The organism is Pseudomonas sp. S3_C06, from assembly GCF_054667675.1.
On sequence record NZ_CP162747.1, the window covers coordinates 2,486,346 to 2,543,875 of the forward strand.

The window sequence follows — 57,530 nt, forward strand, 5'->3', positions numbered from 1 at the left end:
CTTGCCGGGGCTGGAAATTCGCACTCGTGACAATGGCGAAGAACTGCACGTGATCAGCGTCGGCAATGCGCGCTACCTGTATTGGCTGGCGAAAAAACCCAAAGGCATCGACGCTGATCAACTGCGCTACAGCCTTGAAGACCACCTTGGTTCCTGTGTGATGGAGCTGGATCAACAGGCGCAACTGATCAGCCAGGAAGGTTATTACCCGTTCGGCGAAACCGCATGGATGGCCGCTCACTCAGCGCTTGAAGTGAGTTACAGGTTCATTCGCTACTCGGGCAAGGAGATGGACGTCAGCGGGCTGTATTACTACGGCGCACGGTATTACGCGCCGTGGTTGCAACGCTGGATCAGCACCGACGCCGAGCAGGCGGACGGTCTGAATTTATATGCATTCGTGGGGAATAACCCGATCGGTTTTATCGATCCGGACGGGAACACGCGGGCAGAAAGCGTGATCATGCTGTATTCGGCGTTTGCTTCCGCCGTAGAAGGACACTCCGAGGAAGTATTGGGGCAACTGCACAACATCATCAATCAAAATGTTGCACTGAACATGGCAGTGAATCTGGGGGGAGAAATCGTCAGAGGGATTGTCGGCTATGAAGGTGGATCTTTGGGCGGTGCCCAATTTGACACCATGATTCCAACACTTGAAGTGGCACCGAACGTGTTGAAACCTTCATCGTTGGTCGGTGGCAACATCGGGGGTGATGTCGCCGGGGCCATCGTTGAGCCGGTGGCAAACTCTATCGGCCTGCAAGTCGGGCCTTTGATCCCGCAAACCTCGCAGATGTCCGTCAGCGCGATTGATCAAAGCCTGGGGATCGAGGCCCCCGTCAAGGAAATCAACTCATGGAAAGACTTCAAGAGCGAAGTGCTGCATCCGACACTCAATTCGTTATTCAGTCCAGCATTTTTAATGAACAGAGTATTCGGAACAGTGGTGGGGATCATTCCCGGCGCACTTAACATGGGAAGTCGGGCGCAGGAAGCACAAGACATCAAGAACCGGCTTGACCCGGTGAAAATTGAAAAGATCGAAAAAATGCTCAGCGACTGGAAAGCGGCCATTGAACAACGGTCTGCATGGGCGGAAAAAGCTTTTGACGCATTGGGCGTTGACAGTGTTTCGCCTGCCAATGTGCTGCCGAATGTCAATGGCAATACTTCCAGCGAAACGCTGGCCGTCATTACGCGCGCTGGCTTGCAACAGAAAAACCGAGCCGTGCTCGCCAACATCGCACAGGCTCAGGCCGGACTTGCGCGATACAGAGAGATGGGGACCACTGACAATCTGTACAAAGCAAGACAACGGCATCTGGCATCAAAGAAGCCGGGGAACCCCCTCCTCACCAAGTTTAAAAACGGTCACTGAAACCATGCACGCACGCACGCCCTCCCTGACAGGGATTGACGGACGAGGCCTGCCAGTCCGCAAGGTCGCGTACTTGCGTAGCGTGACAGGTAACACGTCAAGCACCCTGGTGACCTGCCAGGGACACGATTCAGCCGGGCGTCTGATCACGCAACGGGACCCGCGCTTGTCCATGGCTAACACGGCAACTGTTTATTCGTTGAATGGCAATGCGGTGCTTATCGACAACGTGGATAGCGGCTGGCGTGTGGTGCTGCCAGGGCTGGCCGGCGAGTCGCTTCAGCGTTGGGACGCGCGCTGGCATCACTGGGTCATGACTTTCGACGAGCAATTGCGCAGGCTGACAGTTGAAGAAAATGGCATCGCTGACGTCGAAACCTTCATATACGGCGACGCTGGCGCCGATGCGCTGCACAACTTGCGCGGCCAGCTCCTCGAACAGACAGACCCCGGCGGCACCCTGCACATGACCAGCTTTGCCCTGATCGGCGAGCCATTGGAAGAAACCCGTACCTTCCACGACGCCAAGGCCTTCACCACCCGCCGCGTCTTCAGCCCCCTCGGCCTCGTGCAGGAGCAGACTGACGCCAGCGGACACCGACAACAGTTGCGCTACGGTCTGGCCGGACAGCTCAGGCAAACGCACCTGCAAATCAACGACAAGACCGATTGGCACGCGGTGCTGCTCGACGCGCAGTACAACGCCGCCGACCAGATCATCGAACAACTGGCCGGCAACCAGGTGCGCAGTCAGTGGACGTACGACCTGGCCGACGGCCGCTTGCACACCCAGTCCAGTCGCAAGGGCAGCGGCGCTGTGCTGCAGGATTTCGAATATTTTTACGACCCTGTCGGCAACATCACCCGCATCGAAGACCACACTTTTCAGCCGCGCTACTTCGCCAACCAGCTGATCGACGGTCACCGCGATTTCACTTACGACTCGCTCTACCGACTGACCAGCGCCACCGGTTACGACGACGCCCCGCCGCCGGACATTCCCGGCCTGCCGCAACCGGGCACCCCTGGCGATCGCCTCAACTACACCCAGACCTATCAATACGATAACGGTGGCAACCTGATCGAACTGTGCCATGTCAGAGAGGGCCACAACTCCACCCGGCAAATGCGCATCGACCTGAACAGTAATCGCGGGGTGCCCTGGAAAACAGGCGCACCGGAACCGGTGTTCGACGATCTGTTCGATCGCCACGGAAATCAAAAGGCGATGCACCCCGGCAAACCGCTGCTCTGGAATGCCCGCGACGAGCTGGAAAGCGTGATCCTGATCCAGCGCGAAGGCGGACCGAATGATGCCGAGTGTTACCGCTACAGTCAGGGTGTGCGCGTGTACAAACGCCACGAATTTCATACCCCCACTGCCGAACACTTTCATCAGGTGCGCTACCTGCCGGGCCTGGAAATCCGCACCCGCGACAACGGTGAAGAACTGCACGTCATCACCCTCGGCAATGCCCGCTGCCTGCATTGGGCAGAGAGAAAACCCAAAGGCACCGACACCGATCAATTGCGTTACAGCCTCGAAGATCACCTCGGTTCCTGCGTGATGGAACTCGACCAACAGGCACAACTGGTCAGCGAGGAAGGTTACTACCCGTTCGGTGCCACGGCGTGGTTGACCGCGCCCTCGAAAATTGAAGTCAGCTACAAGTTCATTCGCTATTCGGGCAAAGAGATGGACCTCAGCGGTATGTATTACTACGGCGCACGCTATTACGCACCTTGGTTGCAACGCTGGGTCAGTGCGGATCCGGCGGGCGATATCGATGGGTTGAATCTGTACGGTTTTGTGCTCAACAACCCCGTGACTTACTTCGATTCGACAGGCAACAAAACGGAGGAAGCCCAATCGTCTAACGGAGGAGTTCTGGCATTTATTACCGGAAACACTCCCAGAGAGCGTATGCAGAAGAAACTGGCCTTCCATAACGAGCTGCTTTCAGCCGTCGATCTGGCGGTCAGGGATGTCACCACTCAAATACTCAACCATCGTTCCGAGACCAACAGCAGAGTATCAACAGCGAAAAGAACAGGTTTTTTCCTTGCGGAAAAGGGTGCATCCAACGCGGTTGGCATAGGCTTGAGCGCGGCCGGGGTAACACTGGGAATCCCCGGCGGCCCTCTCGGAATGCTGATCGGCGGGGCACTTGGTTTCGTGGTCGGAAAAACCGTGAGTAAAACTACGAAAGCAATCGGCAAACATACCGGTTTGAACACCGCCATCAGCCTGCAACCGGATCGATTGAAAGGAGACAAGCTGATCAAGCAAACAGAAGCAGAACAAGGCCCCGTGGTTAACATTAAGTCTTTGGCTACTTACAACCCGCTCAAACCCGCAGGACGGCAAGAGATCAAACAGGGCGCTATCGTAGCTGGCAAGGAATTGGCGCTGGCAGGGGCGGGCAAGATCCCCTACGTCGGGCCGGCCATCAAGGTCATTCCGGATACCCTCGATCTCTTGAGTGAAATAGCAACCAGCGCAATTGATCTTACCGAGGATGAGGTGACAGCATTGGATGCCGACATTATCGGCACGATAAATATGCTGCAGCGTGGCTCGGAACATTTAATCGAAAAGGTCAAGGCCATGAGTTTCTCTGACACCACTAAACGCATTGAACGCATTGAACGCGAAACCGGAACTCGAATAAAAACGCTTCGAAACCTGCGAACAGTGCTTCATTCCAACTCGTCCAGTTTTACTGCCGTATGAAAAGGTGACGACACGGCTCTTGGCCTCAACAGTGCACATGGTAAGGTGCCTGCCCGTCCTTATCCCTGCGCCCAGCATGCTGCCGACTTCCCGTACCTTGCGTCTGTCGTTGTATACCCTGCTGATCATCGCCGGCGCGGCGCTTGCCGCTACGCTTGCGATCCGCCACGCCGAACGTCAGGCGCTGGAGGAAGACGCGGCCCGCGCCAACCAGCAACTGGCGCTGTACGCCAATTCCCTGCACACCCTGATCGACCGCTATCGCGCCCTGCCCGCCGTGCTGGCGCTGGACCCGCAATTGCGCGCGGCGCTGGCCGGAGCGGTCGATGCCGACGAACAGGCGGCGCTGAACCTGAAGCTCGAGAAGATCAACGGTGCGGCACAATCCTCGACCCTTGAACTGCTCGATCACACCGGCCTCGCCGTGGCCGCCAGCAATTGGCGTCTGCCGAGCAGTTACGTCGGCCACAATTACGGTTACCGCCCCTACTTCAGCCAGACCCGTACCCAAGGCACCGGGCGTTTTTATGCCGTGGGCGTGACCAGCGGCATTCCCGGCTACTTCCTCTCAAGCGCCGTACTTGGTGATAACGACGAGTTTCTTGGGGCAATGGTGGTCAAGCTGGAATTTCCCGAACTGGAGCGGGAGTGGAGTCAGGGCAATGACACGCTGCTGGTCAGCGACGCGCGCGGCATCATCTTCATCGCCAACCAACCCGGCTGGCGCTATCGCGCGCTGCGGCCGTTGAGCGCCAGTGACATGGCCGAGATCAAGGCCACGCGTCAATACGACAAACAATCGCTGGTGCCCCTGACCCACTTGTCGCTGCGCCGCTTCGATGACAACAGCGATCTGCGCCGCGTCGAAGGCCCGCAAGGCACGGCGGATTATCTGTGGGAATCGCTGCCACTGAGTGCCGAAGGCTGGACCCTGCACCTGCTGCGTCATCCGCAAGTGGCGTTCGAAGATCTGCGCAACGCCGGCCTCGCCGCCGCCGGGGTGTGGCTGGCACTGGTGTTTCTGTTGCTGTTTCTCAACCAGCGCTGGCGCCTGTCGAAAATCCGCCAGCGCAACCGCGAGGAACTGGAGCAGTTGGTGGAAGAACGCACCCGCGACTTGCGCACCGCGCAGGACGGTCTGGTGCAATCGGCCAAACTCGCCGCGCTCGGTCAGATGTCCGCCGCGCTGGCCCACGAAATCAATCAACCGCTGACCGCCCAGCGCATGCAACTGGCGACTCTGCGCCTGCTGCTCGACCATGGCCGCGTCGACGATGCCTATAAAGCCTTGAAACCGGTGGATGACATGCTCACGCGCATGGCTGCCCTCACCGGCCACCTCAAGACTTTCGCGCGCAAAAGCCCCAGCGGCTTGCGCGAGCGGCTGGATCTGGCGACGGTGGTCGATCAATCTCTGCAGTTGCTCGATGCGCGGCTGCGCGACGAACAGGTCAGTCTGGTGTTGCACCTGACCCGTCCGGCGTGGGTGCGCGGCGATGCGATTCGTCTCGAACAGGTGCTGATCAACCTGCTGCGCAACGCCCTTGATGCGATGCAGGGCAAAGCGTGCAAGCGTCTGCAAATCCGTCTGGAAGCCGATGAGCAACTGTGGCGTCTGAGCGTCAGCGACAATGGCGGCGGCATCGCCGAAGATCATCTGGGCCAGGTGTTCGATCCGTTCTTCACCACCAAACCGGTGGGCGACGGCCTGGGCCTCGGGTTGGCGGTATCCTTCGCCATCGTGCATGAATCCGGCGGCCGTCTGAGCGCCGAGAATGGCGACAGCGGCGCGGTGTTCAGCCTGACTTTGCCGATCGATCTGGAGGCACACATCTGATGCTTAACTCGGTAATGGTGGTCGATGACGAAAGCAGCATTCGCAGCGCCGTCGAGCAGTGGCTGAGCCTGTCGGGCTTCGAGGTGCAGTTGTTCAGCCGCGCCGAAGACTGCCTCGCCGCCCTGCCCGCGCACTTTGCCGGGGTAATCCTCAGCGATGTGCGCATGCCCGGCATGGGTGGCCTGGCGCTGTTGGCCGAAGTGCAGAAACGCGATGCCGATCTGCCGGTGATCCTGCTCACCGGTCATGGCGATGTACCGATGGCCGTCGAAGCGATGCGCGACGGTGCCTACGACTTTCTGGAAAAACCGTTCAGCCCGGAAACCCTGCTCGGCAGCTTGCGCCGGGCGCTGGACAAACGCCGTCTGATTCTGGAGAACCGCGCCCTGCACGAGCAGGCCGACAACCGCGCGAAACTCGATGCGACCCTGCTCGGCGTGTCCCGTGGTTTACAGACGTTGCGCCGGCAGGTGCTGGATCTGGCGACGCTGCCGGTCAACGTGTTGATCCGTGGTGAAACCGGTAGCGGCAAGGAACTGGTCGCGCGTTGCCTGCATGATTTTGGCCCCCGAGCGGACAAACCGTTCGTGGCGCTGAACTGCGCGGCGATCCCTGAGCAGCTGTTCGAGGCCGAGCTGTTCGGTCACGAGAGCGGCGCGTTTACCGGTGCCTCGGGCAAGCGCATCGGCAAGCTGGAGTACGCCGATGGCGGCACCTTGTTTCTGGATGAAATCGAAAGCATGCCGCTGGCCCAACAAGTGAAACTGCTGCGCGTATTGCAGGAGCAGAAGCTTGAACGGCTGGGTTCGAACCAGAGCATTCGTGTCGATCTGCGGATTGTCGCGGCGACCAAACCGGATCTGCTCGACGAGGCTCGGGCCGGGCGGTTTCGCGAGGATCTGGCCTATCGCCTGAACGTCGCCGAGCTGCGCTTGCCGCCGTTGCGCGATCGTCGTGAAGACATTCCGTTGCTGTTCGAAACCTTCGCCCACAATGCCGCTGAACGCTTGGGGCGTACCTTTCCACCCTTGAGCGGCGCGCAATTGAGTCATCTGCTCAGCCACGACTGGCCGGGCAACGTGCGCGAACTGGCGAACGTTGCCGAACGCCAAGTGTTGGGGCTGGACGAGCCGGCACCGGGGATTGATCCGGGGCAATCGCTGGCGGCGCAACAGGAGGCGTTTGAAGCGCAATGCCTGCGTGCAGCATTGACCCGGCACAAGGGTGATGTGAAAGCGGTGCTTGAAGAACTGCAACTGCCGCGCCGCACGTTCAATGAAAAGATGCAGCGGCATGGGTTGAGTCGGGAGATGTTTTTGGCTGAGTGAGGCAGGGTCGGGATTTTTGGTGTGGCTGAATCCATCCCCCTCACCCCAGCCCGCTCCCCCAAGGGGGCGAGGGGGAAGGGAGCCGATCTTTGTGCTGTTCAAAACCTGAGTTCGACTCGATATCTCAAGTCGGTGGACCTCGAATAATCCACTCGGTCAGTCCCCTCTCCCCCCGGGAGAGGGCTAGGGTGAGGGGCTTTTTGATCTCAGCCCCAATAAGCGGAAATCCGCTCATCAAACCAGATCCTTCGGCGATATCCCGCTCAGTCAGGTCTGCCATCCCCTCTAAACCGGCCCTCCCCCCGTTGGCACACCTCCTGCTATAGCCCTCGCAGGCTGCGTTTCTACGCGCTCCACAAAAACAATTAAACGAAGGATCCTTCAATGGATAACTCCAACGCCCTGCCTCTTGGGTCGGCTGCCGTGCCCGCCAAAGAAAGAACCACCGCCAGCCGGATCAAATCGATCTTCAGCGGTTCCGTCGGCAACATGGTCGAGTGGTACGACTGGTATGTGTATGCCGCCTTCTCCCTGTACTTCGCGAAAACCTTCTTCCCTGCCGGTTCCACCACCGCCCAACTGATGAACACCGCTGCGATTTTCGCCGTCGGCTTTCTGATGCGCCCGATCGGTGGCTGGCTGATGGGCATGTACGCCGACAAGGTCGGACGCAAAAAAGCCCTGATGGCCTCGGTCTACCTGATGTGCTTCGGCTCGTTGCTGATCGCCCTCAGCCCGAACTACGAAACCATCGGCATCGGCGCGCCGATCCTGCTGGTGTTCGCGCGTCTGCTGCAAGGCCTGTCGGTCGGTGGCGAATACGGCACCTCGGCGACCTATCTGTCGGAGATGGCGACCAAGGAACGTCGCGGCTTCTTCTCCAGCTTCCAGTACGTGACCCTGATCTCCGGCCAGCTCATCGCCCTCGGCGTACTGATCGTGCTGCAGAACGTGCTGACCACTGAACAGCTGTACGCGTGGGGCTGGCGTATTCCGTTCGCCATCGGTGCGCTGTGTGCGGTCGTGGCGCTGTACCTGCGTCGCGGCATGGAAGAAACCGAGTCGTTCACCAAGAAAGAAAAGTCCAAGGAAAGCGCCATGCGCACCTTGATGCGCCACCCCAAAGAGCTGTTGACCGTGGTCGGCCTGACCATGGGCGGCACCCTGGCGTTCTACACCTACACCACCTACATGCAGAAGTATCTGGTGAACACGGTCGGCATGAGCATCTCCGACTCGACCACCATTTCTGCCGCCACGCTGTTCCTGTTCATGTGCCTGCAACCGATCATCGGTGGCCTGTCGGACAAGATCGGTCGTCGTCCGATCCTGATCGCCTTCGGTGTACTGGGGACGATCTTCACCGTGCCGATCCTGATGACCCTGCACACCATCCAGACCTGGTGGGGCGCGTTCTTCCTGATCATGGCGGCACTGATCATCGTCAGCGGCTACACCTCGATCAACGCCGTGGTGAAAGCCGAACTGTTCCCGACCGAAATCCGCGCCCTGGGCGTAGGTCTGCCATATGCGCTGACCGTGTCGATCTTCGGCGGCACCGCTGAATACATCGCGCTGTGGTTCAAGAGCATCGGCATGGAAACCGGTTACTACTGGTATGTGACGGCGTGCATCGCGGTGTCGTTGCTGGTGTACATCACCATGAAGGACACCCAGAAGCACTCGCGCATCGTTACTGACTGATCAGGTGTTCACAGCCACTGTAATGGTGGCTGTTCTGGCCCTATCGCGAGCAGGCTCACTCCTACAGGGGAAAACATTCCAAATGCAGGAGTGAGCCTGCTCGCAATTGGGGTCACCGCGTTATCCAGACCTGCATGAATAATTCCTCACATCCGCTGCCAAGCGATTAATCGCTAATTAATGCTGCCCCTTCATTGTGCAATCACCTGATCGATGACCTGCGCGACGCTCGCTCCGACGACGAAAGCGAATTCAATGCGCCGCCCTTAACATCAAGTTAATCGATTGTTTTCAGCATTAATTTGCGCTTTTTAATCAATTTAGTTGGCGTAGCATTAAACACATGCAAGACACACCCGCCAACGAATCTGGAGTAACCGACATGAAAACCAAACTGATCCTCGCCCTGACCCTGTCCGTACTGGCCGCCAACACCTTCGCCGCCGACGGCTCGGACAAAACCAAATCCGCCGACTTCATCAACGGCGCCAGCGCCGCCATCAAAACCAGCCACACCGGCACTTATGCCGCTGACGGTTTTGATAAAACCAATATTGGCAAAGCTGTTGCTGCCGATGGTTTCGACAAAACCAACCTGGGTAAAACGGTCGCGGCTGACGGCTTCGATAAAACCGGCACTGCCGCGGCTATCAGCTAAGTATCAGCAGTCCTCTCACAGCCCGGCTTCGGCCGGGCTTAGTCATTTCTGCGGGATGACAATCTCCTGAGTTCACATCAAACCCTGTGGGAGCGAGCCTGCTCGCGAAGACGTCGTGTCAGGCGATATCAATGCAACTGACCCGACGCTTTCGCGAGCAGGCTCGCTCCCACAGGGGAATTTCATAGCTTGGAATATCGGTGTCTGGCTGGAAATATGCGGCGTGTACTTGCACTATTGGCCACCTGACTCAGCACTCTCCAGGATCACCCACCATGCCCGATGACATCCACTTCTACGAACCCGCCAACGGCCACGGTCTGCCCCACGATCCGTTCAACGCCATCGTCGGTCCGCGCCCGATCGGCTGGATTTCTTCACAGGATGCCAACGGCCAGTTGAACCTGGCGCCGTACAGTTTCTTCAACGCCTTCAACTACATTCCGCCGATCATTGGTTTCTCCAGCGTCGGGCGCAAAGACAGCCTGAACAACATCGAGCAGACCGGCGAGTTCGTCTGGAACCTCGCCACCCGCCCGCTGGCCGAGCAGATGAACCAGAGCTGCGCGATGGTCGCGCCGCAGGTCAACGAGTTTGAATTGGCGGGATTGACGACCGTTGCGTCAAAAGTGATTTCAGTGCCACGGGTCGCCGAAAGCCCGGTGTCCTTCGAGTGCCAGGTCACACAGATCATTCAATTGCAGCGTGCCGATGGCGAGACGGTGCCGAGCTGGCTGATCCTCGGCGAAGTCGTCGCCGTGCACATCGCCAAGTGGCTGTTGAAGGACGGCATCTACGACACCGCCGCGGCAGAACCGATTCTGCGCGGCGGCGGGCCGGCGGATTACTTCCAGCTGGGGCCTGAGGCCCTGTTCAAGATGTGGCGTCCGGGCGCCAACAAGTAACGCCTTACCAGATCAACTCGGCGTCTTCAGTGACGCCTTTGAGGTTATCCAGTTCATTGATGGCAGCCTCGTCGGCGGCGATAGCACCGGGGAAGACCTGATCATTCAGCAGCTTGTGAAAGCGTGGTGCACCGCCATCGACCAGGGCCTTGACCGCGATTGCCGCGTGATAGCCCTTGTTGCCGCCCAGCTCGACGGGGACGACTGCGGAAACTGCTTCGAAGTGTTCGAACTCTTTACGTGCCATGTCACACATCCCGGCTCAGACAAATAAGCCGGACATTAAACCCTCAACCGACGAGTTTGTGTACCGGTGCCGGGCATTGACCGAGGGCTTGCGCCGCCGATACGTCCTTGAAGGTGTGGAAGTCGAGGCTGTTGACCACCAGTTCCTGCACCAGCTCGGCGAAGATTTCCATCGACGGGCTGTTGAAATAGTTGGTCATCATTTGCTGACTGCTCCAGAACCCGGAGATCAGCCACAACTCGGGATCACACTGCGAATGCTGCAAGGCAAAGCTCAGGCAACCGGGGGCGGCGCGGGACGGATCGATCAACGCGCTCAGGCGTACACCGAGTTCCGCCGAACGCCCGGCGCGCGCTCGAACGAAGGCCATATGACTGACGGGAATCTGCTTGGACATGTTCAACCCTCCCAGGGAGTCGCGTGGCAGCCGGGGGACGGGCTGCGACAGGATCAAAGGTTAAGGGCCACGTGAACTCTGCCGTTAGTCGATTCCTGCCGCCGCGTTGCACAATCCTGCGAGACTGCATCCAGAACCTGTAACAACCTGTAAAACTGCGTCACACGTCTGTCATGCGCGTTTTGTGTAGGAGCTGTCGAAGGCTGCGATCTTTTGATTTTGCCTTGAAGATCAACAGATCGCAGCCTTCGGCAGCTCCTACAGGGTTGGATCGCGACAGGCGCGGGAACACCCCGGGGCAGAATCAGGCAAGCATTTCGCAGGATGTGTCTACCGCTGGCGCTTGCACAAACATATGCTCTGCTCCATTCCACCTCCCCTGCCGAGGATGCCGTGCATGACGTCATTCGATCGTTTTCAAGCCGAACCCAGCGCTGACATGGAAAAACAGCGCGCGGAACTGGCGGCGATCATCCGCCGCAACACAACTGACGATGGCAGCTACGAGACCGCCATCGGCTCGCTGTTCATGTCGCGCCACACAAAATCCCACGACTTTGCCCCGGTGCTCGCGCAACCGGCGCTGTGCATCATGGCGCAGGGACGCAAAGAGGTGCGGCTGGCCGATGAGTACTTCAATTACGACCCGCTGAATTATCTGGTGGTGTCGGTTTCGATGCCGTTGAGCGGGCGCGTGGTCAATGTCTCACCGGAAGAACCGATCCTCGCCGTGCGCCTGGATATCGACCCGACAGAAATCACCGCACTGATCGCCGACGCTGGCCCCATGGGCGTGCCGACCCGGCCGACCGGGCGTGGTTTGTATGTCGAGCAGATCGACAGTTCCATGCTCGATGCCGTGTTGCGTCTGGCGCGCCTGCTCGATGCGCCGAAAGACATCGCCATGCTCGCGCCGCTGATTCGCCGGGAGATTCTTTATCGCCTGCTGCGCAGTCCGCAGGGGCATCGTTTGTATGAAATCGCGATTGCCAACAGTCAGAGCCATCGCATCAGTCAGGCGATCAAATGGTTGAACGGCAACTTTGAACAGCCATTGCGCATTGATGATCTGGCGAAAGAAGTGAACCTCAGCGTGTCGACCTTGCATCACCGCTTCAAAGCGATGACGGCGATGAGTCCGCTGCAGTATCAGAAGCAGTTGCGTTTGCAGGAAGCGCGGCGTTTGATGCTGGCCGAAGGGCTTGAGGCGTCGGCGGCGGGGTATCGGGTGGGGTATGAGAGTCCGTCGCAGTTCAGCCGTGAATACAGCCGGCTGTTTGGTGCGCCGCCGTTAAGGGATTTGGCGCGGTTGCGGCTTTCGGTGTGACCGTTAGAAGCCCCTCACCCTAGCCCTCTCCCGGAGGGAGAGGGGACTGAATGGGGAATATTGGAGAGGTTCACCGACTTGAACGATTCGCTTTGAATCCATAATCAACTCGATTTTTCAGGTCGGCGAACATCGGCGAACATCGCCGGACACCGCGGTCGGCCCCCTCTCCCACCGGGAGAGGGCTGAGGTGAGGGTCGGCTTTCCAAGTGCTTTGACCAATCCATAATCGACTGGATTTTTCAGGTCGATGGACAGCGCCAGACACCTCGGTCGGCTCCCTCTCCCTCCGGGAGAGGGCTGGGGTGAGGGTCGGCTTTTACACCGCCCGAATCACATGCTTGAGCTCCTGAAACGCCGCCAACCCCCAAGGCCCTAACTCACGACCAATGCTGCTCTGCTTGTACCCGCCCCACGCCGCCTGCGGGAATATCACTTGCGGTGCATTGATCCATACCATCCCCGCCTGCAAGGCATTGGCCACGCGGTCCGCCGCAGCGGCATCGTTCGTCACCACACTGGCTACCAAACCAAACCGCGTGTCATTGGCCAAGGCAATCGCCTGTGCTTCAGTGGTGAAACTGCGCACACACAACACCGGCCCGAAAATTTCTTCACACCACAGCGCGCTGTCCAGCGGCACATCGGTAAACACTGTCGGCTGCAAGAAATAGCCGCGCGGCAGTTCCGCCGGGCGATTGCCGCCGCAGATCAATCGCGCACCCGCGCTCAAGCCACGATCGATGTACCCAAGCACTCGCTGGTACTGCGCCTGATTGACCAGCGCACCCATTTCCACCTCCGCATCGAACGGATCGGCCACACGAATGGCCTGCGCACGTTTCTGCAAGCGACGGAGGAATTGCTCTTCCAGCTCATCAGCCACCAGCACACGACTGGTCGCCGAACACATTTGCCCGGCATTGAAAAACGCGCCGCCACAAGCCAGCTCGACCGCCAGATCGAGATCAGCATCCGCCAACACCAGCAGCGAAGATTTGCCGCCCAACTCCAGGCTGACGCCCTTCACCGTTTCCGCCGCACGCTGCATCACCTGCACGCCGACCGCATTGCTGCCGGTAAAGGATATCTTGGCGATACGCGGATCCGCCGACAATGGCGCACCGACCGCCAGCCCAGTGCCGCAGACAAGATTGAACACGCCGTTTGGCAGACCCGATTCCGCGATGATTGCCGCCAGTTCCAGCTCCGGCAGCGGCGTGACTTCCGACGGTTTCAGCACCACGCAGCAACCGGCGGCGAGGGCCGGCGCGAGTTTCCACGCCGTAGTGACCATCGGGAAATTCCACGGCACGATCAGCCCGACCACTCCGCACGGTTCGCGGCGCAGACGTGCGCTGAAATCATCGCTGGGCAGCGGCACGTTGCTGTCCTGTCTGGCGTCGAGGCCTTCGGCGAGTTCGGCGTAATAATCGAACGTGGCGATGACATCGTCGACGTCGATGGCCGCTTCGAACTGCGGTTTGCCGTTGTTGCTCGATTGCAGGTTCATCAAGTGCTCGCGTCCATTGCGCACGCCATTGGCAATGTTGCGCAGGATCGCGCCGCGCTCGGCACCGCTGGTTTGCGACCAGTTTTTGAACGCTTCGCTGGCGGCCGCAACGGCTTGGTCGACGGCGTGCTCGTCACCGCCATTGACCGTGGTCAGCAGCGCTTCGGTGGCCGGGTTGATCACCCGCAGATGTTCGCGGCCGGCCGACCATTGGCCGTTGATGTAGAGGCCGTCGAGTGTGGTCGGGAAACTGATCATTGCGCCACCGCCTTCATCCATTGGCTCTGGTCGATTTCAATCAAGGTCGGGCCCTGACGATCGCTTGCACTACGCAACGCGCTGCGCAGTTGTTCGATGCTGCTGATCGCTTCAGCCGCGCAGCCGAGGCCCTTCGCCACAGCGACGAAATCCGGGGTGTAGATGTCCACGCCGACCGGCTCGATGGCACGGTTGACCATGTACTTCTTGATCTCTTCGTAGCCCTGGTTATTCCACAGCAGGACGATCACCGGCACCCGCGCTTCGACGGCGCTGGCCAGTTCCGGCAGAGTAAATTGCAGGCCACCGTCGCCGATCAGGCACACCACCGGTGGCCGCGCGCCTTGGTCGGTTTTACCGCCTAGCCAGGCGCCAATCGCCGCCGGCAAGGCGTAGCCGAGTGTGCCGTAGCCGGTCGAGGCGTTGAACCAGCGGCGCGGGTGATCCGGGTTGAACGTCAGGTTGCCGGTATACACCGGTTGCGTCGAGTCGCCGACGAACACGGCGTTGGGCAGCTCTTCGAGTACGGTGTCGAGGAAGCGGGTTTGCGCGAGGGTCGGCGCGTCCCAGCTCGCAGCCAGTTCGGCGCGCAGTTTGCCGGCACGAGCCTGGCCCCAATCGCTGCTGCGCTCACCGAGTTTTCCCTGCGACAGCGCATCCAGCAAGGCCTGCACGGCGTTGCGCGCATCGGCCACCAGCGCCAGGTGCGGCGGGTAGTTGCGCACGGTCTGATCGGCGTCGATATCGATACGCAGCAGTTTGCCGGGAATCTCGAAACCGCCAGCGAAAGTGACGTCGTAATCGGTCTCGGCCAGTTCGGTGCCAATGGCCAACACCACATCGGCATCGGCGACCAGCGCGCGGGTGGTAACCAGCGTCTGGGTCGAACCGATCAGCAGCGGATGGTTGCCCGGCAGCATGCCTTTGGCATTGATCGTCAGCGCCACCGGAGCGTCGAGTAACTCGGCAAGTCTGGTCAGCTCTGGCGCTGCGTCGATGGCACCGCCGCCAGCCAGAATCAGCGGACGTCTGGCTTCAGCCAGCAGCTCGCTCATGCATTTGACGGCCGCTGGCGCAGCGCCGGCGCGGTCGATATTGACCGGTACGCTGGCGAGCAATTCATCGGCGTTTTCGACCAGCACGTCCAACGGAATTTCGATGTGCACCGGACGTGGACGGCCGGCCTGGAACAACGCAAAAGCACGCGCCAGCACCACCGGCAATTCGGCGGCGGACATCAAGGTATGCGAGAACGCCGCAACACCTGCGACCAGTGCACTCTGGTTCGGCAATTCGTGCAGCTTGCCGCGCCCACCGCCCAACTGACTGCGAGATTGCACACTGGAGATCACCAGCATCGGGATCGAATCGGCATACGCCTGGCCCATCGCCGTGGTGATGTTGGTCATGCCTGGCCCGGTGATGATGAAGCACACACCCGGTTTGCCGCTGGTGCGCGCATAACCGTCGGCCATGAAACCGGCGCCTTGCTCATGCCGTGGGGTGACGTGGTTGATGCTCGAACGGGCCAGCCCGCGATACAGCTCGACGGTATGTACGCCAGGAATGCCGAACACCTGCTTGACCCCGTAACCTTCGAGTAACTTGACCAGTACTTCGCCACACGTCGCCATGTCGATTGCCCTTCTTGTTCGCTGAAGACACAGAACCAATGTGGGAGCGAGCCTGCTGGCGAAAGCGTCGGATCAGCCAACATCTTTGTTGAATATGAAACCGCTTTCGCGAGCAGGCTCGCTCCCACAGGGACCGTGGAATGGCTTCATTGGAACGGTCGGCAGGTAGCGGCAACAATCGATTAAAAGTCATACTAGCCATGTCCTCACGTCATGCCTTGGATCCCCATGAAACGCCTGCCTCCCCTGCCCGCCCTGCACACCTTTCTGATCACCGCGCAGTGCTGCAACTTCACCCGCGCCGCCGAGCAGTTGCACATCACCCAGGGCGCAGTGAGCCGGCAGATCGCCGGGCTGGAAGAGCATCTCGGTTATCCGCTGTTCATCCGCCTGGCCCGGGGCCTGGCGCTGACCGCCGAAGGACGTGAATGGCTGCCGCGTGTGGAAAAAGTCTTCGGCCTGATCAGCGAAGCCACCGAGCAAATCGGCCTGCAGCGCGAAACCCTGCAACTCAAGGCGCCCAGTTGCGTGATGCGCTGGCTGCTGCCGCGCTTGCTGCAATGGCAAAAAGAACGCCCGGATGTGCCGGTAAAACTCACCGCCTCGCTGCAACACGGCGTGGACTTTCAGCGCGAGCAATTCGATGCCGCGGTGATCTACGGCGCGCCTCCCGATAACTCGCCGGGCGCGTTGCACCTGTTCGACGAGCAGCTGACACCGGTCTGTTCACCGGTTTTGCTTAAGGGCTCGCCAGCGCTGAATTCACCGGCGGATCTGCAACAGCATCTGCTGCTGCACCCCACTCACGATATTCAGGATTGGTCGGTGTGGCTCAACGCCGCTGAGCTGCGGCTGAACAACATCGGCAGCGGCCAGCATTTCGAAACGCTGGATCAAGCCATGTCGATGGCGTCGCACGGGACGGGGGTGGCGATCGGGGATTGGTCGTTGATTGGTGATGACTTGCGCGCGGGGCGGCTGGTGATGCCGTTTGAGTTGAAGGTGAAGACGGGGCTGGCGTATTACGTCGTCGTGCCTGCGGGAACCGAGCCTTCGCCGCAGTTGGAAGAACTGATGATCTGGCTGGTGGAGCAGGCGCATTTGCGGTGAGGCTTTTTTCCCTCACCCTAACCCTCTCCCAGGGGGAGAGGGGACTGACCGAGTTGTTTTGTCGAGCTACACCGACTTGAAATACCGAGTCGAACTCAAGTTTGAAAAGCTTGAAGATCGGCTCCCTTTCCCCTCGCCCCCTTGGGGGAGAGGGCTGGGGTGAGGGGGAAAAGATCCAGAGCCAGACCAATCCCTCAGAAACGCCTCAATCAGTAACCAACAGTAAACCGCTGACGCGAATGCTTCGGCGTTTCCACTTCGTCGATCAGCGCAATCGCGTAATCAGCAAAAGTAATCCAGCTACGCCCCTCGGCACTCACCAGCAAATGATCCTCGCCGACACGGAAACTCCCCGTGCGCTCCCCTTCGACAAACTCTGCCGACGGCGACAGGAAGGTCCAGTCCAGATCCTGCTCCTGACGCAACGCCTCAAGAAACGCCGCACCGGCACTGGCTTCAGCTTTGTACTCCGCCGGGAAACCCGCGCTGTCGATCACTCGCGTATCGTCCGGCAGCAACAGCGAACCGGCACCGCCCACCACCAACAGACGCTTCACCCCAGCCTGCTTCACCGGCCCGACAATCGCCGCCGCAGGCACGGTGGCGAAATGCGCGGCGGTGATCACCACATCGTGACCGGTCACCGCGTCTTGCAACGCTGCGGCATCCAGCACATCGACATTCTTGCTGACCACACCGTTACGCGCGCCGATCTTCGAAGTGTCGCGGGCGATAGCGGTCACGCTATGGCCACGACGCAGGGCTTCTTCCAGCAGTTGGCTACCGGCACGGCCGGTGGCACCAATGATTGCGATCTTGCTCATGACATTCTCCAGTTGGCTTGAGAGTGCTGCGTTTTCAGAATCGGCTTACCACTTCATTTCGCCCTTGGCGACTTTCGCGCTCAGCTCCAGCGAGCTTTCTTCACCCAGTTTCGGGTAGCGTTTTTTCATCGCGGCGATCAGTGCGGCGGCGTCTTTGGCCTTGGCGGTTTCAGCGTCGAACGCCTTGATGTAGTCGGCAGTGAACTTCACGCTGGCCAGCGAACGACTGCTGTTGCCGAGGTAATGACCCGGCACCACGGTGTTCGGCTTGAGGGTTTCGATCGAGTGCAGGGTTTCCAGCCAGTCGGCGTGGGATTGCGCGGTCTGGGTGTCGGCCATCCACACGTGAATGTTCTCGGCGACGACCACGCCACCGACCACGGCTTTGAGCGACGGGATCCACACAAAGCTGCGATCTGGTTGCTTGCCTTCGAGGCCGACCACCTGCAATTTCTCCCCTTCGAGCATCAGGCTGTCGCCCTTGAGCACACCCGGCACGATGGTTTTCGCCGGAACGTCGGCGCCCATTTTCGGGCCCCAGAAGGCCAGTTTGCCGGCGACGGTTTTATTGATGTGGTCGACGGTCGGCTGCGACGCCAGCACCTTGGCGTCCGGGAAGGCTTGGGTCAGGGTATCGAGGCCGAAGTAGTAATCCGGGTCACCATGGCTGATGTAAATGGTGGTCAGGTGCTTGCCGCTGGCGCGGATCTTTTCCACCACCTGTTCAGCCTGGGATTTGCCGAATTGTGCATCAACGAGGATCGCGTCTTTCTCGCCGCTGACCAACACCGAGGTCACCGGAAAAATCGCGTTGGTTCCCGGGTTGTAAACGTCGAGGGTCAAGTTGGCTGCGGCGGCATGCGCGGCGAAACCCAGGGAAGCGCTGGCGAGCAGAACGCGTTTGAGTGTGGTGAAGCCGATCATCTATTGCTCCGGTGTCCGAATGCCGTGTCTGGCGATGGGACAGAGCTTAGTTGCCTGACTCGGTACAAAAAATGCGATGCTTGAACATAGTTTGTTTCTGAAAGCGGGCAAATCATGGATCGTCTCCAAGCAATGCGGGTGTTTGTCACCGTGGTGGATCTGGGCAGCCAGTCGGCAGCGGCCGATCATCTGGACCTTTCGCGACCCGTGGTTTCGCGTTATCTGGCAGAGCTGGAGGACTGGGTCGGCGCACGCCTGATGCACCGCACCACGCGTAAATTGAGCCTGACCGCCGCCGGCAGTGAAATTCTGCCGCGCTGCCGGCAGATGCTTGAACTGTCGACGGACATGCAGGCCGCCGTCAGCGAACCCCACGATGCCCCGCGCGGCTTGCTGCGGATCAGCGTCAGCACCTCGTTCGGCCAGGCGCAACTGGCCGATGCGATGGCTGCGTACGTCAAGCGTTACCCCGGTGTCAGCATCGATCTGCAAATGCTCGATCGCACGGTGAATCTGGTGGATGAACGGATCGATCTGGCGATTCGTACCAGTAACGATCTCGACCCCAACCTGATCGCCCGACGCCTGACCGTTTGTCGTTCGGTGGTGTGTGCCGCGCCGGCTTATCTGCAAGAACAGCCGGCGCCGTTGCGGGTCGAGGAATTGAGTCGGCATAACTGCCTGACGCACTCGTATTTCGGCAAGAGCCTGTGGCATTTCGAGGAAGATGGCGAACCGGTTTCGGTGCCGGTGCAGGGCAATATCAGCGCCAACGAAGCCAGCACGTTGCTGCGCGCGACACTGGCGGGTGCGGGAGTGGCGATGCTGCCGACGTATCAGGCCGGGGTGCATATTCACAGCGGTGAGCTGGTTCGACTGCTGCCCCATGCGGAGCCGCGGCAGATGAGCATCTACGCGGTGTACGCCTCGCGCAAACACATGCCGGCGGCGTTGCGTAGCATGCTGGATTTTCTGGTGCTCAGATTTCCGGAAAATCCCGAATGGGATATCGGCCTGTAAACCCGATCCCCTGTAGGCCTTCGCCTGCTCGCGAAAGCGGTGTCTCAGTTACTGAAAGGTTGGCTGAACGGACGCTTTCGCGAGCAGGCTCGCTCCCACAGTGGCTATCGATGTGCTGAATGGCGGGTTACAAGCTCAAGCACACTCGCTGGCAACTCCCCACCGCTGACCTATGCTGAAAGTAATACCGCAGGGTATGCGTTCAGAGGTCTACGCCATGAACATCAAAACAAGAAGGTACGTCGCGATTTTCATTACCTGCGCCGCCACGCTGGCGCTGTACGGCACCGCTGCCTGGCGGGTCGAGCAGTTGCGACAGTTGCCGCGCGAGTACGCGAGCTGCAATTTCGAGCGCTGTATTCCGCACAATGCCACGCTGAACGCATTGCGCTGATATTCAACTGTAGGAGTGAGCCTGCTCGCGATAGCGGTGTGTCATTCAGATAAAGTTTGACTGACACACCGCTATCGCGAGCAGGCTCACTCCTACAGGGGTTTTGTGGTGTCTGTGAGTTATTGATCGGCCTTCAGGCTGTCGCGGAAAGCCTTGGGCGATATTCCCACCCTACGCCGAAACAGCCGCGTGAAGTTGGTCGGGTCGGAAAACCCCAACAGTTCCGACATCTCGTAAATCGTCATGCTGGTGTACGTCAGCAAGCGCTTGGCCTCCAATAACTGCCGTTCATGCATGATCTGCAACGCCGGTTGCCCGGCCAGCTCACGGCAGGTGCCGTTGAGGTGCGATACCGAAATCCCCAGTCGATGCGCGAGGTCTTCGACCTTGACGTGCTGGCGATAAGTCTCCTCGACCAACTGAATAAAGCCATTGAGGTATTCGCGCTGACGCTGCGGCCGCTGACTGGCTTTGTGGCGCACGATCGCCTGACGGCTGACCCAGACCATGATCACGCTGACCAACGAATGCATGAGCATTTCACGTGCTGGTTGATGACCGTTGTACTCAGCCTGCAACGCCGAGAACAGGCTGTTGAGGTAATCGCCGTCGTTGCCTGCCGGGTAGTTTTCTGCGCTGGCCAGCGCGTGTACTGAATCGCCCAGTTGCGCCTGCAAGTGGTTGATCAGCGGTGTGGCGAGGGTAACGATGAACCCTTCGACATCTTCGGAAAAACGAAAGCCGTGCACCGATAACGGTGGCAGCACTTGGATGGCCGGGGTGTCGAGTTGCGTGCGCTGCCCTTCGATCTCAAGCTCTGCCTGACCTTTGAAGACGAAGAGTAACTGGCACAAATCAGCATGGCGGTGGGGTTTGATTTCCCACTCGTGTTCGCGACTGCGGGAGGAAATGGTTTCACAGTGCAGCAAGTCAGGGGTCGGCCAGTCCAGGCTTTCACCGTAGAGCTTGAACACTGGAATCGAAGGCAGCTCAGGCTTGTTCATCACTTCAATCCAGGCCTCGGGGTTGTGGGCGATAATCGCACCGATTGGCAGAATGTACAGGTATCGGCTCAGTTTTCACCTTCAATTGACAGACCCGCAAGGGAAAAATGCAAGCACTCGATCCATAAAAATCATTCACCGGTCTTGGCCGCGTGAAGCTTGCGAGTCATAAAAACAATGAAAACGCTGAAAACCCAAGTCGCCATTATCGGCGCCGGTCCGTCCGGATTGCTCCTCGGCCAGTTGTTGCACAACGCCGGTATCGACACCCTCATCCTCGAACGTCAGACCCCCGATTATGTCCTCGGTCGCATCCGCGCCGGGGTGCTTGAACAAGGCATGGTAGAGCTGTTGCGTCAGGCTGGCGTGAGTCAGCGCATGGACGCCGAAGGGTTGGTGCATGGCGGTTTCGATCTGGCTTTGGACGGGCGTCAGGTGCACATCGATCTGCACGCGCTGACTGGCGGCAAGACTGTGATGATCTACGGCCAGACCGAAGTGACTCGCGACCTGATGGCCGCTCGTCGGGAGGCCGGCGCGCCGACGATTTACCAGGCGAGCAATGTCGTTCCTCATGGCATGAAAAGCGACGAGGCGTTTGTCACCTTTGAAAAGGACGGCGAAACCTTTCGCGTCGATTGCGACTACATCGCCGGCTGCGACGGTTTCCATGGTGTAGCCCGGCAGTCGATTCCGGCCGATAGCCTGAAGGTGTTCGAGCGGGTTTATCCGTTTGGCTGGCTGGGGATTCTCGCCGACACCCCGCCGGTGCATGACGAGTTGGTCTATGCCCGCCATGAACGCGGCTTCGCCCTGTGCAGCATGCGTTCGGCCACCCGCACCCGCTATTACCTGCAAGTGCCGGCGGATGAAAACGTCGATGACTGGAGCGACCAGCGCTTCTGGGATGAATTGAAAAATCGCCTGCCGGTGGAGCTCGCCGAGAAACTGGTTACCGGCCCATCGATTGAAAAAAGCATTGCGCCGCTGCGCAGTTTTGTCGTCGAGCCGATGCAGTACGGACGGATGTTTCTGGTCGGAGACGCCGCGCATATCGTCCCGCCTACCGGCGCCAAGGGTTTGAACCTGGCCGCCAGTGACGTGAGTACGCTGTTCAATATTCTGCTGAAGGTTTACCGCGACGGGCGCACCGATCTGCTGGAGAAATACTCGGAAATCTGCCTGCGCCGAGTGTGGAAAGCCGAGCGCTTTTCCTGGTGGATGACTTCGATGCTGCACCGCTTCGACGATCACGATGACTTCAGCCAGCGCATCAGCGCCTCGGAACTGGACTACTTTGTCAGTTCAGAGGCAGGGCGAAAAACCATTGCAGAAAATTATGTCGGACTTCCGTACGAGGCTATCGAATAGCTTCCTACCGACTTACACTGGCGAGCATCAACCCGCGCGCAATAGCCGCGCGGGTCCATCACTGCCCGCAGGCTCGCCCGTGACCAATCTCAATCACCCCGAAACGCCCAAACCGGCCATTCGCAGCGTGCTGGTCGCGTTGATGATGGCGATCTTTCTCGGCGCGCTGGATCAGACCATCGTTGCTGTATCGATGCCGGCCATTTCTGCGCAGTTCAAGGACGTCAGCCTGCTGGCCTGGGTGATTTCCGGGTACATGGTCGCGATGACGGTGGCCGTGCCGATCTACGGCAAGCTCGGTGACTTGTACGGGCGGCGCAAACTGATGCTGTTCGGCATGGGCCTGTTCACCCTCGCCTCGCTGTTTTGCGGCATGGCGCAGAGCATGGAGCAACTGGTGCTGGCGCGGATCCTTCAGGGCATCGGCGCCGGCGGGATGATTTCGGTGAGTCAGGCGATCATCGGCGATATCGTGCCGCCGCGTGAACGCGGGCGTTATCAGGGTTACTTCAGCAGCATGTACGCCGTGGCCAGTGTCGCCGGCCCGGTGCTCGGCGGTTACATGACCGAATACCTGTCGTGGCGCTGGGTGTTTCTGATCAACCTGCCGCTGGGCCTCGGTGCCTGGTGGGTGGCGCGGCGCAACTTGCGCGGGCTGCCGATTCCGCAGCGCAAACCAGTCATCGACTACCTCGGTACGTTGTTGATGATCATCGGCCTCACTGCCCTGTTGCTGGGCATTACTCAGGTTGGTCAGGGTCATTCGTGGCGCAGCGGTGAAGTGCTTGGCCTGTTCGCCTGTGCGGTGGTGGTACTGGCGTTGTTTGTCTGGCACGAGCGCCGGGCGCGGGAGCCTTTGCTGCCGATGCACCTGTTTGCCAACCGCAACGCGTTGCTGTGCTGGTGCACGATTTTCTTTACCAGTTTCCAGGCGATTTCGCTGATTGTGCTGATGCCGCTGCGCTTTCAGACCGTGACCGGTGCCGGAGCTGACAGCGCCGCTTTGCACTTGTTGCCATTGGCGATGGGGTTGCCGATTGGTGCATTTTTCGCCGGCCGGCGCACGTCGATTACCGGGCGTTACAAACCACAGATTCTGAGCGGCGCTCTGCTGATGCCGATCGCGATTTTCGGCATGGCGTTCAGCCCACCGGAGGCGACGCTGGTCAGTGGTCTGTTCATGTTGCTCTGTGGTATTTCCAGCGGCATGCAGTTCCCGACCTCGTTGGTCGGCACCCAGAATTCGGTGGAACAACGCGACATCGGCGTAGCGACCAGCACCACCAACCTGTTTCGCTCTCTCGGCGGCGCAGTGGGTGTGGCGTTGATGTCGGCGCTGTTGCTGGCGTTGCTGCAGGATTCCAGTTTCGCCCATCTGGCGAGCAGTTCACTGATGAGCGAGGGCCATTCCGGCAACGTCCTGCTGGATGGTTTGAACGCCGCGCCAGGCGATGCACAAAATGCCTTGCGCGCGGAGCTGCTGGTGACGTTCCGGCATTTGTTGTGGGTGAGTGCGGCGGTGTCGTTGCTGGGGTTGGCAGCGGCGATTGCGATGCCGAACAACCTGCTGCGCGGGCGCGAGCATGGCGCCAAATAACCGCAACACCACAAAACCCTGTGGGAGCGAGCCTGCTCGCGAAAGCGGTGTGTTGATCGTTCCCACGCTCTGCGTGGGAATGCCTCAACGGACGCTCTGCGTTCGGCTTTGGATGGGACGCAGAGCGTCCCGGGCTGCATTCCCACGCGGAGCGTGGGAACGATCATCCTTCAAGGGCTGTAGTAACCCACGGCGACAAGGAAATGCCCGGCCTTCTTCAGGTAGGCATGCTTGTCCTCGACCTTGCCGGTCACCGGGTTTTTCAAGCGGTATTCATATTCACCCTCATCCTGCTTGCCGATCAGCGCCAGAATCGGCTCGCCCACCGGTTTGCCTTCCGGGTCCTTGACCTTGCCGAAGTCGGTGTTGATCAAGCGCAGATTAGTGCCGTGGGCGACGTAGCGCTGGGTATTCAGATCAACGACGAACACGTACAAGTCATCCTGCAAGTAGCCGCCCTTTAGCGAGTTGATCGCCGTCAACGTGCCCTTCTCGTCTTTGTCCAGATCAATCGCCGCTTTGTCGAGCAATGCCTTGGCCTGCTCCGCCGAGGCTCGCGGCAAGTAGTAACCCACCGCCAGAATCCGCTGGCCGATGCGTTGATAAAACACATGCTTGCGCTCGACCTTGCCGTCGGACCAGTTCTGCCAACGATATTCGGCCTGCTGGATGCCATTGCCTTCCGGCACTTTCAACGCGTCTTTGAAGGTTTTCTGCAAATCCGGGCCGAGCACCTCACTCACGTCACGGCCGATCAATGCCGAGGAAGGCCCGCCGCTGGCGAGCATCACGCCTTTGGTGTCGACTACAAACACGTAGCGATCCTTGTCGACAAACTCGCCCTGGCGGCTGAACGCGGCGAACGCCTTGTCGCCATTGTCGTGGTAATAGGCCAAGGCTTTTTCCAGCAAGGCAATGGCGGCCTGACTGTCATCCTTGGCGGCAGTGGCGGCGCTGGCCTGGCCGAAACCGGCCAGTAACATCACGCCGAGCCAGGCCACTTTATGCAAAAACCCCATAGCGCATCCCTCGTTCTTGTTGGTGTTTCAAGAGCGTAGACGGCTTGGGGTGATGTACGAGTATTCAGAATGATGCAGGGGATTACAGAATCCCCTGCACTGATCAACAAAGCTTATGGGCGGGAATTGATCTGCTGCTGCAAATTCTGAATCTGCGCCTGAAGGGTGTTGATGTTGCGGGTCATCTGCGCACGGAAGGCGTCGAACTCGGCGGTATTGCCGCCACCCTGAGGAGCCGCCGGGCGATTGTCCTGTTCGCTTTTGAGCACGACGATTTCCTGTTCGAGACGATCGATCGCCGCGCTTGGATTGCCCTGCTTTTTCAGTGCTGCGATATCGGCGCCAAGGCTTTTGAACTGTGCATCGAAGGCTTTCAACTGTGCGTCGACCTTGCTGGTGTCGGCCGGCGTGCTTTTCACCGTCGCCAGTTCCGCAGTCAAGGCTTTGACCTGCGCCTGCAACTGGGTATTGGCGTTCTGCTGTTCAGTAGTCTGCGCAGTCATCTGTGCCAGGCGTTTGTCCAGATCGCTGGCTTGCCCCGCTACGCCCTGCTGCTGTTTGCTCTGATCGAGCAGCTTGCCTTCAAGCTGTTTGATTTGCAGCTTCAGAGCCTCGCTGTCACTGGTGACGTTGGACTGGCTGGCGACAACCTTGCCGGAAATGTCCTGCAAGCGACCGGCCGCTTCCTCACTGATTCGCGCGAAGCTTTCCTGGGTCGCGACCAGTTGCTGCTCCATCAGCGAGATCTGCTGAAAGCTCCACCAGGCCAGACCGACAAAGGCGAAGAACAGTGCGCCGACCAAGGCCCACAGCGGCCCGGTGCTGGCGGCCTTGACCTTGACCACCGGCGGCGTGCGCGAGTGTACGGAGGTGCGGGCGGTGGTCGGAATGTCATCGTCGTCGAAGGCGTCGGCACGCAGGCTCGGGACATCATCGAAATCGTCGTGGGCATCATTACGCATGGACATTGAGGCAACCTTTGTGAAACGCGGTGATGGCTAAATGCTGCGAAGTATAACCGCCGCAGCCGCAGGGATTGACCCCCAAGCGGCTACACGGTTCATTGCCGCCCGGCCGAATCGTTTCAACGGATGTCCTGAGCTTTCCACCACGCGCAGAACTCATCCAGCGCCGACCACAGGCTGACTGTCGGATCGTAGTCCAGATAATGCCGGGCGCGGCTGATGTCGAGGGTGAAATTTTTTTTCATCACCTGCATGCCCAAGCGCGACAGGGTTGGCTCCGGACGCCCGGGCCAGAGCTTGCACGCCCCTTCGTTGAGCGCCGCGACGCTGTAGGCCAGCCCATACGAACGGTACTTGGTGACTTGCGGCACTTCCATTTTGCGCATCACGTAATTGACCACATCCCACAGCGGCACCGGCGCGCCGTTACTGATGTTGTAGGCCTTGCCCAGTGCGGAGCCGGCGGCCAGCAAGCTGCTGAGCATCGCTTCGTTGAGATTCTGCACGCTGGTGAAATCGACCTTGTTCAGGCCATTGCCGATGATCGCCAGACGGCCCTTGCGCTGCATGTTGAGCAGACGCGGGAAGATGCTCATGTCGCCGGCGCCGGTGACGAAACGCGGGCGCAGGGCGATGGTTTCGAGGCCGAATTCCTGGGCACCGAAGACCTTTTGCTCGGCCAGGTACTTGGTCGCGGCGTAGGGATGCTTGAAACGCTTGGGCACTTGCTCTTCGGTCAGATTGAAGTGATCGCGACCATCGAAATAGATCGATGGCGACGACAGATGCACCAAACGGCGGACGCGCTGCTTCAGACAGGCTTCGACGACGTTTTCGGTGACCTGCACGTTGCCTTGATGGAAGTCCTGATAGCGGCCCCACAGTCCGACAGCACCGGCGCAATGCACCACGGCTTCGACGTCCGAGCACAGTTCGCGGACCAGGTCGGGATCGGTCAGATCGCCGGGCACAAACTCGGCACCACGGCGCACCAGATGTTCGACGCTCTCGGCCCGGCGACCGTTGACCCGCACGTCCAGGCCCTGCTCCAAAGCGAAACGCGCAAAGCGTCCGCCAATGAAGCCGCTTGCGCCGGTGACCAAAATTTTCATGCAAAACTCCAATGAAACCAGCTGCGAGCTTCAAGCTTCGAGCTGCAAGTTTAAAACGGTGCGCAGCGCTGAACTTGCCGCTTGCAGCTTGACGCTCATGGCTGCTTCCAGGGCACCAGCCATTGCGCTGAAGCGCGCACTAATTGCTCGGTCAGCAAACCCAGCAACTGACCGCCATTGCGCCAATGATGCCAGTACAACGGCACGTCGATCGGTTTATCTGGCAACAGTTCGCGCAACACCCCGCGTTGCAGTTGATCGCGCACTTGCAGTTCCGGCACCAGCCCCCAGCCGAGTCCGGCTTCGGTCAGGCGGATAAAACCTTCCGAGGACGGGCACAAATGGTGTTCGAATCCACCATCGACGCCCAGCGAGGCGAGATAGCGATGCTGAAGAAAATCGTCCGGGCCGAACACCAGCGCTGGCGTGCGCGGCAATTGTTCGGCACGAACGCCGTCGGGGAAATGCCGCTCGATAAACGCCGGGCTGGCCAGCGCGCGATAACGCATTGCGCCGAGCAACACGCTGCGCGCACCCGCCACCGGACGCTCACTGGCACAAAGGCATGCGGCCACTTCGCCGGCGCGCATGCGTTTGAGGCCGACGGTCTGGTCTTCGACGACCAGATCGAGCAACAAATGCTGGTCGGCACAGAAATCGCCAACCGCGTCGGCCCACCATGTGGCGAGGCTGTCGGCGTTCAAGGCGATGCGCAGGCGCTCCGGCAAACCTTCTTCATCCAAGGCTGGCACCAGGGTCTGCAAGTCGCGCTCAAGCAAACGCACCTGCTGCACGTGGTTGAGCAGGCGCCGTCCAATCTCGGTCGGCGACGGCGGCGTGCCACGTATCAGCACCGGCTGGCCGACCCGCGCTTCGAGCAGTTTGATCCGCTGCGAGATCGCCGATTGCGACAAGCCCAGTACCTGCGCGGCCCGTTCGAATCCGGCCTGCTCGACCACGGCGGCCAAAGCGGAAAGCAATTTGTAGTCGAACATCAGTTTTCCTAATGAGCGATCAGCACTATTGGTTTTTCTTATACAGGTTTCGACTGGAGAATAGCCAGCAAGCACTCTTTCTCAAGGAACACTTCCATGGCTGGCGAAACTTCACTCACGACTTTGTTGCGCAGCATGAGCCCGCAACTCAACGCCGGCGAATACGTGTTCTGCACCCTGCGCGACGGTGTGTTGCCGAGCGGTCTGGAGGTTGTCGGCAGCTTCCGCGAGCAGGAAGGTCTGACGGTAATTGTCGAACGTTCCCGCGCCGAACAGGCCGGTTTCAGCTTCGACTATGTCGCCGCGTGGATCACCCTCAACGTGCACTCGGCTCTGGAAGCGGTGGGCCTCACCGCCGCCTTCGCCACGGCATTGGGCAAGGCCGGGATCAGTTGCAACGTGATTGCCGGCTATTACCACGACCATTTGTTCGTCGGTCAGGCCGACGCCGAACGCGCCATGCAAGTGCTGCGCGATCTCCCAGCCAACGCGGAGTAGATCTTATGTGGCAAAGCTATGTGAACGGCTTGCTGGTGGCGTTCGGGCTGATCATGGCGATCGGCACGCAGAACGCGTTTGTCTTGGCGCAGAGCTTGCGTCGTGAGCACCACCTGCCCGTGGCGGCGTTGTGCGTGGTCTGCGATGCGCTGCTGGTGGCGGCTGGTGTATTCGGGCTGGCGACGATTCTGGCGCAGAACCCGACACTGCTGGCAATTGCCCGTTGGGGTGGCGCGACTTTCTTGATCTGGTACGGCAGTCAGGCGTTGCGCCGGGCCTGTTCGAAACAGAGCATGGATCAGGGTGCGAATCAGACCGTACGTTCGTTGCGGGCGGTGATGCTCAGCGCCTTGGCGGTGACGCTGCTCAATCCGCACGTTTATCTGGATACGGTGTTGTTGATCGGCTCGCTCGGCGCGCAGCAATCGGTGCCGGGGGCTTATGTGGTCGGGGCTGCGAGTGCTTCTCTGTTGTGGTTTTTCACGCTTGCGCTAGGCGCGGCATGGCTGGCGCCATGGTTGGCCCGGCCGAGTACCTGGCGGATCCTTGATCTGGTTGTAGCGCTGATGATGTTTACGGTAGCCGCACAACTGATATTGGCGTCCTGATTTATTCCAAACAGCTCTGGAACCTCTATCCCACACAGTTGTTGCGTGGTTAAGCCGCAACCCCGGTGCTATGATCCGAACCCTGCGCCGCAAAGAGTAAAAACTCGCCGGTGCATTTCTGGCCGCCCGTGATCGGCCTTGCGCTCACCGCAACAGACCTGATTAGGAGAATCATCATGGCTTTCGAATTGCCGCCGCTGCCTTACGCACACGATGCCCTGCAGCCGCACATTTCCAAGGAAACCCTGGAATACCACCACGACAAGCACCACAACACCTACGTCGTGAACCTGAACAACCTGGTGCCAGGCACCGAGTTCGAAGGCAAGACCCTGGAAGAAATCGTCAAGACTTCCTCGGGCGGTATCTTCAACAACGCCGCTCAGGTCTGGAACCACACTTTCTACTGGAACTGCCTGGCGCCAAACGCCGGTGGTCAACCAACCGGCGCGCTGGCTGAAGCCATCAACGCAGCCTTCGGTTCGTTCGACAAGTTCAAGGAAGAGTTCAGCAAAACCTCGATCGGCACCTTCGGTTCCGGCTGGGGCTGGCTGGTGAAAAAGGCTGACGGTTCCCTGGCCCTGGCCAGCACAATCGGCGCCGGCAACCCGCTGACCAGCGGCGACACCCCGCTGCTGACCTGCGACGTCTGGGAACACGCTTACTACATCGACTACCGCAACGTTCGTCCGAAGTATGTCGAAGCGTTCTGGAACCTGGTCAACTGGAAGTTCGTTGCTGAGCAGTTCGAAGGCAAAACCTTCACCGCTTAAGCTGCGCGCCAGTCAAAAAACCCGGCTTTTGCCGGGTTTTTTTATGGGCGTTTGATGATCGTTCCCACGCTCCGCGTGGGCATGCAGCCCGTGACGCTCCGCGTCACTGGACACAGAGCCTCCCTGGAGGCATTCCCACGCGGAGCGTGGGAATGATCAATAGCGTTTTTCTCACAATGAAAGCTGTCTGTCGCTGCTTGCCGCCATGCCACAGGGGGCTAACATCAAAACAGCGGAAAAAATGCTGCGAACCGCTCAAGTTGAAGGTCGAAACTACCGACATAGTACAAATAGGGCTAATACTCCAGACAGCAGCATTTCGGCCAAGGCCACGGGCAAATCGTCCCGGGCCTGATTGTCCCTTTGACTGCCAACACGGGATTGCCAATACTCGTGGCAACTTGACGCTACCCGCACGGAACAAGGAATAACCCTTTGAAGCTGGAACTCAAGAACAGCTTGTCGGTGAAGTTGCTCCGGGTCGTGCTCCTGTCGGCATTGATCGTCGGCGTAGTCTTGAGCTGCGCGCAGATTGTGTTCGATGCCTATAAAACCCGTCAGGCGGTTGCCGGCGACGCCGAACGCATCCTCGACATGTTCCGTGATCCTTCGACCCAGGCCGTTTACAGCCTCGATAGGGAAATGGGCATGCAGGTAATCGAAGGCCTGTTCCAGGATGATGCCGTGCGTCAGGCCTCCATCGGCCATCCCAACGAAGCCATGCTCGCGCAGAAATCCCGCGACCTGCAGCATTCCAGCAGCCGCTGGCTGACCGACCTGATTCTCGGCCAGGAGCGCACCTTCACCACCCAATTGGTGGGGCGCGGCCCGTACAGCGAGTATTACGGTGACCTGAGCATCACCCTCGACACCGCCACCTATGGCGAGGGCTTTATCGTCAGTTCGGTGATCATCTTCATTTCCGGTGTGTTGCGTGCTCTGGCCATGGGCCTGGTGCTGTATCTGGTTTATCACTGGCTGCTGACCAAACCGTTGTCGCGGATCATCGAACACCTCACCGAGATCAACCCGGATCGCCCCAGCGAGCACAAGATTCCGCAGCTCAAGGGCCACGAGAAAAACGAACTGGGCATCTGGATCAACACCGCCAACCAGTTGCTTGAGTCGATCGAACGCAACACCCATCTGCGCCACGAAGCCGAAAACAGCTTGTTGCGAATGGCCCAATACGACTTCCTCACCGGCCTGCCGAATCGCCAGCAATTGCAGCAGCAACTGGACAAGATTCTGGTCGACGCCGGCAAGCTGCAACGGCGGGTCGCGGTGTTGTGCGTGGGGCTGGATGATTTCAAAGGCATCAACGAGCAGTTCAGCTACCAGACCGGCGACCAATTGTTGCTGGCCTTGGCTGATCGTTTGCGTGCCCATAGCGGTCGCTTGGGCGCCCTCGCCCGCCTGGGTGGCGATCAGTTCGCCCTGGTCCAGGCCGACATCGAACAACCTTACGAAGCAGCGGAACTGGCGCAAAGCATCCTTGATGACCTGGAAGCGGCGTTTGCCCTCGACCACCAGGAAATCCGCCTGCGCGCGACCATCGGCATCACCCTGTTCCCGGAGGATGGCGACAGCACCGAGAAGCTGTTGCAGAAGGCCGAGCAGACCATGACGCTGGCCAAGACCCGCTCGCGCAACCGCTATCAGTTCTATATCGCTAGCGTCGACAGCGAGATGCGCCGCCGTCGCGAGCTGGAAAAAGACCTGCGCGATGCCCTTTTGCGCGACCAGTTCTATCTGGTTTATCAGCCGCAGATCAGCTATCGCGATCACCGTGTGGTCGGCGTGGAAGCGCTGATCCGCTGGCAACACCCGGAACACGGTCTGGTGCCTCCAGACCTGTTCATTCCGCTGGCCGAGCAGAACGGCACAATCATCGCCATCGGCGAATGGGTGCTCGATCAGGCCTGCAAACAACTGCGCGAATGGCACGATATGGGTTTCGCCGACCTGCGTATGGCGGTCAACCTGTCCACCGTACAACTGCACCACGCCGAGTTGCCGCGCGTGGTCAACAACCTGTTGCAGATGTATCGCCTGCCACCGCGCAGCCTGGAACTGGAAGTCACCGAAACCGGCCTGATGGAAGACATCAGCACTGCCGCGCAACACTTGTTGAGCCTGCGCCGTTCCGGCGCGTTGATTGCCATCGACGACTTCGGAACCGGCTATTCATCGCTGAGTTATCTGAAAAGCCTGCCGCTGGACAAGATCAAGATCGACAAGAGCTTCGTGCAGGATCTGCTTGATGACGACGACGATGCGACCATCGTTCGCGCGATCATTCAGTTGGGCAAGAGTCTCGGCATGCAGGTGATTGCCGAGGGCGTGGAAACGGCTGAGCAGGAGACGTACATCATCTCCGAAGGCTGCCACGAAGGTCAGGGTTATCACTACAGCAAACCGCTGCCGGCGCGGGAACTGGGCGCCTATCTCAAACAGGCACAACGCAGTAACGCGGCCATTCTCTAGAAGATCAAAAGATCGCAGCCTGCGGCAGCTCCTGCATTTGGAATGCGTTCCCCTGTAGGAGCTGCCGCAGGCTGCGATCTTTTGATCTGCGTAAATAAGAAATATTTCCAGCCACAACCCTTTACACATAATGCGAAAGATTTGCATTATGTCGCAGTTTTGCGCACCCCCAGCGCGAGTCCACTCAACTATCGAAGCAGGATGTTCGCCATGATTCGTATGCCTCTGGCTACCGCCAGTCTGCTGGCCATCGCTATTTCCCTCGCCGGTTGCGGCGAAGGTAAAGACAAGGCTGCCGCACCGGCCACGCCGACTCCCGCCGCCAGCACCACCGCACCTGCGGCTGCGGCTGCGCCGGCCGCTGCCGGTAAAGTCGACGAAGCCGCCGCCAAGGCTGTGGTCGCGCACTACGCCGACATGGTCTTCGCCGTTTACAGCGATGCCGAATCCACCGCGAAAACCCTGCAGACCGCCGTCGACGCGTTCCTCGCCAAGCCGAACGCCGACACCCTCAAAGCCGCCAAGGCTGCCTGGGTCGCCGCGCGCGTTCCGTACCTGCAGAGTGAAGTGTTCCGCTTCGGCAACACCATCATCGACGATTGGGAAGGTCAGGTTAACGCCTGGCCGCTGGACGAAGGTCTGATCGACTACGTCGACAAATCCTACGAGCACGCACTGGGTAACCCGGGCGCCACCGCCAACATCATCGCCAACACCGAAGTTCAGGTCGGCGAAGACAAGGTCGACGTCAAAGACATCACCCCGGAAAAACTCGCCAGCCTCAACGAGCTGGGCGGTTCCGAAGCCAACGTTGCCACCGGCTACCACGCCATCGAATTCCTGCTCTGGGGTCAGGATCTGAACGGCACCGGCCCTGGCGCTGGCAACCGTCCGGCCTCCGACTACCTGGAAGGCGCCGGCGCTACTGGCGGTCACAACGATCGTCGTCGTGCCTACCTGAAGTCGGTGACTCAACTGCTGGTCAGCGATCTGGAAGAAATGGTCGGCAACTGGAAGCCAAACGTGGCTGACAACTACCGCGCCACTCTGGAAGCCGAGCCGGGCGAAACCGGTCTGCGCAAAATGCTCTTCGGCATGGGCAGCCTGTCCCTGGGTGAACTGGCGGGCGAGCGCATGAAGGTTTCTCTGGAAGCCAACTCCCCAGAAGACGAGCAGGACTGCTTCAGCGACAACACGCACAACTCGCACTTCTACGATGCCAAAGGCATCCGTAACGTTTACCTGGGCGAGTACACCCGCGTTGACGGCACCAAGATGACCGGCGCCAGCCTGTCGTCGCTGGTAGCCAAGGCCGACCCGGCTGCCGACACCGCGCTGAAAGCCGATCTGGCGGCCACCGAAGCGAAAATCCAGGTCATGGTCGATCACGCCAACAAGGGTGAGCACTACGACCAGCTGATCGCCGCTGGCAACACCGCTGGCAACCAGATCGTTCGCGACGCGATCGCGTCCTTGGTCAAGCAGACCGGTTCGATCGAAGCCGCGGCCGGCAAACTGGGCATCAGCGACCTGAACCCGGACAACGCTGATCACGAGTTCTGATCAACTGCGTCTGCGTCAAAAAAAGGCGACCTTCGGGTCGCCTTTTTCATACCTGCCCTACACAAAACCCTGCTCCATGGTGTGTTCGATATCAGGTACACCACCCATCCCTGTGGGAGCGAGCCTGCTCGCGAAGGCTGTATCGGCCGCCACATTTTCAGCGCGTCGGATACCGCTTTCGCGAGCAGGCTCGCTCCCACAGGGTTTCCATGGTGTTCAAGGCTTGCGCGATATCAAGCAAACGATAATTCCTCTTATTCAATCACCCCGGCCCTGTTAGACTTTGCGCCTTTATTTTTGCCCGTCCGCAGGATGTCTGATGCCTTCGCTGCCTCTTCGCTTGTCCGCACTGTTGCTGGCCCTGGGCCTGAGTGCCTGCGATGACGCCCCGCGTTTCACCAAGGCCGAGCCTGGTGAAGCACGTTCCGGTGGTGCAGCGACCGTGCGCAAGACCGATCAGAATGCGTTCTCTCTGCCCTCGGCCAACCTGCCGCCATCGCGACGGGTGGATTTCAGCGTCGGCAACAGCTTCTTCCGCAGCCCGTGGGTGATTGCGCCGTCGACCACCACCGCGCGCGACGGCCTCGGCCCGTTGTTCAACACCAACGCTTGTCAGGGCTGCCACATCAAGGACGGTCGCGGTCATCCGCCACCGCCGGATGCGCCTAACGCCGTGTCGATGCTCGTGCGCCTGTCGATTCCCGATGCGCCGGAGTTTGCCAAAGTCATTGAACAGGTTGGCGTGGTACCGGAGCCGGTGTACGGCGGCCAGTTCCAGGACATGGCCGTGCCCGGCGTCGTCCCGGAAGGCAAGGTTCGCGTCGATTACACGCCAGTGCCGATTCGCTTCAAGGACGGCACCGAAGTCGAATTGCGCAAACCTGTCTTGCAGATCACTCAACTGGGCTACGGCCCGATGCACCCGGACACGCGTTTTTCCGCACGGGTTGCGCCGCCGATGATTGGCCTGGGCCTGCTCGAAGCGATCCCCGAAGAAGTCATCCTCGCCAACGCCGCCGCTCAGGCAAAAGAGAAAAACGGTATCAATGGCCGTCCCAATCAGGTCTGGGATGACGCGTTGCAAAAAACCGTCATGGGCAGATTTGGCTGGAAAGCCGGGCAACCGAACCTCAATCAACAAAATGTTCACGCGTTTTCCGGTGATATGGGTCTTACGACCAGTCTGCGACCCTTCGATGACTGCAGCGATGCACAGACCGCCTGCAAACAGGCGCCGAACGGCAATGGCCCGAACGGCGAACCGGAAGTCAGCGACAACATCCTGCGTCTGGTGTTGTTCTATAGCCGAAACCTTGCCGTGCCTGCACGCCGTGGCGTTAACGATGCAGACGTCATCGCCGGCAAGAACCTGTTTTTCCAGGCTGGCTGCGATTCGTGCCACACGCCGAAATACACCACCGCCGCCAACGCCGCCGAACCTGAACTGGCCAATCAAGTGATTCGCCCGTACAGCGATCTGCTGCTGCATGACATGGGTGACGGTCTGGCCGACAACCGCACGGAATTCCAGGCCTCCGGCCGCGACTGGCGCACGCCGCCGTTGTGGGGCATAGGCCTGACGCAAGCGGTCAGCGGACACACGCAGTTTTTGCATGACGGTCGCGCGCGCAATCTGCTCGAAGCGGTGCTTTGGCACGGCGGCGAAGCGCAAGCCGCGCAGCAACAGGTTTTGTCATTCAATGCCGAGCAGCGTGCCGCGCTGCTGGCGTTTTTGAACTCACTTTAAACACTGATAAAGAATCGGGAGCCCGACATGTTCCGTCCCAAGCTACTGTTCACCAGCCTTGCCGCCCTTGCCCTCGGCGCTTGCTCGCCACAGGATCCGCAAGCGGTCACCTCGGCGGCCATCGCCAAATCGGTGATCCTGCCGACCTACACCCGTTGGGTCGAAGCCGACAAGCAACTGGCGGTCAGCGCCCTCGCCTACTGCCAGGGCAAAGAAACCCTGGAAACCGCCCGCGCCGACTTCCTGCATGCACAGAAAGCCTGGGCCGAGCTGCAACCACTGTTGATCGGCCCGTTGGCCGAGGGTAACCGTTCGTGGCAGGTGCAGTTCTGGCCGGACAAGAAAAACCTCGTCGGCCGTCAGGTCGAGCAACTGGTGGTCGCGCAACCGCAGATCGATGCCGCCGCACTGGCCAAATCCAGCGTTGTCGTGCAAGGCCTGTCGGCCTACGAATACATCCTGTTCGACGCCAAACCTGACGTGGCCAACGAAGAACAAAAAGCCAAATACTGCCCACTGCTGATCGCCATTGGCGAGCGCCAGAAGCAACTGGCTGAAGAGATTCTGCAGAACTGGAACAACACCGACGGCATGCTCGCGCAGATGACCAAGTTCCCCAACCAGCGCTACGCCGACTCCCACGAAGCGATCGCCGATCTGCTGCGTGTGCAGGTCACCGCGCTGGACACCCTGAAGAAAAAACTCGGCACGCCAATGGGCCGCCAGAGCAAAGGCGTGCCACAGCCGTTCCAGGCCGATGCATGGCGCAGCCAGTCGTCGCTGACCGCGCTGGAAGCGAGCCTCGCCGCCGCCAAAACCGTTTGGGAAGGCGTCGACAACAAAGGCCTGCGCGGTCTGTTGCCGGCTGAGCAAAAGCCACTGGCCGACAAGATCGATGCCGCTTACGCCGCGTCGCTGAAACTGTTCGACAGCACCCAGCGTTCGCTCGGCGAAATGCTTGAAGACGACGCCGGTCGTCAGCAACTGAACGATATCTACGACAGCCTCAACGTCGTCCATCGCCTGCACGAAGGCGAACTGGCCAAGGCGCTGGGCATTCAACTGGGCTTCAACGCCAACGACGGTGACTGATGAGGGCAAGTGCCATGCTGCGACGTCAGGTTCTGACTTTAGCTAGTACGCTGCTGGGAGCAGTGACGCTGGGCGGCTGGACGCTGTTCAAACGCAAGGATCAGAGCCCGCTGTTGCTGTCGGCGCGCGACGACACTGACGGCAAGCATTATGCCGTCGGCTATCGGCTGGATGGCACGCGGGTGTTCGCCACCGAAGTCGGCCAGCGTTGCCACGACATCATCAACCACCCGACGCAGCCAATCGCGCTGTTCGTCGCCCGTCGTCCGGGCACCGAGAGTTACCTGATCGACCTGCGCGACGGCACGTTGCTGCAGACCGTGACGTCGCAGCCGAACCGGCATTTCTACGGGCACGCCGTGGTGCACAAGGACGGCGAATACCTGTACGCCACCGAGAACGACACCACCGATCCTGGCCGTGGTTTGCTCGGCGTGTACAAGTTCGAAGGCGCGCGACTGGTGCACAGCGGCGAGATTTCCACCCACGGCCTCGGCCCGCATCAGGTGTCATGGATGCCCGATGGCGAGACGCTGGTGGTGGCCAATGGCGGGATTCGTACCGAGGCGGAAAGCCGCGTCGATATGAACCTCAACGCCATGGAGCCGAGCCTGGTCTTGATGCAGCGTGACGGTACGCTGCTGAGCAAGGAAACCCTCGCCCAGCAGATGAACAGCGTGCGCCATCTGGGCATCGCCAGCGACGGCACCATCGTTGCCGGTCAGCAGTTCATGGGCGCCTCGCATGAGCGCTCGGAGCTGTTGGCGATCAAGCGTCCGGGGCAGCCGTTCGTGGCGTTTCCGGTACCGGAGCATCAGTTGCAGTCGATGGGGCACTACACCGCCAGCGTCGCGGTGCACAGTGAATTGCGTCTGGTCGCGCTGACGGCACCGCGTGGCAACCGCTTCTTTATCTGGGATCTGGACAGCGGCGAAGTGCGCCTCGATGCACCATTGCCTGATTGCGCTGGCGTCGGTGCGGTGAAGGACGGTTTTGTCGTGACCTCCGGTCAGGGCCGTTGCCGGTACTACGATTGCCGCCAGGATGAGCTGTTGGCCAAGCCGCTGGAATTGCCGGCGGGGCTCTGGGACAACCATCTTCACTTGATGGCATAAAACAGCCTTAAAAGATCGCAGCCTGCGGCAGCTCCCACATTGGAATGCACTCCCCTGTAGGAGCTGCCGCAGGCTGCGATCTTTTTCCGCCACCCTGTAAGAACTGCCAGTTGGAATCCCCCCTGTACTCGGAGTAATGTGCCCGCCTGTCTCACCTGATTTCTCCAAGGAACTGGAAATATGCTGCGTCGCCGCATGCTGATCATGTTGGGTGTTGTTTTGTTGATCGTCCTGGTGCTGGGCGGGTACAAAGCCTTTTCGATCTACACGATGATCCAGGGCTTTTCCAAGCCGAAACCGCCGATCAGCGTCGCCGTGGCCAACGCGACCGAACAACCGTGGCAGCTGCGCTTGCCCACCGTCGGCACGCTCAAGGCGCTACAAGGTGTCGAGTTGAGCCTGGAAGTCGCCGGCACCGTCACCGAGCTCAAATTCGAATCCGGACAGAAGGTCAAGGCCGGGCAACCTTTGCTGCAACTCGACAGCGCCGTCGAGACCGCCCTGCTGGAAACCGCCAAGGCTGATCTCGGTCTGGCGCAACTGGATTTCGGCCGTGGCAGCCAACTGGTCGACAGCCGCGCCATTTCCAAAGGCGAATACGACCGCCTCTCCGCCGTTCTGCAAAAGAACAAAGCCACGGTCAATCAGCTCAACGCTTCGCTGGCGAAAAAACGCATTCTCGCGCCGTTCAGCGGCACCATCGGCATCCGTCAGGTCGACGTCGGCGACTATCTGGCCAGCGGCAGCAAAATCGCCACGCTGCAGGATTTGAGCAGCCTCTACGCCGACTTCTACCTGCCTGAGCAATCAGTGCCGAAGCTGGCCATCGGTCAGCCGGTGCAGATCACCGTCGCCGCGTATCCCAAGCAAACCTTCGCTGGCAAGATCAGCGCGATCAACCCGATCGTCGAAAGCACCACGCGCAACATTCTGATTCGAGCCACCCTGGCCAACCCCGACGGCAAACTGCTGCCGGGCATGTTCGCCAGCCTTGAAGTGCTGCTGCCCGATCCGCAAAAACACATCGTCGTACCGGAAAGCGCAATCACCTACACCCTCTACGGCAACTCGATCTACGTGGTCGGGCAGAAGAAAGCCGAAGATGGCAGCGTCGAAAAGGATGACAAGGGCCAACCCGTACTGATCGCCGAACGTCGCTTCATCGAAACCGGTGAACGCCGCGATGGCCTGGTGATGATCAACAAGGGCGTGCAGAGCGGCGAACAAGTGGTGACGGCCGGCCAGATCAAACTGGACAACGGCGCCCACATCGCCATCAGCGACGACAAGACCCTCGGCGAGCAGAACAGTCCGCCTCGCGCTGACTGATCAAGGAATCCCCATGGCTTTTACTGATCCGTTCATCCGCCGCCCGGTGCTCGCCACGGTGGTCAGCCTGTTGATTGTGTTGCTCGGCTTTCAGGCCTGGAGCAAGTTGCCGCTGCGCCAATACCCGCAAATGGAAAACGCCCTGATCACGGTGACCACCGCTTACCCCGGGGCCAACGCCGAAACCATTCAGGGTTACATCACCCAGCCGATGCAGCAGAGTCTGGCCAGCGCCGAGGGCATCGACTACATGACCTCGGTCAGCCGGCAGAACTTCTCGGTGATCTCGATCTACGCGCGCATCGGCTCGAACACCGACCGTTTGTTCACCGAGCTGCTGGCCAAGGCCAACGAGGTGAAGAACAAGCTGCCGCAGGACGCCGAAGACCCGGTGCTGAGCAAGGAATCGGCCGATGCCTCGGCACTGATGTACATCAGCTTCTTCAGCAAGGATTTGAGCAACCCGCAGATCACCGATTACCTGTCACGGGTGATCCAGCCAAAACTGGCAACGCTGCCGGGCATGGCCGAAGCGGAGATTCTCGGCAATCAGGTGTTCGCCATGCGCCTGTGGCTCGACCCGGTGAAACTTGCCGGTTTCGGCCTCAGTGCCGCCGACGTGACCAATGCGGTGCGCCAGTACAACTTCCTCTCCGCTGCCGGCGAAGTGAAAGGCGAGTACGTGGTCACCAGCATCAACGCCAACACCGAACTGAAATCCGCTGAAGCCTTCGCGGCGATTCCGCTCAAGGTCAGTGGTGACAGCCGCGTGCTGCTCAGCGATGTCGCGCGGGTGGAAATGGGCGCGGAAAACTACGACTCGATCAGCTCGTTTGGCGGCACGCCGTCGGTGTACATCGGCATCAAGGCCACCCCCGGCGCCAACCCGCTGGACGTGATCAAGGAAGTGCGCAAGCTGATGCCCGAGCTGGAAGCGCAACTGCCGCCGAACCTGAAAAGCGAGATCGCCTACGATGCCACACTGTTTATTCAGGCCTCGATCGATGAAGTGGTGAAAACCCTGTTCGAAGCGGTGCTGATCGTCATCGTTGTGGTGTTCCTGTTCCTCGGCGCGCTGCGTTCGGTGGTGATCCCGGTGGTGACCATCCCGCTGTCGATGATCGGCGTGATGTTCTTCATGCAGATGATGGGCTACTCGATGAACCTGCTGACGCTGCTGGCGATGGTGCTGGCCATCGGTCTGGTGGTCGACGACGCGATTGTCGTAGTGGAAAACATTCATCGACACATCGAGGAAGGCAAGACGCCGTTTGATGCGGCGCTGGAAGGCGCACGGGAAATCGCCATGCCGGTGGTGTCGATGACCATCACCCTGGCGGCGGTGTACGCGCCGATCGGTTTCCTCACCGGGCTGACCGGGGCGCTGTTCAAGGAGTTTGCCCTGACCCTCGCCGGTGCGGTGGTGATTTCCGGAATCGTCGCCCTGACCCTGTCGCCGATGATGTGCGCGTTTTTGCTGCGCCACGAGGAAAACCCCAGCGGCCTGGCGCACCGCCTCGACCGCATCTTCGAAGGTCTCAAGCGCCGCTATCAGAGCATGCTCCATGGCACGCTGAACACGCGGCCAGTGGTGCTGGTGTTCGCCGTGATCGTGTTGTGCCTGATCCCGGTGTTCCTCAAGTTCACCAAATCGGAACTGGCCCCGGACGAAGACCAAGGCATCATTTTCATGATGGCCAACGCGCCGCAGCCGACCAACCTCGATTACCTGAGCACCTACACCGACGAATTCATCAAGATCTTCAAGGAGTTCCCGGAGTACTACTCCTCGTTCCAGATCAACGGCTACAGCGGTGTGCAGGCGGGCATCGGTGGTTTCCTGCTCAAACCATGGAACGAGCGCAGCCGCACACAAATGCAGATCCTCCCCGAGGTGCAAGGCAAACTCGAAGGCATTCCGGGCCTGCAGATTTTCGGCTTCAACCTGCCCTCCTTGCCCGGCACCGGTGAAGGCTTGCCGTTCGAGTTCGTGGTCAACACCGCCAACGACTACGAGGTGTTGTTGCAAGTCGCCGACCGGATCAAGAAGCGCGCCATGGAGTCGGGCAAGTTCGCCTTCGTCGACCTCGATCTGGCGTTCGACAAACCTGAAGTTGTCGTCGATATCGACCGCGCCAAAGCGGCGCAGATGGGCGTGTCGATGCTCGATCTGGGCAGCACGCTGGCGACGCTGCTCGGCGAGGCCGAAATCAACCGCTTCACCATCGAAGGCCGCAGCTACAAGGTCATCGCTCAGGTCGAACGGCCGTACCGCGACAACCCGGACTGGCTGAACAAATACTACGTGAAAAACACTCAGGGCGAATTGTTGCCGTTGTCGACGCTGATCAAGGTCAGTGACCGCGCACGACCGCGCCAGCTCAACCAGTTCCAGCAACTCAACGCGGCGAAGATTTCCGGGTTCCCGTTGGTGAGCATGGGCGAAGCCATCGACACCGTGTTGCAGATCGCCCGGGAAGAAGCGCCGGCCGGGTTTGCCTTCGACTATGGCGGCGCCTCGCGACAGTTCGTTCAGGAAGGCAGCGCGCTGTGGGTGACGTTTGCCCTGGCCTTGGCGATCATTTTTCTGGTGCTGGCGGCGCAGTTCGAGAGCTTCCGCGATCCGCTGGTGATTCTGGTGACGGTGCCGTTGTCGATCTGCGGTGCTTTGATTCCGCTGTTCCTCGGCTGGTCAAGCATGAACATCTACACCCAGGTCGGGCTGGTGACGCTGATCGGTCTGATCAGTAAACACGGGATTCTGATCGTCGAGTTCGCTAACCAGTTGCGCAAGGACAAAGGCCTGACGGCGCGTGAAGCCGTGGAGGAAGCGGCGGCGATTCGTTTGCGGCCAGTGCTGATGACCACAGCGGCGATGGTGTTTGGCATGGTGCCGTTGATTCTCGCCACGGGTGCGGGGGCCGTCAGCCGTTTTGATATCGGCATGGTGATTGCCACGGGGATGTCGATCGGCACGTTGTTTACGCTGTTTGTCCTGCCATGCGTTTACACCCTGCTGGCGAAACCCGACCTCAAATAATTGCCGTACCCTGTGGGAGCGAGCCTGCTCGCGAAGGCGGTCTGTCAGTTAATACTTGTGGTGCCTGACATACCGCTTTCGCGAGCAGGCTCGCTCCCACAAGGGGCCAGACCCGAATTCCTGGCATAAAAAAAGGCCTCGCAACTGCGAGGCCTTTATATGGGCTTCAATCGTTTCAACTCTGCGGCCTCATCCCTTGAGAAAGTCCGAACATGAACAGCAACAGATCATGATCGGGTTTGGTCGCCACGGAGGCTTTTGCCACCCGTGGGACTGCGCAGTGGGCGTCGTCCACGGACGCGCCTATCACCTGCATGCGAGGCTGCTCCCAGGCAGCCACCGCCAATGAAGCAACTGCCAAGGCTCCAACCAAAAACAAACCTCGTGCAATTTCTAGTTTCATCGCTATAAACCTTTGATAGCGCTGCCAAACGCCGTCTCATAAAAATAGACGAGTTTCTTCCAGTCCGCGTCGCGGAACGACGAATGGCGACGCAATTGCTTCATGTCATGGGAGGCGGCGCGATAGGCGGTCAGACGCTGGCGGCATTTCTCCAGATCAATCAAGGCAACCTCGACCTTGGCCGACTCGCCTTCGCCTGTCACCCGCACAAATACGTGCTTGATGTAGATGCAGCTGTGCTGCCACCGGCCTTTGTGCATGCGCGCGAGATTTTCGGCGAGGTCTTTGAGCACCCGCTCATAAACCACGTTGCCACACTGATCACGACCACCGGCAGCCGCCAGCCAGTGTTCCAGTTCCTGAAAACCGTCCAGGGACTTGGTTACCAGCAGCGCACGCCATTTGTGTTGCGGATCAGGCTGGGCGCCGCAGAAAACGATTTCCGGCACGCGAACCCCGAGTTTGCTGACGCCGGTCAGCGCATCCAGCTCGCGCAAAACCGTAGGACGGCCAAACGGGTGCAACCAACTGCGGTAGATATGACCCGTCTGACGCTTGGCGTACAGCAGTTGTCCGTCGCGTCCAACGATACGTTGCACACCGCTTTCGCCACCCCTGCGCACGTTGGGCTCTTCTACCCATTCGCCGCGCTGATTCCAGTAGTAGTCGAAGCGGTCTTGCGGAGCGACTTCCGTTCCCGCTGCAAATTGCACTGCCATCCTGTTACCTCTTGCGTAATACGTAAACTCGCCACATGGCATAGAGCGGAATAAAGTCCAGTTGTTCCTGAATTCGAAAACCTGCCTCCTCGAACTCCTTTTCGACCGTAGCAGCCGGTAACACATAGCGATTCTGATACTCGCGTTTGTCACGGTTGCGCTCGGCACGCTGGCGTTTCCAGGCCTTGAAATTGCCGTCGACCCACAGCGAAACAATCACACTGTCACGGGTGACGCGCTCGAATTCGCGCAGAATCGCCCGGCGATGCTCGGCTTCACCGATGTGGTGGAGCAGACGCATGCAAAAAATGCTGTCGACGGCGTTGTCAGGCAAGGCAATGTCGAATGCTGAGGTGTGCAAGGGTTGTACCCGTTTCACCACATCAGCCGGTTGCGCCTGCATGGCCGTCTTGATCATCGACTCGGAATTGTCCGCACCGATGATCACCCGGTTGGCCTTTTCCCCCAGAAGTGGCCAGAAACGCCCTGCACCGCAGGGCAGATCCAGCACCAGTCCCGGCTCACCGACCAACGCCAGCGCCTTGCGGGCCAGTTGTTCGTCACGCCAGTGGGAGAGTCGTCGTCCAAGGCTTTCTTTGTGCTTGCGCAGGTATTTTTGCGCGTGTTGATCGTCGTACTTCTCGGAAAAATCGAGTTTGATCGGGCCGGCCATCACCAGGACTCCTGAATTGCTGATGTCACCACCTTAGGGAGCGGCGTGTCAGCGTCAGGTCATCCATTTGTGAAAAAAATGTCAGGTAAACAGACAAATTATTACAGCGTTATACAGGATTTAGACAGGTGAGAGGGAGTAGCATCGAGCCACTCCGTGCGTCAGATTTTGCCCAGATCCACTTCGAAGCGGCAGCCATTGGGCTCCATCGTGCTGAGGCTGACGGTCCAGCCCTGGTTCTCGCAGATCCGCTGCACCAGCGACAAGCCCAACCCCAGGCCCTCGCCGCGCTTTTCGCTGCCACGCACGAAAGGCTCGAACATGGCTTCGCGTTTTTCTTCCGGAATGCCGACGCCGGAGTCTTCGACCGCGAAGCCGTTGGCAGTGAGTGTCAGGCGAATGAAGCCGCTTTCGGTGTAATGCAGCGCGTTGCGCAACAGGTTGCCCATCACGGCATTCAACAGGGTCGCGTTGTAGCGAACGTCTGATGGATTGCCCGGTTCGAAGATCAGCTTCAGCCCCTTGCTCTCGATCGGCCCGCGCCACAGACAGAGCAGGCTTTCGGCGACTTGCGAGAGGTTTTGCTGAAGTGCCATGCCGGCATCTTCATGCTGGGCACGCGCCAGCATCAGGAAGGTTTGCACCAACTCGCGCATTTCTTCACTGGCGCGGGCAATACGCTCGACCTGTGAACGACCACGCTGGTCGATGCCGGGGTTTTCCAGCAGCAGTTCGCAGGAGCTGGCCAACACCATCAGCGGCGTGCGCAACTCATGGCTGACGTCGCTGGTGAATAAACGCTCACGTGTCAGCGCCTGACGCAACCGCCCCAACGTGGCGTCGAATGCCACCGCCAGTTCACCGACTTCGTCAGCCGCATAATCCGGCGCCAGCGGTGGTGCCAGCCCGAGCAATTGATCACGGTGGCGAACCTGACGCGCCAAGCGCACTACCGGCGCCATCACTTTGCGCGCGAGCACCCAACCGAGGAACACCGCCAGAGCCAGACTGAGCACAAAGCCCACCAGCACCACGGCAAACAGCACGCGCTCGCGCTCTTCAAAATCGCTCTGATCCTGCAGCAAAACATAACGCCGTCCGTCGACGATCTCGACCATCGCGTGATACGACAACTGCTCGCGGAATACCTCATGGAAGCCGGAGTCGAGATGGCGCAGATCCTTGGGCAGCTCGAAATCGCCCGGTCCGCCGCTGAAATAGAACAACTGATCCGGCTCCGGACGGTGGCTCCAGTCCGAGACATTGTCCATCAACAGCAGACGCTGCAAATCGCCGCCCAGTCCGGCCGAAATCAGCTTTTCCTCGACAAGGTGCACGGTCGCGACAATGCCCATGGCGAAGGCTCCGGCGACCAGTGCACTCATCAAAGCAAAGGCAATAATGATCCGCTGGGAAAGACTTTGCCTGAACTCCATTACACATCGGCCAGGCGATAACCCACGCCGTGCACGGTGTGCAGCAGTGGCTTGGTGAACGGTTTATCGATCACTTGACGCAATTGGTGAACGTGGCTGCGCAGGCTGTCGCTGTCCGGGCAATCATCGCCCCACAGCGCTTCTTCGAGTATTTCCCGACGCAGGACATGCGGGCTCTTCTGCATCAACACTGCCAGCAATTTGAGGCCGACCGGGTTGAGCTTGAGCAATTTACCGTCGCGGGTCACTTCCAGAGTGTCGAGGTCGTAGCTCAGATCGGCGACTTGCAACGCACGGCGGCCACCGCCCTGGGCGCGGCGCATTACCGCTTCGACCCGCGCGGCAAGTTCGGACAAGGCAAATGGTTTGATCAGGTAATCGTCCGCGCCGGACTTGAAGCCTTGCAAACGGTCGTCGAGTTGATCGCGAGCCGTAAGCATGATCACTGGTGTGTCGCGGCGGGCATCTTCACGCAAGCGTTTGCACAGTGTGTAGCCGTCGATCCCGGGCAGCATGATGTCGAGCACGATCAGGTCGTAATGCTCGGTGGCTGCCAGATGCAGGCCCGACAGACCATCCTGGGCGCAATCGACGGTATAGCCTTTGAGGCCCAGATAATCGGCCAGATTGGCCAGGATGTCGCGGTTGTCTTCGACCAACAGAATTCGCATGGGCACCTCCTCCGTACGGGGTAACGGCCGTCTTGGCCCGCGCAGCTTACGGCCAAGTGTGGCTCACGGCTAGGCGTGCGTTGGGTTGTTGCGCGAGAAAAACGTTCATTGTTCCTGCCAACGTTTTTTTCACTTTCGATTAACAAATCAGCGACGCGAGCACGCGCAGACTCCGCGCGGTTGCGCTCCTCAGAACATACTTACCGACCAAGGAATTGCCCATGGCGTCGACTTCTGCCCGTCCCGTTTCCAGGCCACTGAATTTCTGGTTGTGTCTGGGAATACCCACCGTCGCGGCGATCATTCTGGTGCTGCTCGAATTGACCGATCTGGACATGGATCTGGCCCGCCTGTTCTACGACCCGGTTGCCGGCGACTTTATCGGGCGGCACAGTTTTTTTCTTGAAGACATCCTTCACGATCGCGCCAAGCAGGTAGTGATCGCGTTCTCGGTGTTTGCCATCCTGGGCTTCATCGGCGCGTTTTTCCTCGCCAGACTAAAACCGTTCAAGCGTGAGCTGGGCTGTCTGGTGCTGTCGCTGGGCCTGGCGACCTCGTTTGTCACTCCGGTCAAAGCCGTGACTGCGGTGCAATGCCCGTGGAGCCTTGAGCAATTCGGTGGCCATGAAACCTATAGCAAGTTGATGGAGCATCGGCCGCAGACCGACAAGCCAGGCCGTTGCTGGCCGGGTGGTCACGCGGCGACGGGGTTCACTTTGTTTGCGTTGTTCTTTGTCCTGCGGGATCGTCGTCCGCGTCTGGCGCGTCAGGCGTTCATTTTTGCCTTCGCGCTGGGGTCGGTGTTTTCGATCAGCCGGATGATGCAGGGTGCGCACTTCTTTTCGCACAACGTGTGGACGGCGATTTTCTGCTGGCTGATTTGTCTGGGGTCGTATTACTGGGTGCTGTATCGCCCGGCGGTGAAGGCCGAGGCCGTGGTCAAGGCACATCCCGTCAGCGTCTGAAACACGGTCCAATGTAGGAGTGAGCCTGCTCGCGATAGCGGTCTGTCAGTCGCAATCATGTTGAATGACACACCGCTATCGCGAGCAGGCTCACTCCTACAAGGGTTATGTGTGAAGCTGAAATTTGGGCAATAAAAAACCCCGCTGACTTTCGCCAGCGGGGTTTTGCGTTACAGGGACAAGGCTGGCTTACATCATGCCGCCCATGCCACCCATGCCGCCCATGTCTGGCATACCGCCGCCAGCAGCGCCGTCTTTCTTCGGCGCGTCAGCTACTGCCGCTTCGGTGGTCAGGATCAGACCGCCGATCGACGATGCAGCTTGCAGAGCGGAACGAGTCACCTTGGTCGGGTCCAGGATGCCCATTTCGATCATGTCGCCGTATTCGCCAGTCGCAGCGTTGTAACCGAAGTTACCTTTGCCGTTCTTGACTTCGTTGACCACAACGCTTGGCTCGTCGCCGCTGTTGGCAGCGATCTGACGCAGCGGCGCTTCAACAGCGCGACGCAGAACGGCGATACCGACGTCCTGATCAGCGTTGTCGCCTTTCAGGTCAACCAGGGTTTGCAGAGCGCGGATCAGCGCAACGCCACCGCCAGGCACCACGCCTTCTTCAACGGCTGCACGGGTTGCGTGCAGGGCGTCTTCAACGCGGGCTTTCTTCTCTTTCATTTCAACTTCGGAACCGGCGCCAACCTTGATCACTGCAACGCCGCCGGACAGCTTGGCCAGACGCTCTTGCAGTTTTTCACGGTCGTAGTCCGAGGAAGTTTCGGCAACCTGAGCACGGATCTGAGCGATACGCGATTCGATGTCGCCAGCAACGCCAGCACCGTCAACGATGATGGTGTTTTCCTTGGAGATGGTCACACGCTTGGCGCTGCCCAGGTTTTCCAGGGTAGCGGCTTCCAGGCTCAGGCCGATCTCTTCGGAGATAACGGTACCGCCGGTCAGAACAGCGATGTCCTGCAGCATGGCCTTGCGACGGTCGCCGAAGCCAGGAGCCTTCACGGCTGCAACTTTAACGATGCCACGCATGTTGTTCACAACCAGAGTCGCCAGGGCTTCGCCTTCAACGTCTTCGGAAACGATCAGCAGTGGACGGCCGGCTTTGGCAACGGCTTCCAGTACTGGCAGCATTTCGCGGATGTTCGAGATCTTTTTGTCGACCAGCAGAACCAGTGGGTTGTCCAGTTCGGCAACCATGGTTTCCGGCTTGTTGACGAAGTACGGGGACAGGTAGCCACGGTCGAACTGCATGCCTTCAACAACCGACAGTTCGTTTTCCAGGCCAGTGCCTTCTTCAACGGTGATCACGCCTTCTTTACCGACTTTTTCCATGGCTTCGGCAATGATGTCGCCGATGGAGTTGTCGGAGTTGGCCGAGATAGTGCCGACCTGAGCGATTGCCTTGGTGTCAGCGCATGGCTTGGACAGGTTCTTCAGCTCTTTGACGATAGCGATGGTCGCTTTGTCGATACCGCGCTTCAGGTCCATCGGGTTCATGCCGGCAGCGACGGCTTTCAGGCCTTCGTTGACGATCGACTGAGCCAGAACGGTAGCGGTGGTAGTACCGTCACCAGCGTCATCGTTGGCACGGGAGGCAACGTCTTTGACCAGCTGCGCGCCCATGTTTTCGAAACGGTCTTCGAGTTCGATTTCTTTGGCGACGGAAACGCCGTCCTTGGTGATGGTCGGAGCGCCGAAGCTTTTCTCGATGATCACGTTACGGCCTTTCGGGCCCAGGGTCGCTTTTACTGCGTCAGCCAGGACGTTGACGCCCTTGAGCATTTTTTTACGGGCGGAATCGCCAAACAGAACTTCTTTAGCAGCCATGATCGATATTCCTTAAATACTTTGTAGTAGCGGGAAAATGAACGGGGGTATCAGCCTTCGATAACAGCGAGGATTTCGTTCTCGCTCATTACCAACAGGTCTTCGCCGTCGACTTTCACAGTGTTGCTGCCGGAGTAAGGACCGAACACAACCTTGTCGCCTTCCTTCACGGACAGTGCGCGCACTTCGCCGTTTTCCAGAGCTTTGCCCGGGCCTACAGCGAGAATCACACCGTGGTTGGCTTTTTCAGCAGCCGAACCTGGCAGGACGATACCGCCAGCGGTTTTCTTTTCTTCTTCGCTGCGACGGATTACGACGCGGTCATGCAGAGGACGAAGCTTCATTGTCGATCTCTCCTAATTGTGGTTTTCATCGGCCGGTGTAGTCCCGGCGGGTTTGACAAATCCGGCCTGCGCCGGTTGCGGCTCGTCGAGCGAGTCGCGGAAGTCTGTCCGGTTCAAATACCGGAAACCTTGCGGTGACCGATACATAAGGGCGCATAAGCTTATTACAAGGGCGGGGGCAGAAAATTTTTCACTTCAGCATCCTGAAAATGAACACGGCACCCGAAGGTGCCGTGCAGACAGTGCAGTTACTTGGTGTCGCGGTGCTCGAACTCGCCTTCGATCACATCGCCCTCGCGGCCCAGAGGCTGACGCGGTGCAGGACCGCCACGGGGTTGCAGGTCATCGGCGAATGCTCGCTGGCGCATGGCCTGTTCTTCGGCGCGCTGGCGCATTTTGTTCGCCAGCAGTCGACGGCTGAACGGCAGCAGCATGACCAGACCGACCACGTCACTGATGAAGCCTGGCAGGATCAACAGGCCACCGGCCAGAGCCAGCATCAGCCCTTCGAGCATGGTTTGCGCAGGCAGTTCGCCGCGGTTCAGGCTTTCACGGGCACGCAGGGCCGTGGCCAGACCGGCGACGCGCAGCACGAACACGCCGAACATCGAGCCGAGAATGATCAGCATCAGGGCCGGGAAAAACCCGATAGAGCCTGCCACTTTGACGAATACGAACAGCTCCAGCACTGGAAACAGCAGAAAGAGCAACAGAAAAGGGCGCATCAAAGTTTCCTCAACGCAAGAAATGCCTTGCAGTAAGCCTTAGATGACGTCGCCCTTTCGTGAATTCAAGCATCGGCCACTGCATTTTTTGGCCAGACCTGTGCGTGAGCCAATGAAACCAAGGCTTCGCGCACTTGTGTCGGCGTATGACAAGGGGCTTGAAACGGCAACCAGTACAGCGCCTGACCAATGCGCAGGTGCATGCCCTCAGTGTCGATGCCGGCCAGTTGCGCCGGTACGCTTTTCGGCAGACCGGCGAGATCGACATAGTGCGCGATGGCTTTGGCGTGGTCGCTGTTCATGTGCTCGACCATGCTGATTTCGGCCTTGCCGGCGAACGGATTGGCCAGGGTCAGTTGATCGACCCAGTGAATCGCACCGAAACCGCCGATGTAGCGATGACGCACCGGGTTCAGCACCCAAAAATCGAAATCGTGGGCTTTGTGGTAGTTCTGCGAATCCGGGAAATAACGGTAGTAACGCTCGGCGGCCACTTCAATGGCAGCCGCGTCTTCGAGCTTTTGCGCTTCGGCCAGGTAGGTCAGGCGACCAACGGCTTGCACGTCATCGGCCTCGCGCTCGCCGACGAGCATTGAGCACTTCGGGTCTTTTTGCAGGTTGTGGGTGTGCTGGGCGATGCGACTGATCAGGATCAGCGGCCGGCCCTGCTCATCCAGGCAGTAAGGCACCACGGAGCCAAAGGGAAAACCGGGCATCGATTTGGAGTGGGTCGACAGCACTCCACGGTATTCCTTGAGAAGCAATTCTCGGGCATTCTTGGCCACTTCAACGCTCAATTTATGACTCCTTAAATAGTATCCGTCGAAAAAACGGACGGGCGCCCGGGATCAAGTCCCCGTCACGCCAGCGGGCAATTCTCATGTGCAACCCTGCCACGGCCGGTGCAGATCGGGAGTCGCTGAAAACAAAAACTACTCAGACCTGCTATCGGGGCATGCGAATGCAACTCAACGACAAAGTAATCATTATCACTGGCGGTTGCCAGGGTTTGGGCCGTTCGATGGCCGAGTATTTCGCCGGCAAAGGCGCGAAGCTGGCGTTGGTCGACCTCAATCAGGAAAAACTCGACGACACGGTCGCGGCCTGCAAGGCCAAGGGCGTCGAGGCGCGCAGCTATCTGTGCAACGTGGCCAATGAAGAACAGGTCGAGCACATGGTCGCTCAGGTCGCCGCCGATTTCGGTGCGATCCACGGCCTGATCAACAACGCCGGGATCCTGCGCGATGGCCTGCTGCTCAAGGTCAAGGACGGCGAAATGACCAAGATGAGCCTGGCACAGTGGCAGGCCGTGATCGACGTCAACCTGACCGGCGTGTTCCTCTGCACCCGTGAGGTGGCGGCGAAAATGGTCGAGCTGAAGACCAGCGGCGCGATCATCAACATCTCGTCGATCTCGCGTGCGGGCAACGTTGGCCAGACCAACTATTCGGCGGCCAAGGCCGGTGTTGCCGCGGCGACGGTGACTTGGGCCAAAGAGCTGGCGCGTTACGGCATTCGCGTGGCGGGGATTGCACCGGGCTTCATCGAAACCGAGATGACCCTGGGCATGAAACCGGAAGCGCTGGAGAAAATGACTTCGGGGATTCCGCTCAAGCGCATGGGCAAGCCGGAAGAGATTGCGCATTCGGCGGCGTATATCTTCGAGAACGACTACTACACCGGGCGTATTCTGGAGATGGATGGCGGGTTGCGGATCTAACTGCAAACACAAAAACCAATGTGGGAGCGAGCCTGCTCGCGAATGCAGTGGATCAGCCAACCAATGAGTTGAATGACACTCCGCATTCGCGAGCAGGCTCGCTCCCACATTTTCATCCAGCGGTTACTTAATCGTCGCTGATGGTGATATTCGGCATCGCCGGTGTCGCCGCTTCCTGCAACACAATGCGCGCTCCGACGTGGCGGGCCAGTTCCTGATAGACCATGGCAATCTGACTGTCCGGTTCGGCGATGACCGTTGGCTTGCCGCCATCGGCCTGCTCGCGGATCAACATCGACAGCGGCAGTGAAGCCAGCAGTTCGACGCCGTACTGAGTCGCCAGCTTCTCACCACCGCCCTCACCGAACAGATGCTCGGCATGCCCGCAGTTCGAGCAAATGTGCACGGCCATGTTTTCCACCACGCCCAACACCGGAATGTTGACCTTGCGGAACATTTCCACGCCTTTGCGCGCATCCAGCAATGCCAGATCCTGTGGCGTGGTGACGATCACCGCACCAGCCACCGGGACTTTTTGCGCCAAAGTCAGTTGAATGTCGCCGGTGCCTGGCGGCATGTCGATAACCAGATAGTCCAGATCGCCCCACGCGGTTTGCGTGACCAGCTGCAGCAACGCGCCGGAGACCATCGGCCCGCGCCAGACCATCGGCGTGTTGTCGTCGGTCAGGAACGCCATCGACATGACTTCAACGCCATGGGCCTTGAGCGGCACGAACCACTTCTGATCCTTGACCTCCGGGCGGGTGCGCTCGGGGATGCCGAACATGATGCCTTGGCTCGGGCCGTAGATATCGGCGTCGAGAATCCCGACCTTGGCGCCTTCACGGGCCAGGGCCAGCGCGAGGTTGGCGGCGGTGGTCGATTTACCCACACCGCCCTTGCCCGAAGCCACGGCAACCACGTTCTTGACGTTGGCCAGCCCCGGAATCTGCGCCTGCGCCTTGTGTGCGGCGATCACGGTGTTGATCTCGACTTTCGCCGCGGTCACGCCATCAAGGTTTTCAATGGCCAGTTGCAGCATTTGCGCCCAGCCGCTCTTGAACAGACCGGCGGCGTAACCGATTTCCAGCTGCACGTTGACGCGGTCACCGACGATCTCGATGTGCTTCACGCAACCGGCGCTGACCGGGTCCTGGTTCAGGTAAGGGTCGGTGTATTGGCTGAGGACGGCTTCCACCGCTGCGCGAGTGACGGCGCTCATGGGCAACTCCGATAACAAGACTGGGAAAAGATGGCGGGTATCCTACCCCTTCTATCCTCCGGACGGCACGCCCGGCAACGATTTGCAGGGGTGAAATATCTTGCCCGGCGCTTTATAGTGGCCGACCTCCGTTTCATCAAGTAGCGAAGCCCCACATGTCCGAACCACGCAAGATCCTCGTCACCAGCGCCCTGCCCTACGCCAACGGTTCGATTCACCTTGGCCATATGCTGGAATATATCCAGACCGATATGTGGGTGCGCTTCCAGAAGCATCGCGGCAATCAATGCATTTACGTCTGCGCCGACGACGCCCACGGTTCGGCGATCATGCTGCGCGCGGAAAAGGAAGGCATCACCCCGGAACAACTGATCGCCAACGTGCAGGCTGAACACAGCGCCGACTTTGCCGAGTTCCTGGTCGATTTCGACAACTTCCACTCCACTCACGCCGAAGAAAACCGTGAGCTGTCGAGCCAGATCTACATCAAATTGCGTGACGCCGGGCACATCGCTCAACGCTCGATCACCCAGTATTTCGACCCGGAAAAGAAAATGTTCCTGGCCGATCGCTTCATCAAGGGCACTTGCCCGAAGTGCGGCACTGAAGACCAGTACGGCGACAACTGCGAAAAATGCGGTGCGACCTACGCCCCGACTGACCTCAAGGATCCAAAGTCGGCAATCTCCGGCGCCACCCCGGTGCTCAAGGATTCCCAGCATTTCTTCTTCAAGCTGCCGGACTTCCAGCAGATGCTGCAGACCTGGACCCGCAGCGGCACCCTGCAAGACGCCGTCGCCAACAAGATCGCCGAATGGCTGGACGCCGGCCTGCAGCAGTGGGACATCTCCCGCGATGCGCCGTACTTCGGTTTCGAGATCCCGGGCGAGCCGGGCAAATACTTCTACGTGTGGCTGGATGCGCCGATCGGCTACATGGCCAGCTTCAAGAACCTCTGCAACCGCACGCCGGAGCTGGACTTCGATGCGTTCTGGGGCAAAGACTCCACCGCCGAGCTTTACCACTTCATCGGCAAGGACATCGTCAACTTCCACGCGCTGTTCTGGCCAGCGATGCTCGAAGGCGCGGGCTACCGCAAGCCGACCGGCATCAACGTGCACGGCTACCTGACCGTCAACGGCCAGAAGATGTCCAAGTCGCGCGGCACTTTCATCAAGGCCCGCACCTACCTCGATCACCTGTCGCCGGAATACCTGCGCTACTACTACGCGGCCAAACTGGGCCGAGGCGTCGATGACCTCGACCTGAACCTCGAAGACTTCGTGCAGAAGGTCAACTCCGACCTGGTCGGCAAAGTGGTCAACATCGCTAGCCGTTGCGCCGGTTTCATTCAGAAAGGTAACGCTGGCCTGCTGGTCGGCACCAATGCCGCGCCAGAGCTGACCGAGGCTTTCCTGGCTGCCGCGCCAAGCATTGCCGACGCCTATGAAGCCCGCGACTTCGCCCGCGCCATGCGTGAAACCATGGCTCTGGCCGACCGCGCCAACGCCTGGATCGCCGACAAGGCGCCGTGGTCGTTGAACAAACAGGAAGGCAAGCAGGATGAAGTCCAGGCGATCTGCGCCACCGCCATCAACCTGTTCCGTCAACTGGTGATTTTCCTCAAACCGGTGCTGCCGCTGCTGGCCGCCGATGCCGAGGCGTTCCTCAATGTCGCTCCGCTGACCTGGAACGACCACACCACCCTGCTGGCCAACCATCAGCTCAACGAATTCAAGCCGTTGATGACCCGCATCGACCCGGTAAAAGTGCAAGCCATGAGCGACGCCTCGAAAGAAGACCTGACCGCCAGCCAGACCGACACCGGTGCCGCCGCCCCTGCGGGCAATGGCGAATTGGCCAAGGACCCGCTGTCGCCGGAAATCGACTTCGACGCCTTTGCCGCCATCGACCTGCGCGTCGCGCTGATCGTCAAAGCCGAACATGTGGAAGGTGCCGACAAACTGCTGCGTCTGACACTGGATATCGGTGACGAGCAACGCAACGTGTTCTCCGGGATCAAGAGCGCTTATCCGGATCCGTCCAAGCTCGACGGTCGCCTGACCATGATGATCGCCAACCTCAAGCCTCGGAAGATGAAGTTCGGTATCTCCGAAGGCATGGTGATGGCGGCCGGCCCTGGCGGTGAAGAGATTTACCTGCTGAGCCCGGACAGCGGCGCCAAGCCGGGTCAACGCATCAAGTAAGCGACAGCAACAAAATCGATCCCACCGACGTGCCCCGCATGCCGGTGGGATTTTTCATATCTGGGCGGATACTGCCTAACCTTATGAGATACCTGCCCGTTTCGCCGACAGAACCATGACCGAACTCGTGCTTACGCTTGTCAGTGCTGCGCTGCTCAACAACTTCGTGTTGCACTGGCCGCTGGGCGTCGATCCGCTCTTGGCAGGCAATCGTCGGCAGGTGCACGCGCTGGGGTCAGCGACGCTTTGCATGATGCTGGTCGTCGGTGTGGTCGGTTACGTGATCTGGCATGGGTTGCTGGTGCCGTTGCACCTTGAAGCCCTGCGCTTGTTCGTGTTTCTGCCGTTGAGCGTTTTGCTGATCGCGCCACTGCTGAAACTGTTGGCGCGCTGCTTGCCGAATCTGCCTTTCGACGGTTTGTGGCCGTTGTTGCTGGGTAATGCCGGTGTACTCGGACTGGCGCTGATCAACGCACAAAACGATCAAGGCCTGCTGCATGCCACTGCGCTGAGTCTCGGCGCCGGGCTGGGCTTCTGGCTGGTGCTGAGCCTGTTCTGTGATTTGCGCGAGCGCACGGCCGACAACGATATTCCGCTGCCCTTTCGCGGCTTGCCGATCGATCTGATCGGTGCCGGACTGATTGCAGTGATTTTTCTCGGATTCAGTGGACTGATCAAAACATGAGTCTGATTCAACGCATCGATGCCCTCCTGCCGCAGACCCAATGCGGAAAGTGCGGCCATCCCGGATGCAAGCCGTATGCACAAGGCATCGCCGAGGGCGAGCCGATCAACAAGTGCCCGCCGGGCGGTGACGAAACCATCGCCGCACTGGCTGAACTGCTGAAAGTGCCGGTGCTGGAACTGGACATCAGTCGCGGTTCGGCGCCGCCGCAAGTGGCATACATCCGCGAAGCCGAGTGCATTGGCTGCACCAAGTGCATCCAGGCCTGCCCGATCGACGCGATTGTCGGCGCGGCGAAACTGATGCACACCGTGATCATCGATGAATGCACCGGTTGTGACCTGTGTGTCGCGCCGTGCCCGGTGGATTGCATTGAAATGCGCCCGCTGCCACTCGGCACGTTGCCGGTGGTCGGCGGCCTGGCCTTGAGTCTCGACGAGCAACGCGCCCGCGCTGCCAAACGTGATCATGCACGTCAACGTTTCGAACGACGCAATCAGCGTCTGCAACGCGAAGAACAGCACAAACAGGCTGAGCGAGAAGCGCGGGCGAAACGGTCGGCGCAACCTGAAGTGGTCGCAACCGACCCGGTGCAGGCAGCGCTGGAGCGGGTGCGTGCGCAGAAAGCGGCGACTGTGGATGCAGCACTGAAGAAAGCCAAGATCGATGTCGCGATGAGCCGTGCGCAATTGCACAAATCGTTGAAAGCTTTCGGCCATCCGCCGACATTCGAACAGCAGACGCAACTGATCGTGTTGCAGCAGCAGTTCGAAGTGGCAGAACTGGCCTTGGCGAAACTTGAAAGCAACGCAACGCCAGCGCCCCTAGTGCCCGCCCCCGCCAAAGACGCCGAGCTGAAACGGGCGAAGATCCAGTTGGCCATGCGCCGCGCCGAACTGAAAAAAGCCCAAACCGCCGAAGCGCCGCCCGAACAGATCGCCGCGCTGGAACAAGCGTTGCGCGACGCCGAGCAGGCCCTGCACGCTGCCGAAGCCACCAGCGATCAGCCATTGCCTGACTTGGTGCGGATCGAAAAGCGCCCGATCGACAGCCAGCTTCGCCAGTTGAAAACCGAATTGGCCTACGCCCGCGCGGACCTCAATAAACTCGAACGCCGCGCCGATACCCCCACTGAAATGCTCGACAAGGCCCGCGCCCGCCTGCAATACGCCGAGCGCCAGGTGCAAGACCATGTCGCCCCTTGAAACGCCGGACAGTCGCCTGCAACAGGCGATGAAGCTGGTATTGCTGGCGACGTTGCCGGGGCTGCTGGCGTTGTTCTGGTTTTACGGTTGGGGCGTGTTGATCAATCTGCTGCTGGCGATCGTCACTGCGCTGGTGGTCGAGGCTGCCGTCCTCCGCTTGCGTCGACAACCCATGCGGCCGACGCTGAGCGACGGCAGTGCGCTGGTCA

50 protein-coding genes (2 of these 50 cut by a window edge) are annotated in these 57,530 nt (G+C 59.6%); 29 read left to right on the forward strand and 21 right to left on the reverse strand.

All coding sequences use genetic code 11. From position 1 onward, the window contains the following. From AB4N44_RS10875 to AB4N44_RS10905, 7 genes are all read left to right on the forward strand, one after another. Window positions 1-1,381 carry the 3' end of an RHS repeat-associated core domain-containing protein gene (locus AB4N44_RS10875; protein ID WP_460158214.1) on the forward strand. 1,403 nt of this gene lie to the left of the window's left edge, so only the last 1,381 of its 2,784 coding nucleotides appear in the window; the start codon falls outside the window, past its left edge; it ends in the stop codon at window positions 1,379-1,381. A gap of 172 nt (window positions 1,382-1,553) precedes the next feature. After that, window positions 1,554-4,115, forward strand: a complete 2,562-nt coding sequence (locus tag AB4N44_RS10880) for an RHS repeat domain-containing protein (protein WP_224790097.1) — start codon at window positions 1,554-1,556, stop codon at window positions 4,113-4,115. 76 nt (window positions 4,116-4,191) lie between these two features. Continuing rightward, window positions 4,192-5,952 (forward strand): ATP-binding protein, encoded by a 1,761-nt coding sequence (locus tag AB4N44_RS10885; RefSeq protein ID WP_460108950.1) that lies wholly within the window; start codon window positions 4,192-4,194, stop codon window positions 5,950-5,952. Further along, on the forward strand, window positions 5,952-7,280 hold the full coding sequence (locus AB4N44_RS10890; protein WP_127929555.1) for a sigma-54-dependent transcriptional regulator: 1,329 nt from the start codon (window positions 5,952-5,954) through the stop codon (window positions 7,278-7,280). The genes AB4N44_RS10885 and AB4N44_RS10890 overlap by 1 nt, the downstream gene beginning before the upstream one ends. Before the next feature lie 384 nt (window positions 7,281-7,664). Further along, window positions 7,665-8,984 (forward strand): MFS transporter, encoded by a 1,320-nt coding sequence (locus AB4N44_RS10895; RefSeq protein ID WP_007912608.1) that lies wholly within the window; start codon window positions 7,665-7,667, stop codon window positions 8,982-8,984. A gap of 382 nt (window positions 8,985-9,366) precedes the next feature. Then, window positions 9,367-9,642 carry a hypothetical protein gene (locus AB4N44_RS10900; protein ID WP_127929556.1) on the forward strand — a complete coding sequence of 92 codons (276 nt, stop codon included), beginning with the start codon at window positions 9,367-9,369 and terminating at the stop codon, window positions 9,640-9,642. A 275-nt stretch (window positions 9,643-9,917) separates the two neighbouring features. Further along, window positions 9,918-10,547 carry a flavin reductase family protein gene (locus tag AB4N44_RS10905; protein WP_160041611.1) on the forward strand — a complete coding sequence of 210 codons (630 nt, stop codon included), beginning with the start codon at window positions 9,918-9,920 and terminating at the stop codon, window positions 10,545-10,547. A gap of 4 nt (window positions 10,548-10,551) precedes the next feature. On the opposite strand, the gene AB4N44_RS10910 is transcribed toward AB4N44_RS10905, so the two are convergent. Continuing rightward, window positions 10,552-10,794 (reverse strand): hypothetical protein, encoded by a 243-nt coding sequence (locus AB4N44_RS10910; protein WP_038366794.1) that lies wholly within the window; start codon window positions 10,792-10,794, stop codon window positions 10,552-10,554. A gap of 43 nt (window positions 10,795-10,837) precedes the next feature. Further along, window positions 10,838-11,191, reverse strand: a complete 354-nt coding sequence (locus AB4N44_RS10915) for a putative quinol monooxygenase (RefSeq protein ID WP_127929557.1) — start codon at window positions 11,189-11,191, stop codon at window positions 10,838-10,840. A 397-nt stretch (window positions 11,192-11,588) separates the two neighbouring features. Here AB4N44_RS10915 and AB4N44_RS10920 point away from each other — a divergent pair, with 397 nt between their 5' ends. Continuing rightward, window positions 11,589-12,518, forward strand: a complete 930-nt coding sequence (locus AB4N44_RS10920; RefSeq protein WP_127929558.1) for an AraC family transcriptional regulator — start codon at window positions 11,589-11,591, stop codon at window positions 12,516-12,518. A 319-nt stretch (window positions 12,519-12,837) separates the two neighbouring features. Here AB4N44_RS10920 and AB4N44_RS10925 read toward each other — a convergent pair whose 3' ends face one another. Further along, window positions 12,838-14,286 (reverse strand): aldehyde dehydrogenase family protein, encoded by a 1,449-nt coding sequence (locus AB4N44_RS10925; RefSeq protein WP_460111710.1) that lies wholly within the window; start codon window positions 14,284-14,286, stop codon window positions 12,838-12,840. Further along, a complete protein-coding gene (locus AB4N44_RS10930; protein WP_460108946.1) occupies window positions 14,286-15,923 on the reverse strand; it encodes a 5-guanidino-2-oxopentanoate decarboxylase in 1,638 nt (545 codons plus the stop codon). The genes AB4N44_RS10925 and AB4N44_RS10930 overlap by 1 nt, the downstream gene beginning before the upstream one ends. Window positions 15,924-16,151: 228 nt before the next feature. Between AB4N44_RS10930 and AB4N44_RS10935 the strand changes: the two genes are divergently transcribed. Continuing rightward, a complete protein-coding gene (locus tag AB4N44_RS10935; protein ID WP_460108945.1) occupies window positions 16,152-17,033 on the forward strand; it encodes a LysR substrate-binding domain-containing protein in 882 nt (293 codons plus the stop codon). Between the two features lie 209 nt (window positions 17,034-17,242). Here AB4N44_RS10935 and AB4N44_RS10940 read toward each other — a convergent pair whose 3' ends face one another. Both AB4N44_RS10940 and AB4N44_RS10945 read right to left on the reverse strand, forming a co-directional pair. Continuing rightward, window positions 17,243-17,857, reverse strand: a complete 615-nt coding sequence (locus AB4N44_RS10940) for an NAD(P)-dependent oxidoreductase (RefSeq protein ID WP_457462190.1) — start codon at window positions 17,855-17,857, stop codon at window positions 17,243-17,245. A 45-nt stretch (window positions 17,858-17,902) separates the two neighbouring features. Then, window positions 17,903-18,781, reverse strand: coding sequence for an MBL fold metallo-hydrolase (locus AB4N44_RS10945; RefSeq protein ID WP_460108943.1), 879 nt, complete (start codon window positions 18,779-18,781; stop codon window positions 17,903-17,905). A gap of 114 nt (window positions 18,782-18,895) precedes the next feature. On the opposite strand from AB4N44_RS10945, the gene AB4N44_RS10950 reads away from it, so the two are divergent. Continuing rightward, complete coding sequence (locus AB4N44_RS10950; RefSeq protein WP_460108942.1) at window positions 18,896-19,801, forward strand: LysR family transcriptional regulator; 906 nt, start codon at window positions 18,896-18,898, stop codon at window positions 19,799-19,801. Window positions 19,802-20,018: 217 nt separating this feature from the next. Beyond that, window positions 20,019-20,195 carry a hypothetical protein gene (locus AB4N44_RS10955; protein ID WP_007912636.1) on the forward strand — a complete coding sequence of 59 codons (177 nt, stop codon included), beginning with the start codon at window positions 20,019-20,021 and terminating at the stop codon, window positions 20,193-20,195. A gap of 119 nt (window positions 20,196-20,314) precedes the next feature. Here AB4N44_RS10955 and AB4N44_RS10960 read toward each other — a convergent pair whose 3' ends face one another. Then, a complete protein-coding gene (locus AB4N44_RS10960) occupies window positions 20,315-21,199 on the reverse strand; it encodes a helix-turn-helix domain-containing protein (protein WP_460108941.1) in 885 nt (294 codons plus the stop codon). A gap of 186 nt (window positions 21,200-21,385) precedes the next feature. Here AB4N44_RS10960 and pobA point away from each other — a divergent pair, with 186 nt between their 5' ends. Next, window positions 21,386-22,570 (forward strand): 4-hydroxybenzoate 3-monooxygenase, encoded by a 1,185-nt coding sequence (gene pobA / locus AB4N44_RS10965; RefSeq protein WP_177413918.1) that lies wholly within the window; start codon window positions 21,386-21,388, stop codon window positions 22,568-22,570. Window positions 22,571-22,649: 79 nt separating this feature from the next. Continuing rightward, a complete protein-coding gene (locus AB4N44_RS10970) occupies window positions 22,650-24,167 on the forward strand; it encodes an MDR family MFS transporter (RefSeq protein WP_460108939.1) in 1,518 nt (505 codons plus the stop codon). Window positions 24,168-24,337: 170 nt separating this feature from the next. On the opposite strand, the gene AB4N44_RS10975 is transcribed toward AB4N44_RS10970, so the two are convergent. The 4 genes from AB4N44_RS10975 to AB4N44_RS10990 all read right to left on the reverse strand — a co-directional run bounded on the left by AB4N44_RS10975 (window position 24,338) and on the right by AB4N44_RS10990 (window position 28,258). Then, complete coding sequence (locus AB4N44_RS10975; RefSeq protein ID WP_460108937.1) at window positions 24,338-25,186, reverse strand: cache domain-containing protein; 849 nt, start codon at window positions 25,184-25,186, stop codon at window positions 24,338-24,340. Window positions 25,187-25,299: 113 nt separating this feature from the next. Beyond that, complete coding sequence (locus tag AB4N44_RS10980; RefSeq protein WP_150774284.1) at window positions 25,300-26,154, reverse strand: ATPase; 855 nt, start codon at window positions 26,152-26,154, stop codon at window positions 25,300-25,302. Between the two features lie 116 nt (window positions 26,155-26,270). Continuing rightward, entirely contained in the window at window positions 26,271-27,263 is a 993-nt protein-coding gene (locus AB4N44_RS10985; RefSeq protein WP_460108935.1) for an NAD-dependent epimerase/dehydratase family protein, read from the reverse strand. A gap of 95 nt (window positions 27,264-27,358) precedes the next feature. Continuing rightward, the gene (locus AB4N44_RS10990) at window positions 27,359-28,258 is read right to left on the reverse strand and encodes a LysR family transcriptional regulator ArgP (protein WP_127929570.1); all 900 of its coding nucleotides are present in this window, start codon (window positions 28,256-28,258) and stop codon (window positions 27,359-27,361) included. A 96-nt stretch (window positions 28,259-28,354) separates the two neighbouring features. On the opposite strand from AB4N44_RS10990, the gene AB4N44_RS10995 reads away from it, so the two are divergent. The 10 genes from AB4N44_RS10995 (at window position 28,355) to AB4N44_RS11040 (ending at window position 42,510) form a co-directional block, all read left to right on the forward strand. Beyond that, window positions 28,355-28,756, forward strand: a complete 402-nt coding sequence (locus AB4N44_RS10995) for an ACT domain-containing protein (RefSeq protein ID WP_460108934.1) — start codon at window positions 28,355-28,357, stop codon at window positions 28,754-28,756. A 5-nt stretch (window positions 28,757-28,761) separates the two neighbouring features. Continuing rightward, window positions 28,762-29,364, forward strand: coding sequence for a LysE/ArgO family amino acid transporter (locus AB4N44_RS11000; RefSeq protein ID WP_160041629.1), 603 nt, complete (start codon window positions 28,762-28,764; stop codon window positions 29,362-29,364). Between the two features lie 176 nt (window positions 29,365-29,540). Next, window positions 29,541-30,137: a superoxide dismutase gene (locus tag AB4N44_RS11005; protein WP_007918933.1), complete on the forward strand. Its 597-nt coding sequence runs from the start codon at window positions 29,541-29,543 to the stop codon at window positions 30,135-30,137. Between the two features lie 435 nt (window positions 30,138-30,572). Continuing rightward, a complete protein-coding gene (locus tag AB4N44_RS11010) occupies window positions 30,573-32,624 on the forward strand; it encodes a putative bifunctional diguanylate cyclase/phosphodiesterase (RefSeq protein ID WP_127929574.1) in 2,052 nt (683 codons plus the stop codon). A 210-nt stretch (window positions 32,625-32,834) separates the two neighbouring features. After that, the gene (locus tag AB4N44_RS11015; protein WP_150750395.1) at window positions 32,835-34,187 is read left to right on the forward strand and encodes an imelysin family protein; all 1,353 of its coding nucleotides are present in this window, start codon (window positions 32,835-32,837) and stop codon (window positions 34,185-34,187) included. A 319-nt stretch (window positions 34,188-34,506) separates the two neighbouring features. Then, on the forward strand, window positions 34,507-35,934 hold the full coding sequence (locus tag AB4N44_RS11020; RefSeq protein WP_460108932.1) for a di-heme oxidoreductase family protein: 1,428 nt from the start codon (window positions 34,507-34,509) through the stop codon (window positions 35,932-35,934). A 27-nt stretch (window positions 35,935-35,961) separates the two neighbouring features. Further along, complete coding sequence (locus AB4N44_RS11025; RefSeq protein ID WP_127929577.1) at window positions 35,962-37,026, forward strand: imelysin family protein; 1,065 nt, start codon at window positions 35,962-35,964, stop codon at window positions 37,024-37,026. 14 nt (window positions 37,027-37,040) lie between these two features. Further along, window positions 37,041-38,141: a DUF1513 domain-containing protein gene (locus AB4N44_RS11030; RefSeq protein WP_160041635.1), complete on the forward strand. Its 1,101-nt coding sequence runs from the start codon at window positions 37,041-37,043 to the stop codon at window positions 38,139-38,141. A gap of 180 nt (window positions 38,142-38,321) precedes the next feature. Next, on the forward strand, window positions 38,322-39,470 hold the full coding sequence (locus AB4N44_RS11035; protein ID WP_127929579.1) for an efflux RND transporter periplasmic adaptor subunit: 1,149 nt from the start codon (window positions 38,322-38,324) through the stop codon (window positions 39,468-39,470). A gap of 13 nt (window positions 39,471-39,483) precedes the next feature. Next, window positions 39,484-42,510 carry a multidrug efflux RND transporter permease subunit gene (locus AB4N44_RS11040; protein WP_460108930.1) on the forward strand — a complete coding sequence of 1,009 codons (3,027 nt, stop codon included), beginning with the start codon at window positions 39,484-39,486 and terminating at the stop codon, window positions 42,508-42,510. Between the two features lie 175 nt (window positions 42,511-42,685). Here AB4N44_RS11040 and AB4N44_RS11045 read toward each other — a convergent pair whose 3' ends face one another. The 5 genes from AB4N44_RS11045 to colR all read right to left on the reverse strand — a co-directional run bounded on the left by AB4N44_RS11045 (window position 42,686) and on the right by colR (window position 46,412). Then, complete coding sequence (locus tag AB4N44_RS11045) at window positions 42,686-42,913, reverse strand: hypothetical protein (RefSeq protein ID WP_127929581.1); 228 nt, start codon at window positions 42,911-42,913, stop codon at window positions 42,686-42,688. 2 nt (window positions 42,914-42,915) lie between these two features. Continuing rightward, window positions 42,916-43,632 (reverse strand): lipopolysaccharide kinase InaA family protein, encoded by a 717-nt coding sequence (locus AB4N44_RS11050; protein WP_460108928.1) that lies wholly within the window; start codon window positions 43,630-43,632, stop codon window positions 42,916-42,918. Between the two features lie 4 nt (window positions 43,633-43,636). Then, the gene (locus tag AB4N44_RS11055) at window positions 43,637-44,305 is read right to left on the reverse strand and encodes a class I SAM-dependent methyltransferase (protein WP_127929583.1); all 669 of its coding nucleotides are present in this window, start codon (window positions 44,303-44,305) and stop codon (window positions 43,637-43,639) included. 161 nt (window positions 44,306-44,466) lie between these two features. After that, window positions 44,467-45,741: a sensor histidine kinase gene (locus tag AB4N44_RS11060; RefSeq protein ID WP_150750400.1), complete on the reverse strand. Its 1,275-nt coding sequence runs from the start codon at window positions 45,739-45,741 to the stop codon at window positions 44,467-44,469. After that, on the reverse strand, window positions 45,741-46,412 hold the full coding sequence (gene colR / locus AB4N44_RS11065; RefSeq protein ID WP_095123294.1) for a two-component system response regulator ColR: 672 nt from the start codon (window positions 46,410-46,412) through the stop codon (window positions 45,741-45,743). The genes AB4N44_RS11060 and colR overlap by 1 nt, the downstream gene beginning before the upstream one ends. A gap of 221 nt (window positions 46,413-46,633) precedes the next feature. Between colR and AB4N44_RS11070 the strand changes: the two genes are divergently transcribed. Continuing rightward, window positions 46,634-47,377: a phosphatase PAP2 family protein gene (locus tag AB4N44_RS11070; RefSeq protein WP_460108926.1), complete on the forward strand. Its 744-nt coding sequence runs from the start codon at window positions 46,634-46,636 to the stop codon at window positions 47,375-47,377. A gap of 189 nt (window positions 47,378-47,566) precedes the next feature. On the opposite strand, the gene groL is transcribed toward AB4N44_RS11070, so the two are convergent. The 4 genes from groL to AB4N44_RS11090 form a co-directional block, all read right to left on the reverse strand. Then, window positions 47,567-49,213, reverse strand: coding sequence for a chaperonin GroEL (groL, locus tag AB4N44_RS11075; RefSeq protein WP_127929586.1), 1,647 nt, complete (start codon window positions 49,211-49,213; stop codon window positions 47,567-47,569). Window positions 49,214-49,263: 50 nt separating this feature from the next. Beyond that, on the reverse strand, window positions 49,264-49,557 hold the full coding sequence (locus AB4N44_RS11080; protein WP_007916610.1) for a co-chaperone GroES: 294 nt from the start codon (window positions 49,555-49,557) through the stop codon (window positions 49,264-49,266). A gap of 248 nt (window positions 49,558-49,805) precedes the next feature. Further along, a complete protein-coding gene (locus tag AB4N44_RS11085; RefSeq protein ID WP_460108925.1) occupies window positions 49,806-50,282 on the reverse strand; it encodes an FxsA family protein in 477 nt (158 codons plus the stop codon). A 65-nt stretch (window positions 50,283-50,347) separates the two neighbouring features. Beyond that, window positions 50,348-51,079 carry a HugZ family pyridoxamine 5'-phosphate oxidase gene (locus AB4N44_RS11090; RefSeq protein ID WP_460108924.1) on the reverse strand — a complete coding sequence of 244 codons (732 nt, stop codon included), beginning with the start codon at window positions 51,077-51,079 and terminating at the stop codon, window positions 50,348-50,350. 164 nt (window positions 51,080-51,243) lie between these two features. Here AB4N44_RS11090 and AB4N44_RS11095 point away from each other — a divergent pair, with 164 nt between their 5' ends. After that, window positions 51,244-52,002, forward strand: a complete 759-nt coding sequence (locus AB4N44_RS11095; RefSeq protein WP_127929588.1) for an SDR family oxidoreductase — start codon at window positions 51,244-51,246, stop codon at window positions 52,000-52,002. Between the two features lie 127 nt (window positions 52,003-52,129). Here AB4N44_RS11095 and apbC read toward each other — a convergent pair whose 3' ends face one another. Next, a complete protein-coding gene (apbC, locus tag AB4N44_RS11100) occupies window positions 52,130-53,224 on the reverse strand; it encodes an iron-sulfur cluster carrier protein ApbC (RefSeq protein ID WP_095125868.1) in 1,095 nt (364 codons plus the stop codon). A 155-nt stretch (window positions 53,225-53,379) separates the two neighbouring features. Here apbC and metG point away from each other — a divergent pair, with 155 nt between their 5' ends. The 4 genes from metG to AB4N44_RS11120 form a co-directional block, all read left to right on the forward strand. Beyond that, a complete protein-coding gene (gene metG, locus AB4N44_RS11105; RefSeq protein WP_150774274.1) occupies window positions 53,380-55,431 on the forward strand; it encodes a methionine--tRNA ligase in 2,052 nt (683 codons plus the stop codon). Between the two features lie 115 nt (window positions 55,432-55,546). Further along, window positions 55,547-56,116 (forward strand): electron transport complex protein RnfA, encoded by a 570-nt coding sequence (locus AB4N44_RS11110; protein ID WP_150774273.1) that lies wholly within the window; start codon window positions 55,547-55,549, stop codon window positions 56,114-56,116. Continuing rightward, entirely contained in the window at window positions 56,113-57,321 is a 1,209-nt protein-coding gene (gene rsxB, locus AB4N44_RS11115; protein ID WP_460108922.1) for an electron transport complex subunit RsxB, read from the forward strand. The genes AB4N44_RS11110 and rsxB overlap by 4 nt, the downstream gene beginning before the upstream one ends. Continuing rightward, a protein-coding gene (locus AB4N44_RS11120) for an RnfABCDGE type electron transport complex subunit D (RefSeq protein ID WP_460108920.1) crosses the window boundary here: on the forward strand, window positions 57,308-57,530 show its 5' portion. It continues 761 nt past the right edge of the window; the window shows 223 of its 984 coding nt (coding positions 1-223); its start codon is at window positions 57,308-57,310; its stop codon lies beyond the right edge, outside the window. Before rsxB ends, AB4N44_RS11120 begins: the two co-directional genes overlap by 14 nt.

What these genes read in the sequence shown, in the direction of transcription:
- AB4N44_RS10880 (WP_224790097.1), top strand. Translation starts at nt 1,554, where the DNA reads ATGGCTAACACGGCAACTGTTTATTCGTTGAATGGCAATGCGGTGCTT.
- AB4N44_RS10885 (WP_460108950.1), top strand. Translation starts at nt 4,192, where the DNA reads ATGCTGCCGACTTCCCGTACCTTGCGTCTGTCGTTGTATACCCTGCTG.
- AB4N44_RS10890 (WP_127929555.1), top strand. Translation starts at nt 5,952, where the DNA reads ATGCTTAACTCGGTAATGGTGGTCGATGACGAAAGCAGCATTCGCAGC.
- AB4N44_RS10895 (WP_007912608.1), top strand. Translation starts at nt 7,665, where the DNA reads ATGGATAACTCCAACGCCCTGCCTCTTGGGTCGGCTGCCGTGCCCGCC.
- AB4N44_RS10900 (WP_127929556.1), top strand. Translation starts at nt 9,367, where the DNA reads ATGAAAACCAAACTGATCCTCGCCCTGACCCTGTCCGTACTGGCCGCC.
- AB4N44_RS10905 (WP_160041611.1), top strand. Translation starts at nt 9,918, where the DNA reads ATGCCCGATGACATCCACTTCTACGAACCCGCCAACGGCCACGGTCTG.
- AB4N44_RS10910 (WP_038366794.1), bottom strand. Translation starts at nt 10,794, where the DNA reads ATGGCACGTAAAGAGTTCGAACACTTCGAAGCAGTTTCCGCAGTCGTC.
- AB4N44_RS10915 (WP_127929557.1), bottom strand. Translation starts at nt 11,191, where the DNA reads ATGTCCAAGCAGATTCCCGTCAGTCATATGGCCTTCGTTCGAGCGCGC.
- AB4N44_RS10920 (WP_127929558.1), top strand. Translation starts at nt 11,589, where the DNA reads ATGACGTCATTCGATCGTTTTCAAGCCGAACCCAGCGCTGACATGGAA.
- AB4N44_RS10930 (WP_460108946.1), bottom strand. Translation starts at nt 15,923, where the DNA reads ATGGCGACGTGTGGCGAAGTACTGGTCAAGTTACTCGAAGGTTACGGG.
- AB4N44_RS10935 (WP_460108945.1), top strand. Translation starts at nt 16,152, where the DNA reads ATGAAACGCCTGCCTCCCCTGCCCGCCCTGCACACCTTTCTGATCACC.
- AB4N44_RS10940 (WP_457462190.1), bottom strand. Translation starts at nt 17,857, where the DNA reads ATGAGCAAGATCGCAATCATTGGTGCCACCGGCCGTGCCGGTAGCCAA.
- AB4N44_RS10945 (WP_460108943.1), bottom strand. Translation starts at nt 18,781, where the DNA reads ATGATCGGCTTCACCACACTCAAACGCGTTCTGCTCGCCAGCGCTTCC.
- AB4N44_RS10950 (WP_460108942.1), top strand. Translation starts at nt 18,896, where the DNA reads ATGGATCGTCTCCAAGCAATGCGGGTGTTTGTCACCGTGGTGGATCTG.
- AB4N44_RS10955 (WP_007912636.1), top strand. Translation starts at nt 20,019, where the DNA reads ATGAACATCAAAACAAGAAGGTACGTCGCGATTTTCATTACCTGCGCC.
- AB4N44_RS10960 (WP_460108941.1), bottom strand. Translation starts at nt 21,199, where the DNA reads ATGAACAAGCCTGAGCTGCCTTCGATTCCAGTGTTCAAGCTCTACGGT.
- AB4N44_RS10975 (WP_460108937.1), bottom strand. Translation starts at nt 25,186, where the DNA reads ATGGGGTTTTTGCATAAAGTGGCCTGGCTCGGCGTGATGTTACTGGCC.
- AB4N44_RS10980 (WP_150774284.1), bottom strand. Translation starts at nt 26,154, where the DNA reads ATGTCCATGCGTAATGATGCCCACGACGATTTCGATGATGTCCCGAGC.
- AB4N44_RS10985 (WP_460108935.1), bottom strand. Translation starts at nt 27,263, where the DNA reads ATGAAAATTTTGGTCACCGGCGCAAGCGGCTTCATTGGCGGACGCTTT.
- AB4N44_RS10990 (WP_127929570.1), bottom strand. Translation starts at nt 28,258, where the DNA reads ATGTTCGACTACAAATTGCTTTCCGCTTTGGCCGCCGTGGTCGAGCAG.
- AB4N44_RS10995 (WP_460108934.1), top strand. Translation starts at nt 28,355, where the DNA reads ATGGCTGGCGAAACTTCACTCACGACTTTGTTGCGCAGCATGAGCCCG.
- AB4N44_RS11000 (WP_160041629.1), top strand. Translation starts at nt 28,762, where the DNA reads ATGTGGCAAAGCTATGTGAACGGCTTGCTGGTGGCGTTCGGGCTGATC.
- AB4N44_RS11005 (WP_007918933.1), top strand. Translation starts at nt 29,541, where the DNA reads ATGGCTTTCGAATTGCCGCCGCTGCCTTACGCACACGATGCCCTGCAG.
- AB4N44_RS11015 (WP_150750395.1), top strand. Translation starts at nt 32,835, where the DNA reads ATGATTCGTATGCCTCTGGCTACCGCCAGTCTGCTGGCCATCGCTATT.
- AB4N44_RS11020 (WP_460108932.1), top strand. Translation starts at nt 34,507, where the DNA reads ATGCCTTCGCTGCCTCTTCGCTTGTCCGCACTGTTGCTGGCCCTGGGC.
- AB4N44_RS11025 (WP_127929577.1), top strand. Translation starts at nt 35,962, where the DNA reads ATGTTCCGTCCCAAGCTACTGTTCACCAGCCTTGCCGCCCTTGCCCTC.
- AB4N44_RS11030 (WP_160041635.1), top strand. Translation starts at nt 37,041, where the DNA reads ATGCTGCGACGTCAGGTTCTGACTTTAGCTAGTACGCTGCTGGGAGCA.
- AB4N44_RS11035 (WP_127929579.1), top strand. Translation starts at nt 38,322, where the DNA reads ATGCTGCGTCGCCGCATGCTGATCATGTTGGGTGTTGTTTTGTTGATC.
- AB4N44_RS11040 (WP_460108930.1), top strand. Translation starts at nt 39,484, where the DNA reads ATGGCTTTTACTGATCCGTTCATCCGCCGCCCGGTGCTCGCCACGGTG.
- AB4N44_RS11045 (WP_127929581.1), bottom strand. Translation starts at nt 42,913, where the DNA reads ATGAAACTAGAAATTGCACGAGGTTTGTTTTTGGTTGGAGCCTTGGCA.
- AB4N44_RS11050 (WP_460108928.1), bottom strand. Translation starts at nt 43,632, where the DNA reads ATGGCAGTGCAATTTGCAGCGGGAACGGAAGTCGCTCCGCAAGACCGC.
- AB4N44_RS11055 (WP_127929583.1), bottom strand. Translation starts at nt 44,305, where the DNA reads ATGGCCGGCCCGATCAAACTCGATTTTTCCGAGAAGTACGACGATCAA.
- AB4N44_RS11060 (WP_150750400.1), bottom strand. Translation starts at nt 45,741, where the DNA reads ATGGAGTTCAGGCAAAGTCTTTCCCAGCGGATCATTATTGCCTTTGCT.
- colR (WP_095123294.1), bottom strand. Translation starts at nt 46,412, where the DNA reads ATGCGAATTCTGTTGGTCGAAGACAACCGCGACATCCTGGCCAATCTG.
- AB4N44_RS11070 (WP_460108926.1), top strand. Translation starts at nt 46,634, where the DNA reads ATGGCGTCGACTTCTGCCCGTCCCGTTTCCAGGCCACTGAATTTCTGG.
- groL (WP_127929586.1), bottom strand. Translation starts at nt 49,213, where the DNA reads ATGGCTGCTAAAGAAGTTCTGTTTGGCGATTCCGCCCGTAAAAAAATG.
- AB4N44_RS11080 (WP_007916610.1), bottom strand. Translation starts at nt 49,557, where the DNA reads ATGAAGCTTCGTCCTCTGCATGACCGCGTCGTAATCCGTCGCAGCGAA.
- AB4N44_RS11085 (WP_460108925.1), bottom strand. Translation starts at nt 50,282, where the DNA reads ATGCGCCCTTTTCTGTTGCTCTTTCTGCTGTTTCCAGTGCTGGAGCTG.
- AB4N44_RS11095 (WP_127929588.1), top strand. Translation starts at nt 51,244, where the DNA reads ATGCAACTCAACGACAAAGTAATCATTATCACTGGCGGTTGCCAGGGT.
- apbC (WP_095125868.1), bottom strand. Translation starts at nt 53,224, where the DNA reads ATGAGCGCCGTCACTCGCGCAGCGGTGGAAGCCGTCCTCAGCCAATAC.
- metG (WP_150774274.1), top strand. Translation starts at nt 53,380, where the DNA reads ATGTCCGAACCACGCAAGATCCTCGTCACCAGCGCCCTGCCCTACGCC.
- AB4N44_RS11110 (WP_150774273.1), top strand. Translation starts at nt 55,547, where the DNA reads ATGACCGAACTCGTGCTTACGCTTGTCAGTGCTGCGCTGCTCAACAAC.
- rsxB (WP_460108922.1), top strand. Translation starts at nt 56,113, where the DNA reads ATGAGTCTGATTCAACGCATCGATGCCCTCCTGCCGCAGACCCAATGC.